The organism is Burkholderia sp. Bp9140 (assembly GCF_003853425.1).
In the GTDB taxonomy this organism is placed as follows: domain Bacteria; phylum Pseudomonadota; class Gammaproteobacteria; order Burkholderiales; family Burkholderiaceae; genus Burkholderia.
On sequence record NZ_QTPQ01000012.1, the window covers coordinates 115,344 to 171,618 of the forward strand.

Below are 56,275 nucleotides of genomic sequence, written 5' to 3' on the forward strand. Positions count from 1 at the left end.
AAATGACACATTCGACCGTTTTGGTTTGAACAGTCTAGATAGACTGCCATGAAACGCAAGTGATAATCCTCAATAAATCCGCATTGCGTCTATTGGCGTTTCGGATGAAAGGACGTCTGACGATACGCGCGGATTCGGGTTGCGCGCGCAAACGCAGGCGGCACCGCGATCCGCATGCCGCGGCCGGACGTCGGCGCCGCCCGGGACATGCGATGACTAGGCCGGGGCGCGTCGATGTGTCGCGCCGAAGGGATGGCCCCGAACCGCGCCGGCGGCCCAGCCATGCAGGCCCCGAATACTGTCCGACCGGACGTTTCAACGATTGGACGGCCCGGCCGGCGCGACACACTCAGACATTCGCGTACAAATCCGCACACTTTCACGAAACTTTCGGGACAGACTTGCGGGCGATCGGGCCCCACACTGGGAATTTCCCGATCCTGTGCCACGGACGCCCGTCCGCGGCGGGCTGCCGCCTCGTGCCGGGGGCGCGATCGACGCGATCGCGGGCCGCAGCAGGATCGGGGACCGCCGGGGCGAGCGTCGGCCCCGGCCCGGCCGGCAGCCGTGCGCAGCCCCGTCCCCCGCGGCAGCGGCGTCGCCCGGCCGATTCTTCGAAGGAGACTATCGTGCTGATCTGGAAAACCGCGTTGTCGCTCAACTGGCGGACGAGCCTCGTGTCGCCGGCCAGCGCACCGGTCGCGGCGGCCAACGTCGGGCGGCTGGTGCTCACCGGCGCCACCGGCTTCATCGGCAGTACCGTGCTGACGGCGCTCGTCAACGCAGGGTTGCTCGAGCGCATCGTGTGCGTCGTGCGGGCGGAGAATCGCGGCCACGCGGTCGCGCGACTGCGCGAAGCGGCGCTGCGCGCAGGGCTCGCGCCGTACTGGGCGTCGCGTCTCTGCGACGCGAACGTGATCGTCGGCGCGCTCGGCGACGTGTGGGAGGGCGCCGACGCGCCGCGTCTCGCCGGCGCGACGCACGTGATCCACTGCGCGGGCCATGCGTCGCCGGCCGACGGCGCGCACCTGCAGGCGGACATCGACGATGCGCTGCGCTTTGCCGAGCGGTTCGCGCACGCGCCGCGGCTGCAGCGTTTCGTGTATGTCGGCACCGCGTATGCGCATGCGGGCCGAGGCGGGATCGTGCAGGAGGCGGCGGCGAGTGATGTCGCGCACAGCCGCGACGGGCTGCCTGGCGCGGTGCTCGCGGCGGACTACCTGCACGCGAAGGCGGAAACGGAACAGCGCCTGCGCGGGCTGGGGCTGCCGCTCGTGGTCGTGCGCCCGTCGCACGTCGTCGGTCACACGGTGCTCGGCACGCGGCCCGCGCCGAATTCGTTCTGGATGTTCCGCGTCGCGCACGCGGCGCGCCGCTTCACCGCGCGGCCGATGACGCGCATCGACATCGTGTCGGTCGACGACGTGGCGCGCGCGACGATGCTGCTGGCCGTGAAGCCGACGCTGATGCACGACGTGTATCACGTGTCGGCCGGCGACGAGGCGCCGCAGGTCGCGCAGATCGTGCGCGCGATGGACGAGGCGGCCGGCATGACGGGCGCGCCGCGCTATGCGGCATGCGCGCCGGACGAACTGCCGCTCGTGGTGCGCGACGTGCTCGGGCGGTCCGATCCGGCGCTCGAGCGCGTGATCGGCCGGGCGTTGCAGCGTTGCGCGGAATTTGCGACGGTCGATCGCGTATTCGACAACCGCCGCGTGCGCGACGAAATCGATTTCGAGCCGCTGCCGTTCGTCGATTACGTCGAGGAGTGCATGCGCACGTCGCGCGGCGTCGCGGTGACCGAGCTGATGCGCGGCGCGCTGCACTGACTGCCCGCGCGATCCGCGGCCTGCCGGTTCAGGGTCACCGCCGCTCGCGGCGGTCCGGCGGCGGCGGGCCCTACGACGCGCTGCCGAGCTCGATCAGCCGGTCGAGCGCGCGGTAGATGTCGTCCAGGCCGTCCTGGCCGAATCGCGCTTCGAGCTGGCGGTACTGCTCGTCGATGCGCGGGCCGATTTCGGTCACCAGCTTCCTGCTTTGCGGCGTCAGGCTCACCAGCAGCCGGCGCTGATCTTCCCGCGCGCGCGTGCGGGTAATCAGGCCGTCGCGTTCCATCCGTTCCAGCACGCCCGTGAGACTCGGGCTCAGGATGCAGCAGCGGCGCGCGATCTGTCCCGCTTCGAGCGCATGCGCCGGTTCGCCGTCGAGCACGCGGATGATCCGCCATTGCTGTTCGGTCAGCGCGAATTCCTTGAGAATGGGGCGGAACAGGCCCATCAGCGTTTCGCGGGCCTCGAGCAGCAGCATGGCAAGGTTGCGATGGTCGAGCGTACGGTTCATCGGGGTGGGGAATGGACGGGGACGCATCAATCTTAACAGCCGACGGTGACGAATTTCGCATATCAGGGTAATCGAGGTTGCCAGCGTCCGATTGTTTACTTAAGATATTAAGTATTGACGATGCGCCGCGACGCGCGGCAGGGGAATGACGCATGGAGCTGTCTTGCAGGACTGCCGCGGCGCCGCCGCTGCCGGTCGCCATCGGTACCGTCTACGGTGCGCTGCTCAACGAGCGCGCCGCACTCGACGCGCTCGGCGATGCCGTGCATGCACCGCCTTACGGCTGTCCGCCGCAGGCGCCGATCCTTTACATCAAGCCGGCCAACACGCATGCAGCGGACGGCGCGGCGGTCGTGGTGCCGGCCGGCGTCGATGCGCTGGAGATCGGCGCGTCGGTGGCCGTCGTGTTCTCGCGGCGCGCGACGCGCGTGCCGGCCGCGCAGGCGCTCGACTACGTGCATGGCTTCACGCTGGCGAGCGACGTGTCGGTCCCGCATCCCGATTACTACCGTCCGGCCGTGCGCTTCAAGTGCCGCGACGGCTTCTGCCCGCTGGGTCCGGCGATCGTGCCGGCGGCCGCGCTCGGCGACGTCGACGCGATCGGCCTGACCGTGCGGATCGACGGCGCCCCGGTGGTGTCCGCGTCGACCGCCACGCTGATCCGCCCGGTGCGCGAACTGATCGCCGATGTGACGGCCTTCATGTCGTTCGACGCGGGCGACGTGCTGCTGCTCGGCGTCGCGGGTGGCGCACCGCGTGCCCGCGCGGGCAGCACGATCGAGATCGCCGGCGCCGGCATCGGCACGTTGCGGCATACGCTGATCGCGGAGGAGGCACGATGAAGACGGCGCGCGTGATCTACAACGGTGCACTGCATGCGGCCGAACCGGCCGGCGACGGCGCGATCCGGCTCGATACGGGCCGCGTGCTCGCGGAGGACGGGGTGACGTGGCTGCCGCCCGTCGCGCCGCGCACGACGTTCGCGCTCGGCCTGAACTACGCGGACCACGCGAAGGAACTCGCGTTCAATGCGCCGAGCGAGCCGCTGATCTTCCTGAAGGGGCCGAACACGTTCATCGGCCACCGGTCGCTCACCGTGCGCCCGGCGGATGCGACGCATATGCACTACGAGTGCGAGCTGGCCGTCGTGATTGGCCGCCCGGCGCGAAGCGTGAGCCGCGCGCAGGCGCTCGACTACGTCGCCGGCTACACGGTCGCGAACGACTACGCGATCCGCGACTATCTCGAGAACTACTACCGCCCGAACCTGCGCGTGAAGAACCGCGACACCTGCACGCCGCTCGGGCCGTGGTTCGTGAGCCGCGACGAGATCGGCGACGCGGGCGACCTGATGCTGCGCACGACGGTGAACGGCCAGGAGACCCAGCGCGGCAGCACGCGCGACATGATCTTCGACGTGCCCGCGCTGATCGAGCACATCAGCAGCTTCATGACGCTCTCGCCGGGCGACCTGATCCTGACCGGCACGCCGGAAGGGTTGGCGGACACGAAGCCGGGCGACGAGGTCGTGACGGAAATCGAAGGGATCGGCCGGCTGGTGAGCACGATCGTCGGCGAAGCAGACTACTATCGCGCCGGCTGAGCCCGTCGCCCAAGGAAGGAGAGCACATGACCATCAAGCACTGGATCGACGGCCGCGAAGTCGGCAGCCGCGAGACCTTCACGACGCTGAACCCCGCGACGGGCGACGTGATCACCGACGTCGCGTCGGCCGGCGAGGCCGAAGTCGACGCGGCCGTGCGCGCGGCGAAGGAAGCGTTCCCGAAGTGGGCGAACACGCCTGCCAGGGAGCGCGCGAAGCTGATGCGCAAGCTCGGCGAACTGATCGAGAAGAACGTGCCGATGCTCGCCGCGCTCGAGACGCAGGACACCGGCCTGCCGATCGCGCAGACGAGCAAGCAGCTGATTCCGCGCGCATCCGAGAACTTCAACTTCTTCGCGGAAGTGTGCGTGCAGATGAACGGCCGCACGTATCCGGTCGACGACCAGATGCTGAACTACACGCTGTACCAGCCGGTCGGCGTGTGCGCGCTGGTATCGCCGTGGAACGTGCCGTTCATGACGGCGACGTGGAAGACGGCGCCGTGTCTCGCGCTCGGCAACACGGCCGTGCTGAAGATGTCCGAGCTGTCGCCGCTGACGGCCGACCAGCTCGGCCGGCTCGCGCTCGAAGCCGGCATTCCGCCGGGCGTGCTGAACGTCGTGCAGGGTTATGGCGCGACCGCCGGCGACGCACTGGTGCGCCATCCCGACGTGCGCGCGGTGTCGTTTACGGGCGGCACGGTCACGGGCAAGCGGATCATGGAACGCGCGGGCCTGAAGAAGTATTCGATGGAGCTCGGCGGCAAGTCGCCGGTGCTGATCTTCGACGATGCCGATTTCGACCGCGCGCTCGACGCGTCGCTGTTCACGATCTTCTCGATCAACGGCGAGCGTTGTACCGCAGGCTCGCGGATCTTCGTGCAGCGCACGATCTACGACCGTTTCGTGCAGGAATTCGCGCGCCGCGCGAACAACCTGATGGTCGGCGACCCGTCCGATCCGGGCACGCAGCTCGGTGCGATGATCACGCGCCAGCATTGGGAGAAGGTGACCGGCTACATCCGCATCGGCGAGCAGGAAGGCGCGCGCGTGGTCGCGGGCGGCGCGGACAAGCCGGCCGGTCTCGCCGATCATCTGCGCAACGGCAACTTCGTGCGGCCGACCGTGTTCGCCGACGTCGACAACGGGATGCGCATCGCGCAGGAAGAGATCTTCGGGCCGGTCGCGTGCCTGATCCCGTTCGAGGACGAGGAGGAAGGGCTGCGGCTCGCGAACGACACGTCCTACGGGCTCGCGTCGTACATCTGGACCCAGGACGTCGGCAAGGTGCATCGCCTCGCGCGCGGCATCGAGGCCGGGATGGTGTTCGTGAACAGCCAGAACGTGCGCGACCTGCGCCAGCCGTTCGGCGGCGTGAAGGAGTCGGGCACCGGACGCGAGGGCGGCGAGTACAGCTTCGAGGTGTTCGCGGAGATCAAGAACGTGTGCATCTCGATGGGTTCGCATCATATTCCCCGCTGGGGCGTGTAACGGGCGCGGGTCGTGTTGGCGCACGACCGAACGATACGGAGACTTGAACGATGGGCAAACTGTCCCTCGCCGCGAAGATCACGCATGTGCCGTCGATGTACCTGTCGGAGCAGCCCGGCAAGCATCACGGCTGCCGCGACGCGGCCATCCGCGGCCATCGGCTGATCGGCGAGCGCTGCCGCGCGCTCGGCGTCGACACGATCGTCGTGTCGGACGTGCACTGGCTCGTCAACGCGGGCTACCACGTGAACTGCAATGCGCGGTTCGCCGGCACCTATACCAGCAACGAGCTGCCGCATTTCATCCGCGACATGCAGTACGCGTATCCGGGCAACCCGGAACTCGGCCGCCTGATCGCGGAGACGGCCAGCGCGCGCGGGATCGCGACGCGCGCGCACGAGATCGACAGCCTCGAACTCGAATACGGCACGCTCGTGCCGATGCGCTACATGAACGGCGACCAGCACTTCAAGGTCGTGTCGATCGCCGGGTGGTGCATGTGGCATCAGCTCGACGAGAGCCGCCGCTTCGGCGAGGCACTGCTCGAGGCAATCGAGAAGAGCGATTCGAACGTCGCGTTCCTCGCGAGCGGCTCGCTGTCGCATCGCTTCAACGACAACGGCAGCCCCGAGGAATCGATCCACGAGATCAGCCGCGAGTTCTTCCGGCAGGTCGACCTGCGCGTGGTCGAGCTGTGGAAGCAGGGCGATTTCAAGACCTTCTGCGCGATGCTGCCCGAGTACAACACGCATTGTCACGGCGAAGGCGGGATGCACGACACGGCGATGCTGCTCGGCCTGCTCGGCTGGGATCGCTACGACAAGCCGGTCGAGATCGTCACCGACTATTTCGCGAGCTCGGGCACCGGGCAGATCAACGCGATCTTCCCGCTCGCCTGAGCGCCGCATCACCTACCCGGAGCGTTGCCATGCCACACATCGTCGTCGAATACACCGCGAACATCCGCGACGACGCGCGCATTCCCGTGCTGCTGCGCACGATCAACGCGACGCTGATCGCGCAGGGCGGCGTGTTTCCGACCGGCGGCATCCGCTCGCGCGCGATCGAGCTGCAGGATTACTGCGTCGCCGACGGCACCGCGGACGACGCGTTCGTCCACGTGACGCTGAAGATCGGCTCGGGCCGCAGCGACGCAACGAAGCAGGCCGCGTGCGACGCGCTGTTCGACGCGATCAAGGCGCATTTCGCGGAGTTGTACGCGAGGCGCTATCTGGCGCTGTCGATGGAGTTGACCGAGTTCAGCGAAAGCGGCTCGTACAAGCACAACAACATTCACGCCCGCTACAAGCGGGCCGGCTGAACCCATTCCCGATCCGACCATGCTCGAACCCGCCCTCATCGACCAGCTCGCGCGGCGTCTGCACGACGCCGAGCGCGCGCGCACGCAGATCCGCCAGATCTCGCTCGACCATCCCGACATCACGATCGACGACGCGTATGCGATCCAGCGCGCGTGGGTGACCCTGAAGCTCGCGGAAGGCCGCACGCTCAAGGGGCACAAGATCGGCCTCACGTCGAAAGCGATGCAGAACACGTCGCAGATCGACGAGCCCGATTACGGCGCGCTGCTCGACGACATGTTCTTCGACGACGGCGGCACCGTTCCGACCGGCCGCTTCATCGTGCCGCGCGTCGAGGTCGAACTCGCGTTCGTGCTCGGCAAGCGGCTCACGGGCCCGAACTGCACGATCTTCGACGTGTACGACGCGGTCGACTACGTGGTGCCCGCGCTCGAGATCATCGACGCGCGCAGCCAGTCGATCGACCCCGATACGAAGCGGCCGCGCAAGGTGTTCGACACGATCGCCGACAACGCGGCGAACGCGGGCGTCGTGATCGGCGGGCGGCCCGTGAAGCCGCAGGACGTCGACCTGCGCTGGGTCGCGGCGATCATGTCGCGCAACGGCGTGGTCGAGGAAACGGGCGTCGCGGCCGGCGTGCTGAATCATCCGGCCAATGGCGTCGCGTGGCTCGCGAATCGGCTGTCGCGTTTCGACGTCGCGCTGGAACCGGGGCAGATCGTGCTCGGCGGCTCGTTCACGCGGCCGTGCGCGGCACGACCGGGCGACACGTTCAGCGTCGACTACGGCCCGCTCGGGACGATCCAGTGCTACTTCGAGTGAGGTGAGCGGGCCATGCAGATTCCGTCGAATGTCTTCAAGGCCGTGCTCGCGCGCGGCGACGCGCAGGTCGGGCTGTGGCTCGGGCTCGCGAATCCGTACAGTGCCGAAGTCGTCGCGGGCGCCGGCTTCGACTGGCTGCTGATCGACGGCGAGCATGCGCCGAACACGGTGCCGACGATTCTCGCGCAGTTGCAGGCGATCGCGCCGTATCCGTCGCAGCCGGTCGTGCGCGTGCCATGGAACGATCCGGTGATCGTGAAGCAGGTGCTCGACCTCGGCGCGCAGACGCTGCTCGTGCCGATGGTGCAGAGCGCCGGCGAAGCGCGCGCGGCAGTGGCCGCGACGCGGTATCCGCCGCACGGGATTCGCGGGGTCGGCAGCGCGCTCGCGCGCGCGTCGCGATGGAATCGTGTCGGCGATTACCTGCATCGTGCGAACGACGAGATGGCGGTGCTCGTGCAGGTCGAAACGCGTGCGGGGCTCGACGCGATCGATGCGATTGCGCGGGTGGAGGGCGTCGACGGCGTGTTCATCGGGCCGGCGGATCTGGCGGCCGACCTCGGGCATCTCGGCAATCCCGGGCATCCGGATGTGCAGGCCGCGATCGATGGCGCGATCCGTGCGATCAAGGCGGCCGGCAAGGCGCCGGGCATTCTGAGCGCGGATGAAGCGGCGGCGCGGCGGTATCTGGAAGCGGGGGCGCTGTTTGTCGCGGTGGGCGTTGATACGACGTTGCTGGCGAGGAGTGCGGAGCGGTTGGCCGCGCAGTTCAAGGGGAGGGGGGGCGAGGCGGCGAACAAGGGGGGCGGCACGTATTGAGGCCGCGGCGGCAGGCGCGTCGCAGGCGGCATGCGTTTGTGCTGCCGCGCTAGCCGCCCCCGCGACGCACCACTTCGATATACCGCCCCGGCGTTGTCCCCATTGCCCGCTGGAACATGTCGATGAACGCGCCCACGTTGTCGTAGCCGAGATCGAGCGCGATCGTCGTCACCGGCACGCCGTCGGCGATTTTCTCGAGCGCCCGCAGCAGCCTTGCCTTCTGACGCCACTGCGCAAACGTCAGCCCCGTCTCGGCGACGAAGCGGCGGCTCATCGTCCGCGCGCTGATGCCGGCCCAGGCGGCCCATTCCTCCAGCCGCCGGTTGTCCGCGAGATCTGCGGCAAGCGCATCGGTAATCCTCATGAGCCGCTGGTCCCGCGGCCGTACCAGTCCCAGCGCTTCGACTTCCGATGACGCGATTTCATCGAGGATCACGTCGGCGATCCGCGTCTGCGCGGCATCCAGGTCCGAATCACCCCAGCTGGCCGCGCGCTGCACGGCTTCGCGCAGCAACGGCGACGTGCGGATCGCGCGCGGCGTGTCCGGCAATGTCGCGCAGCGCTTTTCAGAGACGAACGCCGACCAGCCGGAAATCGGCCCGAACGAGCGCAGCGAATGCCGGCAATGCGGCGGAATCCAGATCGCGTGGATCGCCGGCACGACCCACTCCTCATCGTCGAGGCCGATCGTCACCAACCCGCTCAGCGCGCCGACCAACTGGCCGCGCGCATGCGTGTGCGACGGTGTCACGCGCGGGTCGCGCTGCGTCAGCACGGCGGCGGCGACGAACGGGCCGTCGTCGGACGTGACGAGGTGGGCGGGAAGCAAGGGATCGGACATGGCCGGATTTCCGTATCGAATGGCTTTTATACCGGAGATCGGCCGATGTTGCACGCCTACACTGCCTCCATCGACCACCACTGGAGTACGACGCGATGCGAGCCGAACACCTTCTCCCCGACCATGCCGACCGGATCGAGGCCGGCGCAACGACGATCCGCAAGGGCACGGTGGGCGCGTTCCTGGTCAATGCGCGCGTGCTGGCCGATCCACGCGCATCCCCGGCCGAGCGGGCCACGGCGGAAGCCGACCTAGTCGAAGTGCTGCCTGCGCTGCGGGCGATCGGATTGTTCGATGTACTCGAAGTGCGCGACGCGGCGCTGCGTGCATGGATCGACGCGCGTTGAAGACGGACGCCGGCACCGGTCGCGATACCGGGGCCGCCAACTGCAAGGAACCGACATGAAGGCAGCAGTCGTGGAGGGCGCCGGACGGCGTCCAGTTTATACGGAGTGCGAAGCGCCGCGCGCGCTGCCGGCTCACCGTCTGATCGACGTGACGGCATCCGCGCTGAGCCGGCTCGCACAGGGGCGCGCTGCCGGCACGCATTATTCGTCCGGCGGCAGCTATCCGTTCGTCGCCGGCGTCGATGGCGTGGGGCGCGGCGACGACGGACAGCGCGTGTACTTCTTCGGCGCCCCCGCGCCGTTTGGCGCGATGGCCGAGCGCACGATCGTGCCTGACGCGCAATGCGTGCCGCTGCCGGACGACCTCGACGACGTCACGGCCGCGGCGATCGCGATTCCCGCGATGTCGTCGTGGGCGGCATTGACCGAACGCGCGCGGCTCGCGGCAGGCGAGACGGTGCTCGTCAACGGTGCGACGGGCACGTCAGGGCGGCTGGCCGTGCGGATCGCGAAGCATCTGGGCGCCGCGAAGGTGATCGCGACGGGCCGCAACGCGGCTGCACTGGATGCGTTGCTGAATGCCGGTGCGGATTCGGTCGTGTCGCTGCAGCAGGACGATGCGCAGCTTGCCCGCGTACTGGGACTGCATTTCCGCGCGGGCGTCGACGTCGTGCTCGACTATCTGTGGGGCGCCAGCGCGCAGGCGTTGCTCGTCGCGGCCGCGAAGGCGACGCCTGAAGGGCGCCGGCTGCGTTTCGTGCAGATCGGTTCGATCGCCGGCGCCGACGTGCTGCTGCCGGGCGCCGTGCTGCGTGCGACCGCGATCGAATTGATGGGGAGCGGCCTGGGCAGCGTGCCGCTGCCCCGCTTGTTGGCCGCCATCCGCGGCGTATTCGACGCCGCCGCGCCCGCGAGCCTGGCGATCGAAACGCGCACCGTGCCGCTGTCGGCGGTCGGCGAACATTGGGACGACGCGAATAGCCGGGTTCGCCCGGTGTTCGTGACGCGTGCCGAGTGAACGGTGACTGGCGCGCGGCGGGCATCGCACGCCACGCGCGAGTCGCGCCGCGCAGTGACCGTCGGGCACCCGTGCTCACACGGCAGCGCGCATCGCGCCAAGCGGGCGGCGCTGTTCGACCATGAGTAGCGCCACCCGGCGCGTCGGATTCAGAACCGCTGCTGAATCCCCGCCGTCACGCCGACCTGCGTGGTGCCATACCCGGCGAAATCGCGCGACACACCCACTTTCTCCCCATGCTGCGCGATCGCGAACGCGCCGGCCGCATACAGCACCGTGCGCTTCGACAGCGCGTACTGCGCCCGCACCGACACCAGCGTCGGATCGGCATCGCTGGCACCCTTGATGTTCTGGTGATAGACGGCCGCGATCAGCGAGAACGTCGGCGTGAACTGGTACGACCCGCCGAGCCAGACCATATCGCTCAACTGGTTCGCCGCGCTCGTGTGATACGTGCGCCGATAGTTGCGATAACCGGCCATCGTCTTCAGGTTGCCGAAGTCGTAGCTCAGGCCCGCGTGGATGCCCTGGATGGTGTTGACGGTATCGGCCGGCGTGACGCTGTCGGCCGCGCCGTTCTGCCGGTCGAACGTGACGACCGCCGCGAACGGGCCGGTCTCGTAGCCGAGCGCGAAGTCGTACTTCGAGCTGGTCTTCACGCTGCCCGGCACGTTGCCGAAGCCGTACAGCGCGCCGAACTTGAAGCCGCCGAATTCGCCGTCGTAGCGCACGGCGTTCGACGAACGCGTGAAGAGGCCGTCCTTGCGGCCGCCGGTCGCCATCGACGACGTCGCCCACGAATAGTTCTGCGCGTAACCCATCGGATCGAACGGCAGCATGTAGTCGTAGGTGACGGTGAAGTTGCGGCCGAGCGAGACTTCGCCCCATTTGCCTTTCAGGCCGACCGTCGCGCGGCGCGCGAAGATCGAGTCGGGGCCGTCGTCGGACGCGCCGTTCGCGAGATCGATCCCGCTTTCGAGGCGGAACACGGCCTTCAGTCCGCCGCCGAGATCCTCGACGCCGCGCAGGCCCCAGCGCGACGTATTCTTGTTGCCGGATTTCAGCTTGAACGAATTGCCGCCTTCCGGCGCCGTATGGTTCGTGTATTCGATGCCGGCATCCATGATCCCGTACATCGTGACCGACGACTGCGCGTGCGCGGCGCCTGCCGCGAGGCCGGCTGCGACGGCGGATCCGGTGAGGATGGCGGTGCGAAGGGAACGTTCTGCGCGTGACTTCATTGACGGTGTCTCCTTGGTTTTTTGTGGGTGGGTGAAACAGGGTGAAGCGGATGCAGCGCGCAGTACGCCACGGCGGACGCCCGAAGACGTCCGCCGGACAGACCTGTCATCACCTGACGGAAAGCGCGCGAGCGGCGGGCGCGGTGCCCGCCGCGTGGGTCAGCTCGCCTTGGCGAACGCCCAGCAGTCGTTGGCCGGGAATTCGATCCAGTGCTTGCCGGCCGCGCGCGGCACGTGGCCGAACGCGCGCAGGCGCATCTCGCCGCAATGGAACAGGTATTCCCAGCGGTCGCCGAGATACATCGACGTGACGAGGTCGGCCTGCAGCCGGTTCGCGCCCGGGCCGTCGGCGACCTGCACGCGTTCGAGCCGGATCACGGCCTGCGCGTGCTGGCCCGGCGCGAACGTGTCGCGCGCGAGCGCCTGCAGTTCCCAGCCGTCGCCGGCGAGCGTCACGCGTTCGCCGTCGACGGCCGCGACGCGCGCGTCGATGCGGTTGTTGCTGCCCATGAATTCGGCCGTGTACAGCGAGCGCGGCGCGCCGTACAGCTCGGCCGGCGTGCCTTCCTGCTCGATGCGGCCGTTGCGCAGCAGCAGGATGCGATCGGACATCGCCATCGCCTCGGTCTGGTCGTGCGTCACGCAGAGCGCCGACAGCCCGAGCGACACGATCAGCTCGCGCAGCCATGCACGCGCTTCCTCGCGCAGCTTCGCGTCGAGGTTCGACAGCGGCTCGTCGAGCAGGATGACCGGCGGGTTGTAGACGAGCGCGCGCGCGATCGCGACGCGCTGCTGCTGGCCGCCCGACAATTGATGCGGAAAGCGTTCGGCGAGATGGCCGAGGCCGAGCTGGTCGAGCGCGGCCTGTACGCGGCGTTTCTGTTCGGCCGGCGCGACCCGCCGCAGCTTGAGCCCGTAGCCGACGTTGTCGGCGACGGTGCGATGCGGCCACAGCGCGTACGACTGGAACACGAGGCCGAGCGAACGCTGTTCGACGGGCAGGTCGACGTGTTTCGCGCCGTCGAAGAACACGCGGTCGTCGAGCTGGATGCGCCCGTCGGACGGCTGTTCGAGGCCGGCCACCGCGCGCAGCAGCGTGGTCTTGCCGCTGCCCGACGCGCCGAGCAGGCACACGACTTCGCCGGCCTTCAGTTCGAACGACACGCCCTTGAGGATCGGGTTGGCGCCGTAGCTGAGATGCAGGTCGTCGACGATGAGCTTATCCATGAAGTTTCACTCCGAAGCGCAGGGCCACGCCGAGACCGGCGCCGACCATCGCGATGTTGATGACAGAGAGCGCGGCAACCTGGTCGACGGCGCCGGTCGCCCACAGCGACACGAGCAGCGCGCCGATCACTTCGGTGCCGGGCGACAGCAGGTAGACGGCGGTCGAGTATTCGCGCTCGAAGATCATGAAGATCAGGAGCCACGCGGCGAGCAGGCCGAAGCGCACGAGCGGCAGCGTCACGTCGAGCGACACGCGGCTGCGCGTGGCGCCGACGCTGCGGCCGGCCTCCTCGAGCTCCGGGCCGACCTGCAGCAGCGCGCTCTGGATGAGCCGCATCCCGTATGCGAGCCATACGACCGTGTACGCGATCCAGATGCTCCACATCGAGTTCTTCAGCTCGCGCAGGCCCGGAACGAACAGGAAGATCCACAGGAACGCGAGACCGGCGAGCAGCCCCGGCACCGCGCGCGGCAGCAGCACGAGGTAGTCGAGCAGCTTGGTCGCCCAGTCGTGGCGGCGGTGGCCGGCGAACGCGACGAGCGAGTAGAAGCCGATCGCGAGCGCGCCGCCGATCACGCCGATGCCGAGCGTGTTGACGATTGCGCGCACGAGGTTGTCCTGCTCGAACAGCTCGACGAAGTTCGACAGCGTCAGCACTTCGGTGAGCGGCACGCCTTCGCCCCAGTTGGTCACGAACGCGCGCAGCACGATGCCGGAGATCGGCACGATCACGGTCAGCACGAGCCACAGCGCGACGATCGCGAGCGCGACCCAGCGCCACACGCCGAGCGGCAGCACGGTCGAGCGGCCGGCCTTGCCCTTCACGGTGACGAAGCGGTTCGCGGTCTTCAGCAGGCGGCGCTGCAGCAGCACGAGCGGGAACGTGATCGCGACGATGCACACCGCGACCGCGGCCATCAGGTGATACGACGGCACGCCGAGCTTGTTGGTCAGCTTGTACAGGTAGGTCGCGAGCACGAGATGGCCTTCCGGATCGCCGAGCACGAGCGGCAGCCCGAATACCTCGAAGCCGAGGAAGAACACGAGCACGCCGGCGAACAGCAGCGCGGGCATCGTCATCGGCAGGCTCACGTCGAGCGCGACGCGGAACGGCCGGGCGCCCGTCACGCGCGCGGCTTCCTCGACGTCCGAGCCGAGGTTGCGCAGCGCGGCCGACGAGTACAGGTACACGTGCGGCACGTGCGTGAGGCCGACGATCACCGTGATCGCGAAGATCGAGTAGACGTTCCAGGGCACGTTCTGCACCCCGAACAGTTCCTTGAACCACACCGAGTAGAATCCGACGGGGCCGGCCGCGACCACGTAGCCGAACGCGAGCACCATCGGCGACACGAACACGGGCGTGAGCAGCAGCGGTTCGAGCCAGCGGCGGCCGGGCAGGTCGGTGCGCACCATCAGGAACGCGAGGATGCCGCCGAGCGGGATCGAGATGAACAGCATCCCGCCGGCGATGATGAACGAGTTCTTCACGGCCGACCAGAAGTCCGGGTCGGTGAAGATGAAGCGGAAGCCCTCGATGCCGAGCGTCTTGTTCGCGTCGAAGAACGGCGCGGACAGCAGGCTCTGGAACAGGATGAAGCCGAGCGGCAGCGCGACCGCGATGGTCAGCACCGCGACGACGATCCAGCGCAGCATGCCGGCGAGCGGCTGCAGGCTGTTGGCCGGCAGCGCGGGGATCGCGCCGGCCTGGCCGGCGGTGGGTGGAACGGCCGACGCCGTTCCGCGTGTGCTGGTTGAAAGCATGAGTTCACCCCTGCGGCCATCCGGATGGCCGCCTCTAGGAAGTCGGTAAGGGGAAGGGGCCGTCCGCGCGGTGTGCGGCGGACGGCCGGAGGTCAGCGGATCAGCGCTTGATCGCCTGCTGCCATTGCTTCAGGAACGCGAGCCGCTTCGACTGGTCGAGATAGACGAGCAGGCCGGTGCCGATCTGGATCGGCTTCAGCGAATCGCCGAGTTCCTTCGTGAGACTCGCGGCCGACGTCTCGCCGGTCACGTCCGCGCGGATCGCGTACAGGTTCGCCTGGTTCGCGATCAGCGTCTGGCCGCGCTTCGACAGCAGGTAGTCGACCCACAGCTTCGCGGCGTTCGGGTTCCTCGCCTTCCTCGAGATCGTCGCGAGGCGGCTCACGACCTGCGTGTAGTCCTTCGGAAACACGTAGCCGATCGACTTGTCCTTCTTCGCCTTCGCGTACGCATACGAGCCGATGATGTTGTAGCCGATCAGGTTCTCGCCGGACGAGATCCGCTCCATCATCGCGCCGGTGCTCGACTGCAGTTTCGGGTTGGTCGCACCGATCGCCTTCACGAGCTCCCACGTGACCTGCTCGTTTACGTGCGCGTCCTGCGTCAGGTAGTTGAAGCCGACGCCCGACTTCTCGATGTCGTAGGTCGTGACCTTGCCCTTGAACTTGTCGGCTTGCGTGGTGAGCAGCTTGATCAGGTCGGCGCGCGTCTTCGGCACCTCGTTCTCGGGGATCAGGCGCTTGTTGTAGACGATCGCGAGCGGCTCGAACGTCGTGCCGTACGCCTGCTTCTGGTATTGCGCCCATTGCGGCACGTTCGCGCTTTCGGGCGAATCGTACGACGCCATCAGGCCGTCGTTGACGAGCTTGACCTGCAGGTCCATCGCCGAGCTCCACAGCACGTCGGCGCTGGTGCTGCTGGCCGCGTTCTCGCTGATGTAGCGGTTGTACAGCTCGGTGCTGTTCATGTCGTTGTACTCGACCTTCACGCCGTACAGGCTTTCGAAGTCCTTGATCAGCGGGCGCACGAGGCCCGTGTCGGTCGTCGAGTAGACGATCAGCTTGCCTTCCTTCTTCGCGGCGTCGACGACACCCTGGTAGTTACCCGGATATCCGGCCGGAACCTGCGCGACGGCGCCGGCGGCGGCGGTGCCCAGGACGATCGCCAGCGCGGCGGCGAGCTGCTTCGGTGCAAACGGCATGTCTTCCTCCAGTGATGCGTGTGTGTTGTTCGAGTGATGCGGATGTTAGTTGCGAGGCACTTTCAGCCTGCTTTCATTTCGGTTCACAATAGCGTTCTTTGTGTCATGGATTTCCCGAGGTCCCCATGCGTGTGCTGCTCGTCGAAGACAATCCGAACCTGGCCCAGTCGTTGAGCGACGCGCTGAGCGCCGCGCGCTTCGCGGTCGATCACATGGCGGACGGGGAGGCGGCGGATCACGTGCTGCGCACGCAGGACTACGCGTTGGTGATCCTCGATCTCGGGCTGCCGAAGCTCGACGGGCTCGAGGTGCTGCGGCGGCTGCGCGCGCGCCGCAATCCGGTGCCGGTGCTGATCCTCACCGCGCACGGCTCGGTCGAGGACCGCGTGAAGGGGCTCAATCTCGGCGCCGACGATTATCTGGCGAAGCCGTTCGAGCTGACCGAGCTGGAGGCACGCGCCCGCGCGCTGATCCGGCGCAGCCTCGGTCACGAGCATTCGCGGGTCGCATGCGGGCCGCTTTCGTATGACAGTATCGACCGCAGCTTTCACCTCGCGGGCGAACCGCTGCCGCTCACGCCGCGCGAGCGCTCGGTGCTCGAAGTGCTGATCCTGCGTAACGGCCGCGCGATCAACAAGGAGACGCTGTCGGAGAAGATCTTCGGGATCGACGAGTCGGTCAACGCGGATGCGATCGAGATCTACGTGTACCGGCTGCGCAAGAAGCTCGAGAACACCGGCGTCGCGATCGTCACGCTGCGCGGGCTCGGGTATCTGCTCGAAGCGAAGGCGGCCGGATGAGCCACCCCCGCGCCGACCTTCGTTCGCGGCCCCCCGAGGGGGCGCATGCCCATCTCGGGGCGGCCCGGCGGAGGGCATGGCACCGCCCGAACCTGCGCACGCAGGTCGCGCTGTGGCTGCTGCTGCCGCTGCTCGGGCTGCTCGCGCTCGACTCGTGGCTCACGTACCAGCGCGCGATGAGCGCCGCGCACGTCGCGTTCGACCGCACGCTGTCGTCGTCGCTGAAGTCGATCCGCGAAGGCGTGCGCCTCAACAAGGGCGAGATCGAGGTCGACCTGCCGTATCTCGCGCTCGAGATGTTCGAGTCGGGCGACGGCGGCAAGATCTACTACCTGATCCGCGAGGACAACGGCCACACGATCACCGGCTATCCGGACCTGCCGCTGCCGCAGGGTGACGGTGCGCTGTTCGTCACGCGCTACTACGACGTCGTCTATCGCGGCGATCAGTTGCGCATGGCCGCGCTGCGCGTGCCGGTGCACGACGTGCCGACCGCGCAGACGCGCATCGTATGGGTGATGGTCGGCGAGACGATCGAGGCGCGCCACGCGCTCGCGCGCGAGATCCTGGTGGGCTCGCTGCTGCAGGAAGGGCTGCTCGTCGTGCTCGCGCTCGGGATCGTGTGGCTCGGCGTCGGGCGCGGGCTGCGGCCGCTGAACCGGCTGTCGGCGACGGTCGCCGCGCGCAGCGACGGCGACCCGACGCCGCTCGGCACCGGCGGCATGCCGAGCGAGCTCGCGCCGCTCGTCGACTCGATCAACCAGTACATCGGCCGCACGCAGCGGATGCAGGTCGCGCGGCGGCGCTTCTTCGCGGATGCGGCCCATCAGCTGAAAACGCCGCTCGCGGCCGTGCAGGCCGGCGTCGAGCTCGCGCTGCGGCCGGACGAGCAGCCGCGCGTGAACGTGCATCTGCGGCGTGTGAACGGCGCGGTGCGGCAGGCGGCGAAGATCGTCCAGCAACTGCTGTCGCTGTCGCGGCTCGATTCGGACAGCGGCCATGCGATTGCGCACCAGCCGGTCGCGCTGCAGCGGCTCGCGCGCAGCGTGACGCTCGACTGGTCGCCCGTCGCGCGCGCGCGCGACATCGACCTGGGTTTCGAGCACGAGGCCGATGTCGACGTGCTCGGGCAGCCGGACCTGCTCGGCGAAATGATCGGAAACCTGATCGACAACGCGATCCGTTACTCGGGCGACCGCGCGGTGATCACGGTGCGCGTGTCGCGCGACGGCGACCATGCGCGGCTCGACGTGATCGACAACGGGCCGGGCATTCCGGCCGGCGAGCGCGACGCGGTGTTCGAGCGCTTTCATCGCGGCAGCAAGACGCAGACGGTCGAAGGCACGGGGCTCGGGCTGTCGATCGTGCGGGAGATCGCGCGCGTGCATCAGGGCAGCGTGACGCTGGACGATGCGACGGGCGGCGGATTGATCGTGACGGTGATGCTGCCGGCGGTTCAGGCAGCGCGGTAGACGGGCCGCCGCGATCGGCGCAGCCGCGGCGGCGGGTGGCGACGCAAGCGACGCGCCGCCCGCCGCTTCGGTGAGCCGGGTCAGTCGCCGAACCCGATCTCCGCTTCGACCGACTGCCCGACCTCGAGCCACGCGCCCGCGCCTTCGACGACGATCGCGTTGATGCCGAACGTCAGCGCATTGTCGTAGTTCGGGTTCGCGCGATAGGTCTGCATCGTGTCGGTCGGCTCGTGCGGCCAGTCCGGGTTCGGCGCGCCCGTCACCTGGTCGATCGTCGGCATCGGGCAGCGCGTGCACAGCTTCACGAGCCGCAGCCGCACGGGCGTCTCGCCGTCGGCGTCGAGATGCTCGAGGAAATCCTCTTCATACGCGTCGAGATCCGACACGACGATGTTCGGGCGGAAGCGGTTCATCGGGATCGCCGGCACGCCTTTCGCGACGAGCTTCGCGTTCAGGTCGTCGAGCGACGACTGGCCGATCACGAGCAGCGGATAGCCGTCCGCGAACTGCGTGTGCGTATCGATGTCGCCGGTCCATTTGCGGTTGCAGCCGCGGCGTGCGTCGGCGCCGAAGCGCGCGAGCTTCAACGGCGTGCCGAGGAATTCGGTGAGCCACGCGGCGGTTTCGGCGCCCGTGTCGATCGCGTCGACGGTGTCGCGCCAGACGGTCGCGGCCACCTTCGGCGTGGCGGGTGTCGCGTCGCCGTCGAGCGGCGTGCGGAGCTCGGCCATGCCCGGCGCGTTCAGCACGAGCGCATCGCTGTCGAGCGCGGTGCGGATCAGCGCGAGGCGCGGGTGCGTGCGCTGCGTGATCATCATCCCGTCCGGGGTGGTGATCAGCCAGTGGCGATCGTATGCGAGGCCCGTTTCGAGCAGCTGCGCGCGTGACAGCGCGATGCCGGCGCAGGATTTGATCGGGTAGACGAAGAGTTCGGAGATGGCTGGCATGACGCTGGCTGACAAAGGCGGGATGGTCGAATCGCGATTGTGCCAGATCGGGCGAAAGCCGTTTGGGCGGTTGCATGCCGCCGCGCGGCCGCTCACGCCAACGGAAAGCCGAGGTCGAAGGTCGTGCGCACGTCGAGCGGCTGGCGCAGCAGCCCGGCCTTCAGGTAGAAGTCGGCCGTGCGCTGCTGCCCGGCGATCACCGTCGCGTCGATCGGCAGCCAGCGCGTGTTGCGGCGCTCGAACTGCAGCTTCGCGGCCGCCGGCGGGATGCCGATGATGCGCGCGAGCGCCGCGGAATACGCGTCGACGTGCCGGTACGACCAGACCTGCGCGCGCACGACGCGTTGCAGGAAGTCGCGCAGCACGTCGTGCTTCGATGCGATCGCCGCGTCGGTCGCCGCGACGTAGCTGAGGCCCGACCACAGGCCGCGGCCGTTGACGAGCACGCGCGCGCGGCCGCTCGTCTCGGCGAGCGCGGTGTAGGGTTCCCACGTCGCCCACGCGTCGATCGAACCGGTTGCAAGTGCAAGCATCGTGTCGGCCGGCGGCAGGAAGCGGAACGACACGGCGTCGGGCGGCAGGCCGGCCGCGTCGAGCGCCTTCAGCGTGACGAAATGGCCGATCGAGCCGCGCGTGGTGCCGATGCGCTTGCCTTTCAGGTCGGCGGCGTCTTTCAGCGTCGCGTCGGGCCGCACGAGCAGCGCGGTGCCATATGGGTCGGAGCGATTCGCGCCGATCACCTTGATGCGGGCGCCCGACGCGAGCGCAAAGATCACCGGCGCGTCGCCGATCGGCCCGCAGTCGACGGCTGCCGCGTTCAGCGCTTCGGCGAGCGGCGCGGCGGCCGGGAATTCGGTCCACGCGATGTCGTACGCGAGGCCGTTCAGTTCGCCCGCCGCTTCGAGCAGCGCGCGCAGCCCGCCTTTCTGGTCGCCGGCACGCAGCAGCGGTCGCGCGCCCGATTGCGCATGAAGCGCGGCCGGCGCGGTTGCGGCGGCGGCGAGGGCGGTTGCTTGCGCGAGGAAGTGGCGTCGGGTCGGATTCATCGTGAGTTCGGTCGAGCGGGGAAACGGTTCAGGGATTCAGTTCGGGGATTCAGTGCGGGAGCCCGGCCTGCACGTCGCGCACGGGTTCGGCGTCCACGCGCAGCAGCAGCGCGGTCAGCGGATCGACGCTCGCGGCGGCCGCCGGTGGTCGCGCGGCGGCATCGGAGCGGCACAGCAGGTCGGATGCCGACCAGCCTGCACTGCCCGGCAACGCACGCGCCCGCAGCCAGCCGTGCCGGTCGGCGAGCAGTTGCGTGCCGCCGAACGCATCGGGCGGCACGCCCGCGATCGTCGCGAACGCCTGCCATGCATCGGGTGTCGCTGCGACGCAGTTCGCGCGCACGCCGGTGGCAAGCGGCGCGGGCGTGTCGCCGGCAACGACCAGCAGCGTCTGCCAGCGCGGGTCTTCCTGCGGCACCGTGCCGCCCGGCGCGAGCGCGACGACGTGCACGCGCTGGCCTTCGCGCCAGCGCTCCAGCGGTTGCGGCGCGGCGCTGCCGCAGCGCACGTCGAGCGCTGGCAGCGGGACGGGCACGGGCCACGCCCCTTCCGCCTGCGCGCCGCTGCCGGCCGACAGCGCTTTCAGGTAGTCGAGCACGGCCCAGGTTTCGGCCGGGCCGAGCGTTGCGGCAAAGCCCGGCATCGATGCCGCGCCGCGTGCGTCGCGTGTACCGTGCCGCACGCGCCAGTACAGTTCGCCGTCGAGCCGCCGGGCGAGCAGCGCGCCCGCGAAGGTCGGCGGCCAGTGCGCGAGCGTTGCCGCGAGCGGTCCTTCGCCGCGGCCGTCCGCGCCGTGACAGGCCGCGCAATGCTGCGCATACAGGTGCGCACCGCGCATCACGTTCGCGACGGAAAACGGCGCGGGATTGCGCTGGAAACTGGTCGCCACCGCAGGCGCGAGCCACAGCGACACCGGCGGCCACGGCGCTAACCACGCAAGCGCCAGCGCGGCGATTGCCGATGCCGCCCGCCACTTGCGCGACACGAGCGCGACGCAGCCGAGCGCTGCGGCGAGCGCGGTCGCCGCGCCGGCGAACGCGAGCTGGCGCGTGAGCCCCGCGTCGATGCGCAGCGTGTCGAGCGCGATCCGGTGCGCCCAGGGCCACGCGGCCTGTCCGTCGGCATCGCCGGTCAGGCCGGCCGCATGCAGCACGCGCGCCAACGCGATCTGCGCGCGATACAGCAGTTGCAGGAACAGGAGCGCCCAGTCGGCGAACGGCGGTGCATTCATCGGTGCGGCCTTTGCCGCGCACCGGCAATCCTGTGAACGACACCGCGCATCTACCAGCTCGCATCGAGTCCGAGATGCCGCAGCGCTTCATGGCGCAGCGCGGCGAGACGCGGGTCGCCGCGATGGCGCGGATAGGGCAGGTCGACGCGCAGTTCCGCGACGATGCGTGCGGGACGCGGCCCGAACACGATCACGCGCTGCGCGAGAAACAGCGCTTCCTCGACGTCGTGCGTGACGAGCAGCGCGGAGAACGCGTCGCGTTGCCACAGCGCGGTCAGCTCGGCCTGCATCGTCAACCGCGTCAGCGAATCGAGCTTGCCGAGCGGCTCGTCGAGGATCAGGAGGCGCGGATCGTTGACGAGCGCGCGGGCGAGTGCGACGCGCTGCGCCATCCCGCCCGACAGCTGATGTGGAAACACGTTCGAGAATTCCTGCAGCCCGACGCGCGCGAGCGCATCGTCGACACGATGCCGCGCGGTGCGCGCCACGCCGCGCGCTTCGAGTCCGAGCGCGACGTTCGCGCGCACGCGGCGCCACGGGTAGAGCGTCGGATCCTGGAACACGACGATGCGCGACGGATCGGGCCGTTCGATCGGCGCGCCGTCCTGCGCGATCGTGCCTTGCCGCGCGGCGTCGAGGCCCGCGACGAGCCGCAGCAGCGTCGATTTCCCGCAGCCGCTCGGGCCGAGCAGCGCGACGAATTCGCCGGCCGCGACCGACAGCGTGACGTCGTCGAGCACCGGCAGCGGGCCGCCGGGGCCGTCGAACGCGTGGCTTACGCGGCGGATGTCGATGCGCGCGCCGCGCGGCGCCGTGGCACTGGACGTGCCGGGCGGGGTGGCAACGGACGGTTCGAGAACGGCGGCGCTTACCATTTGACGGTTCCTTTCTGCCACGCGAGCACACGGTCGCGCACCGCGAACAGCAGCGCGATCAGCCCGGAAAACAGCAGCGCCATCACGATCAGCGCCGCATACATGTTCACGTACGATGCCCAGCCCTGCGCCCAGCTCAGGTACCAGCCGAGCCCCGACTTGACGCCCATCATCTCGGCGACGACGAGCACCGTGAACGACGCGCTCAGCCCCATGAAGATGCCGACGAACACATGCGGCAGCGCGGCCGGAATGGCGACGCGCAGCACGAGGAAGCGCGCGTTCGCGCCGAGCGTGCGCGCGACGTCGTAGTACTGCCGGTTCACGCTCGCGACGCCCGACCACGTCAGCACCGCGACCGGGAAGCCGGTCGACAGCGCGATCAGGAACGCCGCCGCCGAATAGCTGGTCGGAAAGAAGTAGAACGTGAGCGGCAGCAGCGCGGTGGCCGGCACGGGGCCGAGCACGCGCAGCACCGGATGCACCCAGTAGCCGATGCGGCGCGACCAGCCGATCGATACGCCGACCGCGAACCCGACCGCGACGCCGTAGGCAAACCCGAGCGAAAGCAGCTTCAGCGTATTGCCGGCGCTGCCGGCGAGGCGCGGCCAGTCGTCGACGTAGACCTCGATCAGCGCCTGCGGCGGCGCGAAGAACGGCGTCGGCAGCCAGCCGGTCTTCGCGGTGACGATTTCCCATGCGGCGAGCACGAGCGGCAGCGCGACGAGCCACGGCCCGGCCGGGCGCACGCGGGCGAGCCGGGCGCGCGTGGCCGGCACGCGATGGCCGAGCGTCGCGGCGATCAGCAGCAGCGCGGCGATGACCCACGCGGCGGTGCCGAACGTGTCGGTGTACGCCCAGTCGGTGAAGCCGACGACGCGGTTCGGCCACAGGTCGGTCACCGCACCGAGCGCGGCCCACGCAAGCGCTGCAACGACGCCGGTCGGCCAGGTACGCGCACGGCGTGCTTCGGCCGCGCGCGTTGCATCGCAGGCCGTGCAGGCAGCGCGGGACGCAGCGATCGCGGGAGCCGTCGCGATGACGGCACCGCCCGGCGCCGATGCGGTGCGCGCAGCGGGCGTGTGTTCGATCGTCGACATCGCGTCACCCCAGCACGTTCGCATAGACCTGCTGCGCGAAGCGCTGCGGGTCGGTGCTCTTCTTCAGCACGCTGATCCGGCGGAAATCGTCCGCATAGAACGCGATTTCCTGCTGCAGGTCGACGTTGGTCGGGTGATGCGTGTAGGTCAGCGTCGCGTACAGCTTGCGCAGGTCTTCCGGGTTGATCTTCGGCGAATACTTCGCGAACGCCTTCGCGGCTTCGTTCGGGTTGTCGTGCGTGTACTCGGTGGCCTGCACGATCGAGCGCGCGAGCGCGGCGGCCGCCGGCCGGTCGTTGCGCACGAGGTCGCCGCGCGCGCCGATCACGCAGCACACCTTGCGCGCGTATTCGCCGGACAGGTTCGTCGCGAGTTCGGTATACGCGCCGTTGCTGCGCTTCTCGAGCAGGTAGAGGTTCGGGTCGCCGTCGGCGATCGCCTGGATCTCGCCCTTGTCGACCGCCACGCCGAGCAGGTCGGCCGGATACTGCCGCCACGTGATGTCGCGCTCGGGATCGATGCCGTTCTTCGCGAGCAGGATCGAGAAGAAGTGCTTGCCGGGCGCGGCGAGATCGCTGACGCCGACCGTCTTGCCCTTCAGCGCCTGCAGCGTCGTGACGCCGGCCGTCCTCGAGCCGAGCAGCCGCACGCAGCCGCCATGCGAGCTGCCGATGATCTTCACGTCGAAGCCGGCTTCGAGCGGCTTCAGCCAGCGGTGGATCATCCCGACCGCCGCGTCGGCCTTGCCGGTCGCGATCGATTCGAGCAACTGGTCGGTCGACCCGCTGTAGTTGATCAGCTCGACCTTCAGCCCGTTCTTCTCGAAGAAGCCGTTCTCCTGCGCGACGACGATCGGCGTCAGGCAGAACGCATTCTGGTTCCACGCGAACGTGAGCTTCTTCAGCGGCGGCGCGGACCAGGCCTTGCGGCCGAGCGTGATCGCCGGTGCGGCGAGCGCGGCGGCGCCGGCCGCGCGCAGCAGCCGGCGGCGTGTGTCGTCAGGTGCGCCGGTCGGCGCGGGTGCGGTGGTATCGGTCATCGTGGGGTCTCCGGTTCCGGTGGTGCGGCAGGCGCTCAGTCGAGCAGGTCGGGTTCGTCGGCGACGACGCGCGCGAACAGGCTGTCGAACGCATGCAATGCGCCGTCGGGGCCGCCGATCTGGCCGTGCGTGTGTCGCGCGGTCGCGTGATCGATCGGTTGCGGCGTGCCGGCCGCTTCGGCCAGCAACTGCGTGTGCGCGGCGTTGTCGAGTGCGATGTACCACCACGCGGCGGCCTCGACCGTCGGGCCGGCCGTCAGGATGCCGTGGTTCTTCAGGATCACGCCCTTGTGCGTGCCGCCGTCGGGTTTCGCGAGCGCGTCCGCGATCCGCGCGCCTTCGCTCGTATCGACGACCATGCCCGTGAAATCGTCGAACAGCGCGTGGTCCTCGTAGAACACGCACGCGTCCTGCGTCAGCGGGTCGAGCGGGCGGCCGAGCGTCGACCAGGCCTTGCCGTAGGTCGAATGCGTATGCGCGGCCGCGACGATGTGCGGATGCGCGTCGTGAATCGCCGCATGGATCGCGAACGCGGCCTTGTTCAGCGGCCGGTTGCCGATCGCGGTTTCGCCGCGCGCGTTGACGAGCAGCAGGTCCGACACCTTGATCCGCGAGAAATGCACGCCGAGCGGATTCACCCAGAAGTGGTCGGGCAGTTCCGGATCGCGCGCGGTGATGTGGCCGGCGAGGCCCGATGCGAAGCCGAAGCGCGCGAACAGGCGGAACGCGGCCGCGAGCCGTTCCTGCCGGTGGCGGCGCTCGGCGGCGACGTCGATGCGCGGCGCGGGCGGATCGAACCAGAAATGCTGGCGCGGCGTGTCGGCGAGCACGAGGCCCGACGCGGTGCGCGCGGGCGCTGACGAAGACAGGACGGCGGACATGGCAGGCGTCTCCGTTGGCGTCAGGCTGCGCGGCGCGCCGCGTCGCGTGCCGCGACGGCGCCGCGCACGCGCGGAATCAGTTCGCGGCCGTAGTCGATCGCGTCTTCGAGCGGATCGAAGCCGCGGATCAGGAACGTCGTCACGCCGAGGTCGTAGTAGTCGAGCAGCGCGTCGGCGACCTGTTCGGGCGTGCCGACCAGCGCGGTCGAATTCGAGCGCGCGCCGGTGAGTTTCGCGATCTCGGTCCACAGCCGCTTGTCGACGCGCGAGCCGCGTTCGGCCGCGGCGAGCAGGCGCCGCGCGCCTTCGCTCTGCTGCGGGCCGCCGCTGCCGAGGCCGGCCGCTTCACGCAGCCGGCGGGTTTCGTCGAGGATCCGGTGCGCGCGCGCCCACGCTTCGTCTTCGGTCGCCGCGAGGATCGGCCGGAACGACACCGAGAAGCGCACCTGCCGGCCGTGCTTCGCGGCTTCGGCGCGCACGCGGGTCGTCAGGTCGCGCACCTGGTCGAGCGATTCGCCCCACAGCGCATAGACGTCCGCGTGCTTGCCGGCCACTTCCAGCGCCGCTTCCGAGGCGCCACCGAAGTAGATCGGCACGTGCGGCCGCTGGAACGGCTTGACTTCCGAAAAGCCCTGCGTGAAGCGGTAGTGCGCGCCGTCGTGATCGAACGGCTGCGTTTCGGTCCAGATGCGACGCAGGATGCCGAGGTATTCGTCGGTGCGTGCGTAACGTGCGTCGTGGCCGAGGAAGTCGCCGTCGCGCTGCTGCTCGCTGTCGGAGCCGCCCGAGATGAAGTGCACGGCGAGCCGGCCGCGGCTGAACTGGTCGAGCGTCGCGATCTGCCGGGCGGCGAGCGTCGGCGCGGTGAAGCCCGGACGATGCGCGAGCATGAAATGGATGCGTTCGGTCGCCGCGGCCGCGAACGCGATCGTCAGCGTCGCCGACGGGCCGGTCGAGTGGTGCGGGACGAGGATCCGGTCGAAGCCGGCCGTTTCGTGTGCGCGGGCGAAGTCGCGCACGTAGTCGGGGTCGACGACGGGGCCGGCAGGCGGATGGATTTCCGACTGCTTCTGGCTCTGGATCATGCCGATGAATTCGACGCTCATCTGGGTCTCCGATGCAAGGACGGCCCGGCGCGGCGAGCGATGGCCGGCGGGGGCGGGAATGGAGCGCAGATTACCGCCGGGATCATGCGAAACGGAAATAATCAATCCCGATTTGAATATCAGATTTGCATGGTTTGGGCGCGAGTGAGTTGCGCATACGCTGTGGGCTCGCGATCGAACCGAAAGGGCGCCGGCTGCGTGTCGTGCGGCGCTTCCGTGCCGGGCATGAGCGGGATCGGCGCGCGATTCGGAGTCTGCGGCCCGGTTGGCGTGCTGAAGGCGGATGCGTGCGCGAGCGGTCGCGACGAACGCCCGCGAATCCGCAGCCGGTCGCCGCCGGCTTCACGCGCCGCCGCGCCACTTGCCGATCGATCTCCGCTGTTATCGCTGTTACGTTACCCCGCTACCCCGCTACCCAGTCACCGAGGGAATCCGTACCGATGTCCGCCAGCCTTGCCGCTTCCTCGCCGCAACCGCCGCAGTCGTCGCTGCGCCATCTGCCCGCCGACGATGCACGCGTTGCCGTGCTGCTCGAGCGTCTCGCGCCCGACCTCGCCGCCGACGCGGCCCGCAACGATCTCGACGGCCGCTTCCCGCACGAGAACTTCGCGCGCCTGCATCGCGCGGGGCTGATCGCGCAGGTCGTGCCGCGCGAGCATGGCGGCGCGGGCGCGACGCTCGCGCAGGCGAGCCGCATCGTGGCCGCGGTCGCACGCGCCGATCCCGCGACCGCGCTGGTGCTGACGATGACGTATCTGCAGCATCGCGCGCTCGGCCGCGCGGACAACCGCTGGCCCGCGCGCCTGCGGCGTGCCGTGTTCGACAGCGCGGTCGACGAAGGCGCACTGATCAACGCGCTGCGCGTCGAGCCGGCGCTCGGGTCGCCGTCGCGCGGCGGCCTGCCCGAAACGGTTGCGCGTCGCGACGGCGACGGCTGGCGGCTGTCCGGCCACAAGCTGTACAGCACCGGCATTCCGGCGCTGCGCTGGCTCGCCGTGTGGGCCCGCACCGACGAGCCCGAGCCGCGCGTCGGCGTGTTCCTCGTGCCGCGCGAGCGCGACGCGGAGGACGACGCGCGCATCCGCGTGATCGAAAGCTGGAATCACCTGGGCCTGCGCGCGTCGGGCAGCCACGAGGTCGTGTTCGACGACGTGCGGCTGCCCGCCGATCATGCGGTGGACGTGCGCGCGCCCGATGCGTGGGCCGTGTCGGCCGCGAGTCATGCGGATGTCGACGCGCAGGCCGACCAGCAGGCCTGGATGGTCGCGCTGCTCGGCAGTCTCTACGATGCCGTGGCACGTGCGTCGCGCGACTGGCTGCTCGATTTCGCGGCGACGCGCGCGCCGAGCGGGCTCGGTGCGCCGCTCGCGACGCTGCCGCGCGTGCAGGAGGCCGTCGGCGAGATCGAAGGGTGGCTGCACACGAACCGCGTGCTGCTCGACGATCACATCGCGCGTGCCGATGCGGGCGATGCGCCGGCGTTGACGACGAGCGGCCTCGTCAAGCGAACCGTGACGGAACACGCGATCCGCACCGTCGAGCACGCGTTGAAGCTGTCGGGCAATCACGGGTTGAGCCGCCACAATCCGCTCGAACGTCACTATCGCGACGTGCTGTGCAGCCGCGTGCATACGCCGCAGGACGACGCGATCGCGGTCGCGGCCGGACGTGCGGCGCTCGAGGCGGCGGCGCGAAGCATCACGTCGAATGCGGATTCGGATGCGACGTCACGCAGCGTGCCGGCGCGAACCGCAACCACGAACGCGGACGCGGGCCGGACGTCGCACGATGCGCCGGCATCCGGTCGAAACGATGCGTGAGCAGGGCGGCGTGGTAGTCAGCGCAGACGTGACGACGCCGTGCAGACGTCGCCCGCCCTGGTCAAGCGGCCTCGTCGTGCTCGCCGGCATCCGCGGGCAGCGCGAACGCGGTGCGTGCATGCGCGGCCACGGTCGCGAGCGGCGCCGCGAAGCGCGCGGCGTCCTGCCGGTGCAGCAGCCACAGATCGATCTGCGGCTTGAAATCGGCGAGCGGCACGATGTCGAGCGCGTTGCGCAGCGGGCTGCCTTCGAGCAGCGGCAGCGGCATCAGCCCGATGCCGAAACCGTTCGCGACGCTCTGCAATTGCAGGTCGCGGCCATACGTGTCGAGCGTGACCGGCATCGGCAGCCCCTGCGCGTCGAGCGCTCGGCGCAGGCCCGCGCGGAAGCCGCAGCCGTCGGGATTGAGCACCCAGCCGCGCGCATGGCAGTCCGCGAGCCGGTAGCTGCGGCGCGGCCAGTCTCCCTTGCGGCCGACGGCGACGAGCCGCGTGGCCAGCAGCCGCTCGCCCTCGACCTGCGGCGGCACCACCATCTCGCGGGCCAGAAACACCAGCGCCGCGTCGAGCTCGCGGCGCGCGACCCGCTCGACGAGCATGCCGCCCCAGGCGGTCGTGACCTGCGTGGCGAGTGCCGGCCATTGCGCGGCGAGCCGCGCGATCAGGCCGGGCAGCATCAACTCGCCGAGCCCCTGCGTGAGGCCGACGCGGAATTCGCCGGCGGGCGGCCGCCGGCCGGCCGTCAGTTCGCGCAGCGCATCGACTTCGCGCAGGATCGCGCGGCACTGCTCGAACACCTGCCGGCCGATGTCGGTCGGGCGCGGCGGCTTCGTGTTGCGGTCGAGCAGCGTGACGCCGAGCGCTTCCTCGAGATTCTGGACGCGCCGCGTGATCGCGGGCTGCGTCATCCCGAGCTCGGCCGCGGCCTGGCTCAGCGACTGGCCGCGGACGACCGCTGCAAAAGCATCGATATCGCTAATTTTCATGTTTGTTCTGCATGGTATTTCGGGTGCATCATGACGATCCATCATATTCGGCATCATATTCGAGGAGGCAGCCAATGAGTACGCTTTCGTTGCGGCAGACGCCGCTGCGTCCGTTCGTCGACGGGCTCGGCGCACTGCTCGCGTCCGGCGCGAACGAGGCACGCATCCTCGACAAGGGCGGCGCGCTGCTCGCCGCACTCGTCGCGCAGGACGACTGGCTGCCCGACGCGTTCGCGCAGCCCGATCCCGAGCGCTACCGCCAGTACCTGCTGCATCTCGATCCCGACGAGCGGTTTTCCATCGTCAGCTTCGTATGGGGGCCCGGCCAGACGACGCCGATCCATAACCATACGGTGTGGGGGCTGATCGGGATGCTGCGCGGCGGCGAGTTTTCGCAGCCGTACCGGTTCGATGAAACCGGCAAGCCGGTGCCGTCGGGCGATGCGGTGCGGCTGCAGCCGGGCGAGGTCGAGGCGGTGTCGCCGCGCATCGGCGACGTCCATCGCGTGACCAACGCATTCGCGGACCAGGTGTCGATCAGCATCCACGTGTACGGCGCCAACATCGGCAAGGTCGAACGCGCGGTGTTCCTCGACGACGGCACCGTGAAGCCGTTCGTGTCCGGCTATTCGAACGCGTGATCCCGTGTGTCGCCCGCGCCGTTGCGAGCACACGCCCGTGGGCCAAGATTCATCCGTTTTCCGTTTGTTTTCTTCTCCGACTTCAACCGATTCCGACAGAGACATCGTGACGCAATCCGCCGATTCCATTTCCCGTTTCCCCGTCGCGTCGTACCAGGACGTACGCGCGCGCCTGCTGGCCCGCGACGAGCTCGCGCTGATCGACGTGCGCGAGGAAGACCCGTACGCGCAGGGCCATCCGCTGTGGGCCGCGAACTTTCCGCTGTCGAAGCTCGAACTCGACGCGTGGACGCGCATGCCGCGCCGCGACACGCCGATCGTCGTGTTCGGCGAAGCCGGCGGCGAGGATCTCGCGCCGCGTGCGGCCGCGAAGCTCGCGCAGCTCGGCTATACCGACGTGCGCCTGCTCGACGGCGGCCTCGCGGGCTGGCTCGCCGCGGGCGGCGAGCTGTTCATCGACGTGAACGTGCCGAGCAAGTCGTTCGGCGAGTGGGTCGAGGCCGAGCGCCATACGCCGTCGCTGTCCGCGCAGGAAGTGCAGGCGCTGATCGACGCGCAGGCCGACGTCGTGATCGTCGATGCGCGCCGCTTCGACGAATACCGGACGATGAACATCCCGACGTCGACGAGCGTGCCGGGTGCGGAACTCGTGCTGCGCGTGCGCGCGCTCGCGCCGAATCCGGAAACCCGGGTGGTGGTGAACTGCGCGGGCCGCACGCGCAGCATCATCGGCACGCAGTCGCTGATCAACGCCGGGCTGCCGAACCCGGTCGCGGCACTGCGCAACGGCACGATCGGCTGGACGCTCGCCGGCCAGACGCTCGAGCACGGCGCCGCGCGACGGTTTCTGGACGACATCGATACCGCGCAACGCGAGGAAGCACGCCGCGCCGCGCGCGCGGTGGCCGAGCGCGCCGGCGTGCCGCGCATCGCGCTCGCGGAGGTCGCCGCGCTCGACGAGCCGGGCCGCACGCTGTACCGCTTCGACGTGCGCACGCCGGAGGAGTACGAGGCCGGCCACCTGCCGGGCTTCCTGAGCACGCCGGGCGGCCAGCTCGTGCAGGAGACCGACCATCACGCGGCCGTGCGCGGCGCGCGGATCGTGCTCGCCGACGACGACGGCGTGCGCGCGGACATGACCGCGTCGTGGCTCGCGCAGATGGGCTGGGATGTGCACGTGGTCGAACCGGCCGGCACGGCGGCGTTCGCGGAGCGCGGCCAGCCGCCGCGCGACGTGCCGGCGACGCCGCAGGCGACCGAGGTGTCGCCCGCGACGCTCGCGGGCTGGCTGAAGGAGGCGGCCGCGGGCGAGGTCGCGATCGTCGACGTGACGACCAGCGCGAACTACGTGAAGCGCCATATCCCCGGCGCATGGTTCGTCGTGCGCGCGCAATTGCGCGACGCGCTCGCCGCGATTCCGCCGGCGAAGCGCTACGTGTTCACGTGCGGCTCGAGCCTGCTCGCGCGGTTCGCGGCGGACGACGCGCGCGCGTTGCTGCCGGCTGCCGCGGCAATCTCGGTGCTGACGGGCGGCACGGCCGCGTGGATCGACGCGGGGCTGCCGCTCGAGCATGGCGAGACGCACCTGGCGTCGCCGCGTGTCGACCGCTACCGGCGCCCGTACGAAGGCACCGACAACGCGGCCGCCGCGATGCAGGCGTATCTCGACTGGGAATACGGGCTGGTCGACCAGCTGAAGCGGGACGGCACGCACCACTTCCGCGTGATCTGACCGCGGCGCGGCAACCGGCGCGCGGCACGGCGTGCGCCGCGCCCGGTTGTCGCGCGTTCAGCGGCTCGTCGGGTTCGGCGGGTTCAGCGCTTGAACGTGTCGACGGCCGTGCGGCCGACGGCCGGATCGTCGGTGAAGAAGCCGTCGATGCCCGCGCGCAGGTACGCCTGGATCTCGCGCACCGAGCCCGCGGTGTTGCGCGTGGCCGGCGTGCCGCCGTCCTTCAGCGATGCGGGCAGGAAGTTGTTCTCCGGGCGGAACGTGTACGGATGCACGACGAGGCCGGCCTCGTGCGCGTAGCGCACGTATGGCGTCGGCTGCTGCAGCGTGCCGTCCGCGGCGACCGCGATGATCGACGTCTTGTACGGGCCGACGCCGTTCGCATAGGACGCGATCTCGCGCATTCCGTCGCGCGTCGACAGGTCGCCATAGGTGCGCTTGTCGTTCGCCTTCACGAAGTCGTACGGACGCTGGCCGGCATCGTCCATCAACTGGACGAGCTTCCAGTTCGGCTGGCTCGACTTGATCCGGTTGCGGATCGTCTTCAGGTTCGCGACCTCGAACGACTGGATGTAGACGGTCGCCGTGCGCGCCGTGTACGGATCCTTCAGCAGCGCGTCGACGAGACGGTCCTCGAGCGGCAGGTTGATCGACTGGAAGTAGGTCGGGTGCTTGGTTTCCGGATACAGGTGGATCGTGCGGCCGGTCTGCGCGGACATCTGTTTCGCGAGCGCGACGATCTCGTCGAAGGTGGGGATCTCGAACTGGTCGTTGTACGCGGTATTCGCCGGGCGGATCTGCGGAATGCGCTCGCGGGCGCGCAGCGTCTTCAGTTCGGCGAGCGTGAAGTCCTCGGTGAACCAGCCGGTCAGCTGCGCGCCGTCGATCGTCTTGGTTGCCTTGCGGCTCGCGAACTGCGGCAGCGTCGACACGTTCGTCGTGCCCGAGATCTCGTTTTCGTGGCGTGCGACGAGCACGCCGTCCTGGGTCGAGACGAGGTCGGGCTCGATCACGTCCGCGCCGTCCTCGATCGCCTTGCGGTACGACGCGAGCGTGTGCTCGGGGCGCAGCGCGCTCGCGCCGCGATGGCCGACCACCTGGACCTTCGCGGAGAGCGGGCGCGTGGGATCGGCAGCCGATACATCGTCGCCGCCGCAGGCGGCAAGCAGGAGGGCGGCGGCACAGGCGAACGGGATGCAGCGCAGGGCGGTCGGGCGCGTGAAGAGCATGTCGGTGAACCTTCGAAACGGAAGTCGGTGAAAGGGCGGTCGATCCGGCGGCACGGCCTGGCGTGCCGGGCTGCGCGGGATCGAACGGGACGCGATCGTCGCTCCGGATAATTACATATGTATTACTTTCGTCTTTCTTTTCTGTTGTGGCGTGAGACGTGCGGGGCGGCCGGAAAGCGCAACCGCGCGCGCGGCGCGATCCGCCGTCGCCGGGAGCGGGCGCGCCGGATGCACTAAACTTGCGGGACTTTTGCATCGCCGCACCGGGCCGACGTCCTCCCGCGCACGACGATGCGGCGACTCGCGAGCCGGCGCGGGCGTCCGGCGCCGGTGTGCGTCCGGGGCCCGCGCCGGCCTATTTTTCCGACCCATGACGACTCGTACCGATCCCGCCTACCTGCTCGGCGACCTGCTGAAGAACGTTTCCCGCTCCTTCTACCTGACGCTGCGCGTGCTGCCAGACGGCATGCGCGACCCGGTCGGCCTGGCCTACCTGCTCGCGCGCGCAGCCGACACGATCGCCGACACCGCGCTCGTCGCGCCCGATCGCCGCGCGGCGCTGCTGACCGACCTGCGCGACGAGGTCGAGCGGCTCGGCGACGGCGCGGCGCTGTCGCGCGCGCTCGAGGACGTGATGCGGATGCAGGCGGATTCGCACGAGCACGTGCTGCTCGGCTCGATGCAGCCGATGCTCGCGTTGCTGCGCGCGCAGCCGGACGCGGACCGTGCATCGATCCGCAAGGTCGTCGCGACGCTGACGTCGGGGATGGAGTTCGACCTGCGCACGTTCCCCGACGAGCAGTCGGGGCAGGTCACGTCGCTGCCGGACCGCGACATGCTCGATCGCTACACGTACCTGGTCGCCGGCTGCGTCGGCGAATTCTGGACCGACATGACCGGCGCGCACACGCGGGCCGCGCGCGGCTGGAACTTGCCGGACATGCGCGAGAAGGGCATTCGTTTCGGCAAGGCGCTGCAGATGACGAACATCCTGCGCGACTGCGCGAAGGACCTGCGGATCGGCCGCTGCTACCTGCCCGACGACGTGCTGGCCGCGCACCGGCTCGGCGTCGCCGACCTGATGTCGCCCGACGCGTCGGCGCGCGCGCGCGGCGTGCTGGTCGACCTGCTGCGCGTGACGCTCGATCAATATCGCGACGCGTGCCGGTACACGCTGGCGATTCCGCGCCGCTTCGTGCGTCTGCGGCTCGCGTGCCTGTGGCCGATCATGATCGGCCTCGAAACGCTCGAACTGCTGGCCGGCCACGATGCGTGGCTCGATCCGGCGAGGCCGGCGAAAGTGCCGCGCAAGCGGATCTACCGGATCATGGCGTCGTCGCTCGCGCTCGTCGGCTCGAACGCGGCGATCCGTGCGCGCATGAACGCGCTCGTCGACGCGGTGAACGCGCGGATCGCGCAGCCGTCCGCGCGCTGAATCGCGCTGAACGATGCCGGCGCGACAGGCGCAGGCATCGCCCCTCGGCCCGCGTTCGCCGGGCCGCTCCCGTCCGGTCTCCCGCACACGGACTGAAACGTTTTCACGATTTCGTGTCCCGAAACGTGGGTGTCATGAATGTCAGCGATCCTGCGCGGCGGCGTGACTCGTGGCGCCAGCCGCGGTCGCGCATTTGTAGGAGGGTTGTTGCCGAAGGCGTCTGACGACATTGGACGGTCGCGATGCACCAGTAAAAATGTAAAGCTAGGGTTTTCACCGGGAAATGCCGGAAAGGCCCGCCATGCAAGCGTTTTCAGGTGTTATGTAACCGTTTGGTGAACCCGTGCGTTGCGTCGATCATACGATGACCGACCGAGCATATTGGGAAACGATGGGTAATCCGTCAGAATCGCACCGGCATGTACTCGCACATGTGTCAGTCATAAAACCACACCAGAAAAGAAATCATTCTTTGAGGACGGAGAATCAATGAAAAAGCGCGTCGCTTTCGCCATGACGGCAGTGGGTCTCGCAGCCGCTACCGCCGCACACGCCCAGAGCAGCGTGACCCTGTACGGTATCGTCGATAACGCTATCGCCTACCAGAACAACTCGTCGGCAGTCGGCGCGACCACGGGCGGTCACTCGAAGGTGCAGATGGCCACCGGCATTTGGGCGGGCAGCCGCTTCGGCCTGAAGGGCAGCGAAGACCTCGGTGGCGGCACGAAGGCGATCTTCCAGCTGGAAGCCGGCTTCAACGCGAACAACGGCTCGTCGCAATGGACGAACGGCATCTTCACGCGTCAGGCGTGGGTCGGCCTGTCCAACCAGGCGTACGGTACGCTGACGGCTGGCCGCCAGTACACCGCGTACTACACGCTGCTGTCGCCGTACAGCCCGACGACCTGGCTGACCGGCTACTACGGCGCGCACCCGGGCGATATCGACTCGCTGGATACCAGCTACCGCGCGAACAACTCGCTCGTCTACATGTCGCCGAAGTTCTACGGCTTCACGGTCGGCGGTTCGTACTCGTTCGGCGGCGTCGCAGGCAGCGTGAACCGCGGCTCGACGTGGAGCGCGGCGATCCAGTACCTGAACGGCCCGGCAGGCATCGCGGTCGGCTTCCAGCGCATCAACAACGCGACGCTCGGCGGCGGTGTGTGGGGTGCGAACTCGACCGCGCAGAACGGTCTGGACTCGAGCGGCAACGGCGCGGAGCAGGCCGTTTCGTCGATCAACAACGGCTACAAGACGGCACAGGCGCAACAGCGCGTCGCGGTGACGGCCGGTTACCAGTTCTCGCCGTCGTGGGACATTTCGGCGTCGTACTCGAACGTTCAGTACATCCCGGGCGTGGGCTCGTCGTTCCGCAACACGGCGATCTTCAACACGGCAGGCGCCGTGCTGCACTGGAAGGCAGCGCCGCAGTGGGACTTCGCGGCAGGCTACGCGTACACGCGTGCGACCGAGTCGAACGGCATCTCGAGCTCGGCCAAGTACCACCAGGTCACGCTGTCGCAGTACTACAGCCTGTCGAAGCGCACGGGCCTGTACGCGGTTGAGGCTTACCAGCACGCGACCGGCAACACGCTCAACGGCTCCTCGATCATCGCAGCTACGACGTCGATCGGCGACGGCGTGGGCGCGGGTTCGAAGCAGAACCAGATCGGCGTCGGCGTCGGCCTGATCCACCGCTTCTGATGTCGCGCGGCGCGCGAGCGCCGCTCACGGCATGCGGTATGAAGAAACCGGCCTTCGGGCCGGTTTTTTTTCGCGGGTGCGCGCCGCACGTATCGCGGGTCGTGCCGTGAGCGCTCAAGCAGCCTCCGACGACGCGTGTCCAGGCCATCCTGCCGGTCACCGGGTCGAATCGTCCGCCCAGGTCCCCGCCAGCGCCTGGAACAGTGCCGCCGTATCGGCCAGCCGGTCGGCCTGCGCGCGCGCGCGCTCGAGCGCGGTCTGCAGTGCCTGCCGCTGCGCGTCGAGCAGCGCGAACGTGCTGATCCCGCCTGCCGCATAGCGGTCGCCGGCAATCGCATTGCTTGCCGCTGCCGCTCGCGCGGCGGCGTCTCTCGCCTGCAGTTCGGCGGCATCGTGCTCGACCGCGCGCAGCGCGTCGGCGACCTGCTGGAGCGCCAGCAGCACGGTTTCCCGATAGCTCGCGAACGCGGCGTCGTACGCCGCTTCGGCCGCGCGCTTCCTCGCGCGCAGCTCGCCGCCATGAAAGAGCGGCTGCGTCAGGCCGAGACCGACGTTCCACACATTGAGCCCGCTGACGATATCCGCGATGCGCGTGCGTTCCGACCCGATTCCCGCCGAGATCGAAAACCGCGGATACAGGTTCGCGGTCGCCACGCCGACGTTCGCGCTCGCCTGGTGCAGCACGGCCTCCGCCGCGCGGATGTCGGGCCGTTCGCGCGCAAGCGTCGACGGCAGCGCGACCGGCAGCGTGCGCGGCAGCGCGAGTGCGTCGAGCGTGAGGTCGGGCAGCGCGGCGCCGGACGGCGGCGCGCCCAGCAGGATCGCGAGCCGGTGGCCGGCCTGCGCGTAGCGAGCCGCCAGCGGGGGCAGGGATGCCTGGGTCTGCGCGAGCAGCGCGCGCTGCGCATGCACGTCGGCCCGCGACACGCCGCCCGCCTCGAAGCGCGCTTCGACGATATGCAGCTGCCGCGTCTGCGCATCGACGAGCTGCCGTGTGAGCGCGACCTGTTGCGCAAGCGACGCGCGCAGGATCGCGGTCGCGACGATGTTGCCCGCGAGCGTCAGGCGCGCGGCGTCGAGCGTGTAGGCCTGATAGTCGACCTGGGCGCGCAGCGCTTCGAGCGCGCGCCGGTTGCCGCCGAACACGTCGAGTGCGTACGACACGCTCACCGACGCGTCGTACAGCGTGAACGGCCCGGGATTCGGCACGTTGGCGGGCAGCCCGAACGCGGCGATGTCGACCTGCTCGCGCGTGGCGGACAGGTTCGCGTCGACGCGCGGCAGCATCGTCGCGCCGGCTTGCGCCGCATGGTTCTGGCGCGCTTCGTCGAGCCGCGCGCGGGCCTCGGCGAGCGTCGGGCTGTTCTGCCAGGCGGTATCGACGAGCCGGTTCAGCGGTTCCGAGCCGAACTGCGTCCACCAGCGTTGCAGCGTGTGCGCTGACGGCGCGAACGTCTGCGCGGCGCCGGCCGGACCACCGGCGGCTGCCGTCGTCGTCGGTGCCGCATCGCGCGTGTAGCGCTGCGTGGCCGGCGCGTCCGGCGCGCGGAAATCCGGCCCGAGCGCGCATCCGGCGACGAGCAGCGCAGCGGCGGCCAGCGCACGGCCGCGGAGGACAGCGTGGGATGCGCGACGCAACGCGGGTTTCATCGCCGGGCCCCTAGTCGAGCGTGCGCCGGTAGAAGCGCAGCGCGACGCCCATCACGACGAGCGTGAACAGCGCGACGGGCCACACGGACGGCCACAGGTCGGCCCAGCCGTTGCCTTTCAGCAGGATGCCGCGCACGAGGCGGTTGAAGTAGGTGAGCGGCAGCAGGTCGCCGATGATCTGCGCCCACTTCGGCATCCCGGCGAACGGAAACATGAAGCCCGACAGCAGGATGTTCGGCAGGAAGTAGAACACCGCGAGCTGCATCGCCTGCAACTGGTTCTGCGCAAGCGACGACAGCGTGATGCCGACCGTCAGGTTCGCGGCGATGAAGAGCAGCGCGGACAGGTAGATCGCGAACACGCTGCCGACGAACGGCACCGCGAACACGTAGCGCGCGGCGGCGAGAATGATCGACACCTGGATCAGCCCGATGAACACGTACGGGACGATCTTGCCGGTCATCACCTCCAGCGGCCGCACCGGCGTCGCCAGCAGGTTCTCCATCGTGCCGCGCTCGCGTTCGCGGGTGATCGCGAGGCCCGTCATCATCACCATCGTCATCGTCAGGATCACGCCCATCAGGCCCGGCACGACGTTGTACTGCGTGATGCCTTCGGGGTTGTACAGGCGGTGCAGCACGACGTCGAACGCGGCCGGGCGGCCGTTCAGGTGCGCGAGCGCGCCCATCAGGTCCTTGTCGGCGACGGGCTTCACGAGCCCCGGCAGCGCGCCGATCGCCGACGCGGTCGCGACGGGATCGGTCGCGTCCGCCTCGACGAGCAGCGACGGACGCTCGCCGCGCAGCAGCCGCCTCGAGAAATCGGCCGGCACGCTCAGCACGAACTGCACGTCGCCGCGTGCGAGCGCATGGCGGCCGGCCGCCTCGTCGGGCAGCGTCGCGACGATGTCGAAGTACGCGGAATTGCGCATCGCGGCGATGAAGCTGCGCGCGAACGGGCTCGGGTCGGCGACGATCACCGCGGTCGGCAGGTGCTTCGGATCGGTGTTGATCGCGAAGCCGAACAGCGCGAGCTGGATGATCGGCACGCCGACGATCATCGCGAACGTCACGCGGTCGCGGCGCAGCTGCAGGAATTCCTTCAGCACGATGCTCCACCAGCGCGCGACCGAGAACGACTCGCGCAGGCTCGTCCACGCGCTCATGTCGCCGCTCCGCCGGGCGGCCGGGACGCGCGGCCCATCATGTAGATGAAGACGTCTTCGAGCCCGGTGTCGATCGGCGCGACCTGCAGCGGTGCGTGACCGTCCGTCTGCGCATCGGCTTGCGCCGCGACCTGCGCGAGCGTCGCGTCGAGCAGCGCGCGATCGCGGCCGCTCACGTGCAGCGCGGAACCGAACACGACCGTCTGGTCGACGCCCGGCATCGTGCGCAAGCGCGCGGACAGTTCGGTCAGGTGCCCGCCGGTGACCGTGCGCGTCGACAGGTGCTGCGACGCGACGATCTCCGCCGACGTGCCCTGCGCGAGCAGCTCGCCGGACGCGATGTACGCGAGTTTGTGGCAGCGCTCGGCTTCGTCCATGTAGTGCGTGCTGACGAGTACCGAGATGCCTTGCGCGGCCAGCCGGTGCAGTTCTTCCCAGAAGTCGCGGCGCGCGGCCGGATCGACGCCGGCCGTCGGTTCGTCGAGCAGCAGCAGCTCCGGCTCGTGCAGCATGCACGCGGCGAGCGCGAGGCGCTGCTTCCAGCCGCCGGACAGCGCGCCGGTGAGCTGGTCGGCACGGCTCGCGAGGCCGAGCCCGTCGAGCGCGCGCGCGACGGCCGCGCGGCGATCGGGCATCCCGTACACGCGCGCGACGAAGTCGAGGTTCTCGCGGATCGACAGGTCTTCCCAGTACGAGAAGCGCTGCGTCATGTAGCCGACGCGCCGCTTGATCTGCGCGCTGTCGCGCACGATGTCGTAGCCGAGGCAGGTGCCGCTGCCCGAGTCGGGCGTGAGCAGGCCGCACATCATGCGGATCGATGTGGTCTTGCCGCTGCCGTTCGGCCCGAGAAAGCCGAAGATCTCGCCGCGCGCGACGCGCAGCGAGACGTCCTTCACGACGTGCTTGTCGCCGAAGCGCTTGTTCAGGCGGTCGACGTCGATCGCGTACGGAGCGGGCGGCGCGTTCATCGCATCCTCACGGCGACGGGCTGGCCCGGATGCAGCTTCGGCGCGTCGGCGAGCGCCGGGCGCGCCTCGACCATGAACACGAGCTTGGTCCGGCTTTCGTTGCTGTAGATCACGGGCGGCGTGTACTCGGCCTCGCGCGACACGTAGGTGATGCGCGCCGGCACGTCGGCCGCGCAGCCGTCGCAGTGGATGGCGACCGCCCGCCCCGGGGCGAGCGACGCAATGGCGGCCTCCGGCACGAAGAAGCGCACCTTCAGGTTCTGCGGCGGCAGCATCTGCACGACCGGATTGCCGGCCTGCACCCATTCGCCGACGCGGTACAGCGTGTCGTACACGCGCCCGGCGGCGGGCGCGGCGATGCGCTTCTGGTCGAGCTTCCATTGCGCCTCGGCCACTGCCGCCTGCGCGGCATCGACCTGCGCGGCCTGGGCGGCCACCTGCTGCGCGCGGCCCGGCAGGCGCGCGACGTCGACCTGGTTCTGCAACTCGCGTACCTGCGCGGCGGTGGTCTGCGCGGACGTGCGCGAATCGTCGAGCTGCTGTTTCGACAGGCCGCCGGCCGCGTACTGGCGTTCGTCGCGCGCGCGTTGCGCGGCGGCCCGCGCGGCCTGTGCGGTGGCCTGCGCGAGCTGGGCCCGCGTGACCGCGACTTCCGGCGGGCGCTTGCCGGTCTGCAGGTCGGCAAGCTGCGCGCGTGCGGCCGCGAGTTGATGTTGCGCCTGTTGCAGCGCAGCCGTTTCGTTGATGGCTTCGAGCGAGAACGCCGGCGTACCGGCCGCGACGGCCTGGCCGCGCTCGACCGACAGTTGCGTCAGCGTGCCCGCCTGCGACGACGACAGGTACACGAATTCGCCTTCGACATAGCCCTGGTAGGTCGGGACCTCGTCCGCGGGCCGTCCGCAACCGGCGAGCAGCGCGACGGCGGTGGCCAGCACGAGCGGCAGCGGGCGGGCCGCGTTCACGACGGCCTCCGTCGCGGCCGCGCGCGAGCATCCGGCGCGGCGGCGGGCGGTTGCAGGCCGGAGCCGAGCAGCGCGCGGACGTGGCGATGCAGCACGTCGCGATCGATCGGCGGCAGGCCGCGCGCGCTTTGCCACAGCTTCGCGGTCGCGAGCGGCAGCATCACGAGCGCGATGATCGAATGGAACAGGAACGCGGGCTCGAGCGCGGGATTCAGCGTGCCGGCCTGCTGCGCGGCGCGGATGCGCTCGGCGAAGCGCCCGACATGCTCGAGCGGCATCCGCCGGAGCATCCGCTCGCGCAGCAGGCCGCCTTCATGGACGATCTCGCGCAGCCAGATCGACGGCAGCCAGGGCATCCGATGCGTGACGTCGAAGAAGCGGTCGACGAGTTCGGCGACGAGCGCGAACGGATCGTTTTCGACCTGCGGGGCGGTCGGCCGCCACACGAACGCGATGACCTGCGCGAGCCGCTCCTCGACGATCGCGTCGAGCAGCTGCTCGCGATTCGTGAAGTAGTAGTGGACCATCGCCGACGTGACGCCGGCGGCCGCGGCGATCTGTGCGACCGTCGTCGCTGCGATGCCGCGCTCGGCGAACAGCTGGATCGCAACGTCGAGCATGTGATCGCGCAGGTCGAAGTCGTCCACCGACGGGCGGCGCCCGCGCGGCCTGGCGACGGTGGATTTCGCGTTCATGCGGATGACGCTAATTGATGAGTTAGTTAATTTCAAGGAAGGGTTTTCGCCCGCGTTGATCGCGATCAAGCGTGCGCCGAATGGTGGTGCGGACGAGCGCGCGGCGGCGCGGTGAAGGGCCGTGTGCCGGCGGCGGAATGTAGGGAGCGGCTAATGAGGAAGCGGCGGGGAAACGGTGGAGAAAACGGCGGAGCGGAGGCGCCCGAAACCGGCGAGGAAGCCGCGTGGCACGGGCCGGGAAACCGGGCCGTGCCGCCCGGGCGCGTGCCCGGCACGGCACGCCCCCTGAACGTCGTCACTGATCGATCGGCGATTTCAGCGGATCGTGCTCGCCCGTCAGCCCGAACACGACGAGCTGCGCGGGTTCGGTCGCGCTCGCATTGCGCGACACCGGATGGCGCGAACCGGGCGCCTCATACCAGCCTTCGCCGGCGCGGTAGCGGCGCACCGGGCCGCCGTTCACCTGCGACAGCACGGCGCCTTTCGACACGACCGCGAACACCGAACCGAGGTGCTGGTGCGCCTCGGACGCCTGGCCGGGCGCATAGTCGACGGTCGCGACGACGACGAGCTTGCCGGGCGCTTCGGGCACGGCCTGCCGCATGATCGCGTGCACGTTGTCGCCGGCATCGTGTGCGTGGACGGCGGCCGGCAGTGCGGCGCCGAGCGCGAGCGCCATGCACCGAAGAAGCGCGCGGCGGCGCCTGGAGCGGGAATGCATCATCGCCGCCTCCTTACTCGGGCATCTTGCGGAACGCGATCGCGAAGCGGTTCCACGTGTTGATCGTCGCGATCAGCATCGACAGCTCGAACAGTTCCGTGTCGCTGAAGTGCGGCTTCACGGCTTCCCAGACGGAATCGGGCACGTGGTCGTCGGCGACCAGCGTCAGCGCTTCGGTCCATTCGAGCGCCGCGCGTTCGCGGTCGGTGAAGAACGGCGTTTCGCGCCAGACGACCACCGTCGCCAGGCGTCGATCGGTCTCGCCGCCCTTGCGCGCGTCGGTGGTGTGCATGTCGACGCAGAACGCACAGCCGTTGATCTGCGACGCGCGCAGCCGGACGAGTTCGGCGAGCGGCTTCTCGATCGAGCTCTTCGCGATGAATTCCTCGGCGTTGCGCATCACCTTGATCGCGTTCGGGCTGGCGGTATAGAAGTTCAGGCGCGGTTGCATGGCGGGTCCTTGTTTCGGTTGGTGCGCACGGTGGCGCGACAGGACCCACTTTAAGCGTGCCACTGGCCTGCTTGAATGGCCAATTCAGGGAAAAATCAGGTAACCAGCTGCGCGCTGCCGAAACTGCCCGAATCCAGCAGCGCGGCCAGTTTTGCGAGCGCGGTGTCGATGCGCAGCGCGTCGATCCCGCCATAGCCGAACAGTAGCCCCGCGCGCGCCGCCGAGCCGACGTGGAACGCCGAGATTCCGTACAGGCCGATGTCGTGCTGACGGGCGGCGCGGACCAGCGCGGCTTCGTCGAGCCCCGGTTTCAGGTGCGCGGCGAGGTGGATGCCGGCGGTCGGCACGATCGGTTCGAACCACGGCGCGAGTCCGCCGCGCAGATGGGCGAGCAGCATCGTGCGGCGCGCGTCGTAGTGCTTCCGCACGCGCCGCAGGTGCCGCGCGAAATCGCCTTCGAGCATGAAGCGCGCGAGCGCCGCCTGCGTCAGCGTGCAGGTGTGCCAGTCGACGATCTGCTTTGCCTTGGCGAGCGCGCCGCGCAGCGCGCGCGGCGGAATCGCGTAGCCGATCCGCAGTTCCGGAAAGATCGTCTTCGAGAACGTGCCGACGTACGCGACGAGGCCCGTGCGGTCGAGGCTCTTCAGCGACTCCACCGGCCGGCCCTCGAAGCGGAACTCGCCGTCGTAGTCGTCCTCGATGATCACCGCGCGGCGGCGCTGCGCCCATTCGAGCAGCGCGACGCGCCGGTCCAGCGTCATCGGCATCCCGAGCGGGAACTGGTGCGACGGCGTCACGTAGACGAGCCGTGCATCGTCGGGCAGCCGCTCGGTGACGAGGCCGTGTGCATCGACCGGCACGCCGGTCACCGTCGCCCCGAGCGATGCGAATGCCGCGCGGGCCGGCGGATAGCCGGGATTCTCGACCGCGACGACGTCGCCCGGCCGGACGACTACGCGCGCGATCAGGTCGAGTGCCTGTTGCGCGCCTTGCGTGACGAGCACGTCGTCCCAGCCGCACGCGACCGCGCGGCTGAACGCGACGTAGCGCGCGATCGCGCCGCGCAACTGCGGATCGCCGGCCGGGTCGTGGTACTGGCCGGGGCCGCGCGCCTGCTGGCGCAATGCGTGATGCAGGCAGCGGCGCCACGCATCGAACGGAAACAGCGTCTTGTCGGTCACGCCGCCGCGGAAGTCGAAGGCGGGCGCGTCCTGCGGCGCGGGCATCGCGAGCGCGTCCGGCAGGTCGTCCCACAGGGCGCGTGCATCGACCGCGTGGATGCGCGGCGTGTCCTCGACGAGCGACGGTGTCGACGCGACGGGCGCATGCGGAACCCGCGCGAGGCCGTCGGCGACGAACGTGCCGTCGCCTGCGCGCGTGTTCAGGTAGCCCTCGGCGACGAGACGCTCGAAGGCATCAAGCGTCGTCTTGCGCGACACGCCGAGCTGCTTCGCGAGATCGCGCGTCGACGGCAGCCGGGCGCCGCCCTCGAGCCGCCCGTCGATGATCGCGGTGCGCAATTGCCGGAAGATTTGCCCGGTCAGGTCGTGACGGCCTTCGATGCGGATCGCGATGTCCATCGCAGTGGTTACCTCGGGTGCCGGAATCTGATGCCGATCAGCATACCGGAAGTGCGTTGCCTGAATGGCCTTCGGGAACACGCGAGCGGCTTCGTGCGGCTCGGGACGGCGCGTGCCGTGGCGGCAACGATGAGCACCGCCCGCAAGCCCCGTCCGGATCCGTGAGATCGTGCTTCATGATGAATACCGGCGGGCCCGGCCTCCACCACACCCCGCGCACGGCGTCATTCGATTGGACCACCGCCCGCCGCTGCCTTACGATCCACCACAATCCCCGACCGGAGTGCTCCTCATGCTGTCCGAAGACGAACTCGCGCTGCTCGATGCGATCCGCACCACCGGCAGCCTGTCGCGGGCGGCCGCGCGGCTCGGCAAGGCGCCGTCGACGGTGTCGCACGCCGCGCGGCAGCTCGAAACGCGCTTCGACGCGCTGCTGTTCGACCGCCGCGGCTACCGGCTGCAGCTCACGCCGGCCGGCCAGTTGCTGACCGACGAGGCGGCGCGCCTCGCGCTGGACGTCGCGCGGCTCACGCAGCGCGTGCGGCAGGTCGCGAGCGGCTGGGAGGACCGGCTGTGGATCGTCAGCGACGAGGTGCTGGAGTTCGACACGCTGTTGCCGGTCGTTCGCGCGTTCGATACGCTCGATTCGGGCGTGTCGCTGCGCTTCACGCACGAAGTGCTCGGCGGCACCTGGGAAGCGCTGCGCGACGGTCGCGCGGATCTGGTCGTCGGCGCGACCAACGAGCCGCCGGCGATTCCGGGCTTCAAGTGGTTCGAGCTCGGCGCGATGGAATGGGTGTTCGCGGTGTCGCCGCGCCACGCGCTTGCGTCGGCGGGCGAGCGGCTGACCCGGGACGCGATCGGCGCGCACCGCGCGGTCGTCGTCGCCGATTCGTCGCGGCGGGCCGTCGGCCGCGCGTATGGATTGCTCGGCGGCCAGGCGGTGCTCGCGGTGCCGTCGATGCGCGCGAAGATCCTCGCGCAGCGCGACGGGCTCGGCGTCGGCTGGGTGCCGCGCCGGCGGGTCGCGTCGTTGCTCGCGCGCGGCGAGCTCGTGGAGAAGGAAACGGCCGACCCGCGCGAACCGAACGTGCTGTATGTCGCCTGGCGCGGCGAGCGCGACGGCCGCGCGCTGCAATGGTGGCTGGAGCAACTGCGCGAACCGCGGCTCGCGCAGCGCCTGCTCGACGGGATCGACGTGTCGGGCTGAGGGGCAGGCGGGCACGCGACGGACCGGCCGCCGGCAAACACGTTCGAAGATTTCGAACATGTCTGCCGCGCCGGCCGTACGGCAACGCCGGGCGCCGCGCGCATCCTGTGTTCACGGTCAACTCACCGGTTCACAGGAGAACATCATGCAACGCTTCGAAGGAAAGACGGTACTCGTCACGGGCGGCAACAGCGGCATCGGCCTGGCGGCCGCACGGGCATTCGCGGCCGAAGGCGCGCGGGTCATCATCACCGGCCGCGACGAGCAGACGCTCGCCGCCGCGCGCGAGACGCTCGGCGACGGCGCGCTCGCGATCCGCAACGAGGCCGGCAGCGTCGCGTCGGCGCGGGCGCTGGCGGACGCGATCGAAGCGTCCGGCGCGCGGCTCGACGCCGTGTTCATCAATGCGGGCGTCGCGAAACTCGCGCCGTTCGCGGATAGCGACGAGGCGATGTGGGACCTCGTGTTCAACACCAACGTGAAGGGCGCGTACTTCCAGATCCAGGCGCTCGTCCCGCTGCTGAACCGCGGTGCGTCGATCGTGATCAACGGTTCGATCAACGCGCACATCGGGATGCCGGGTTCGTCCGTGTATGCGGCGAGCAAGGCGGCCGTCAATTCGTTCGCGAAGACGCTGTCGACGGAACTGCTGGCGCACGGCGTGCGGGTGAACGTGGTGAGCCCCGGGCCGGTCCAGACGCCGCTGTACGGCAAGCTCGGCCTCGATGCCGCGACGCTCGACGAGACGGCCGACAAGATCAAGGGCCTCGTCCCGATCGGCCGGTTCGGCACGCCGGACGAAATCGCGTCGACGGTGCTGCACCTGAGCGCGCCCGAGTCCGCGTTCATCGTCGGCGCGGAAATCATCGCATCGGGTGGAATGGGCTTGCTCTGAGCGCGAACCCGGCGGGGCGGCACCACATGACGCGATGTCGGGTGGCGCGGCCCCGCCGTCGGATCACATGGCTAGCGCGATGCACAGGCGTCACGGGTCTCGTCGGCCCGATCGCGCGCGTGGAGCCGGGTCACCGTCAGCCCCGAGAACGTCGCGCTTCCCTGCTCGGCGAACACGGCGACGCGGTCCGCATCGAGCGGCGGAAAGATCAGGTCCGTGAGCGCGACGCGACCGCCGTTCGCGAACACTTCGACCGAGCCGCGATCGACGACGATCTCGAGCTGCAAGCGTCCGTGCTCGAGCGGCAGATCGACGATGTGCTCGCGGCTGAACGTGCCGGCGAAATCCGTCGTGCCGGATCGGGAGCGGTCGAGCGTCAGCGTGCGCCGCGCGGTGTCGTACACGATCCGGGTGCCGATCGCGCCGTCCGCCGAGCCGCGGACGATCAAGCCCGCGCGGGCCGCGCCCCGCGGCGTGATCGTCACCGTGATGCGCTGCACGACCCCGCGCGTCGCGGCCGACAGCGCGCGCGTGGCGGATTCGACGTTCAGGTCGCCTTCATGCACGGCGGGCCGTGTGTCGGCCCACGCATCGAACGCAGCGGCCGGCGTCGCGACGAGCGTCGGTTCGCCGCCGATCGTCTTCAGCGCAAGTTCGCGCGGCAACGCCGTCGCGCCGCGCCAGGGTGCCGTCGGCACTTTCGCCGCATAGTCCCAGTTGCTCATCCATGCAATCGCGACAGGGCGCGCGCCCGGCGCGCCGGAGAACGTCCCGGCCGCATAGAAGTCGGCGCCATGATCGACCCAGCGGAATTGCGCGGGATCGGAACCGGCCGGCGCGACGCGATCGGGCACGAACGTGCGGCCATCGAAGTCGCCGACGAAATACATCGCGCCGGAACCGCCGGCGATCGACCACGGGTTGACGTTGACGATCATCACCCACTTGATGTGCCGGGGATCGTCGTCGACGGGCAGCGGCACGAGGTCGGGCATTTCCCACAGCACGCCCGCATGGGGCACGGCCGGCAGCGTGAAGTCGCTCAGGAACGACCAGTGGATCAGGTCGTCGGAACGGTAGAGCTTCACGACCTGCGCGTCGGCGACGACGGTCGTCATCAGCCAGTAGCGTCCCGGCGCATACCACGACACCTTCGGGTCGCGGAACTGCTTCGATTCCGGATCGAGCGTGAGCACCGGATTGTGCGCGTAGGGCTGCCACGTCGCGCCGTGGTCGAGGCTGTACGCGAGCGACTGCGCCTGCGTGCCGGGTGCGTGACCGGAACCGGCCTTGTAGACGCTCGTATAAAGCGCGACGAGCGGCGTTGCGCCCGGCGCGCCGAGGCCGGACGTGTTGTGCGTGTCGGCGACGATCGAGCCGGAGAAGATTTCCTCCGTGGCATTCGCGCGCATCGCGACGGGCTGCTCGCGCCAGTGGACGAGGTCGGTGCTGGCCGCATGGCCCCACGACATGTTGCCCCAGTCGTGGCCGAGCGGGTTGTACTGGTAGAACAGGTGATAGCGGCCGTTTTCGTAAACGAGGCCGTTCGGGTCGTTCATCCAGTTGCGTTGCGGCGTGTAATGGATGGCGGGGCGCCATTGCGGCGTCGCGCTCGCGCTCGCGGGCGATGCGGCGCAAGCCGCGTGTGCGGTCTGCATGCCGGCCGCACCGGCGAGCAGCATCCCGGCGAGCCGGAAGGAAAAGCGGAAAAACGTCGATCTCATGCGGGGTTCCGTGCTCCGCTGCGCGAAGCGGGAAAAATGGGCGCATGCCGCGAACAACGGCGGCATGCGCGGTCTGCGGAACAAAAGGGACAGGCGCACACGCGACACGCGCGATGCGCGCCTGCTGAACCGGCCGGCTACGCGGCCACGGCCGTTACGGCCGGGTGCCCGGGCCGTCGTTGTGACCGGCGCCCGTTGCCGGCAGGTTCGACGGGATGTCGCCGTAACCGCCGAGGCCGCCGCGCCCGTAGGTGCGGTCGACCGTGGTCGACGTGCCGTTGATGTTGACCTTCACCGTCGGCGCGAGCGTGCCGCCGCGGCGCGGGCCGATCGCATCGATGAACGACTCGACGAGCCCGCCCGGCATCACGAAGTGCGAATACGACTGGAACTCGCGCGGGTTCTGGTTCGGGTCCTGCGAATACGGCGCCCCGGCCGGTGCGGAGAAGTCGGTCGGGTTGCCGAGCACGAGGCCGCTGCCGCCGTTCAGCGGCAGGAAGTCGCTGCGGATGCCGTTGCCGACGAAGCCGTACACGCCGTCCGGGCCGTCGACACCGGCCGCCATCGTCGTGCGGTGGCTGATCGTGAACAGGTAGTACTTGCCGTCCTTCAGGTAGATCTGCGGGCGCTCGGTCTGGTCGTCGACGCAGTTCGCCGACAGGATCGGCGGCAGGAACTTCCATTCGGTGAGCTGCGGGTTCGTCGCGACCGCCAGGCCGACGTTGGCCTTTTGATACACTGCGCCCGAGTTCATCACGGCGTTGAGGTCTTCCTTGTACGGATCGTTCGGCGCGTAGCCGAGGTCGGCCTCGGTACAGGTCCGGGCGCCGCGCTGGCCGCCCGTGTTGCCTTCGAACACCATGTAGGTCTTGCCCGGATGCGCGGGATCGGTGAACACGAACGGATCGCGGAACGAGAAGTAGGTGTTCTGCTGGCCGCTCTGGTAGTAGTTGCCGTCCGGCTGCAGCAGCGCCTTGTGATTGTCGAAGCCGGTGAACCACACGTGCTTGTCGTCGGCCTGGATGTGGCCGTCGGCGCGCGTGATGATCGCCTGCGGCGCCGTGATGTCGGCCCCGCCCGGCGCCGAGCGGTTGAACGACGTCGCGGTGTAGTAGAGGCTGACGTTGTCGCCGTGCGTGAGGCGCGCCGAGCCCGACCATTCGGCGTTGTTGGTCATCGGCGACGTGCCGAACACCTTGGCGCTCGCGCCGTCCGGGAACAGATGGCCGCCCCAGGTCCAGCCGCCGTTCGCGGGCCGCTGCGACGCGGGAATGCCGGCGCGGCGATAGAAGAAGCCGATGCGCGCGTGGACGTGGCGGTCATCGAACGTGTAGCCCGCGTGCGGATCGGCGGTGAGCGAGAAGATCACTTCCCAGCCCTTGTAGCTGAGCTGGTTCGCGCGCAGGTCGGCCAGCGGCCAGGTGTCCCACACCCACACGTTCGAGTTGATCAGCGGGAAATCCTGCGGGATGTCGGGCATCGTCAGCGCTTGCGGCAGCGAATTCTTGTCGGCGCCGGCCGTGTGCGACTGCGCGACGATCTGACGGATGTCCGCGCGGGTCCAGCGCATCGTGAAGTTGCCTTCGGGGTCGTATGCCTGCTGCGTGTGAGGCGTCGGCGTGGGAGCGCCGGCGGTCTGCGCATGCGAAGCGGACGCGAAGGCGGCCAGTGCGGCGCCGGCGAACAGCAAACGTTTGGCCGCGGTCGAACGGCAAAAAGGAAAATAGGTCATCTCGGCGTTGTTTCCATTGACGGTGAAAAGGAACGGCTGAAGTGGTGTCGACATCCAAACCGGTTTGGATGCTATTTCAAACCGGTTTGGACGTCAAAAGATAAATATTTGACGGTAATAACTACCATTCGGAAATAATTGCCTCAAAACGGCATGGACCGATGGAAAACACAATGCGAGGAGCGACGTGAAGGTGAATCTGAAGGCGTTGTCGGACGCGCTCGGGCTGTCGCGCACGACGGTCAGCCGCGCGCTGAACGGCTATGACGACGTGAGCGAGGCGACCCGCGAGCGCGTGATGAAGGCCGCGCGCGAACTCGGCTATGTCGCGGATCCGACCGCGCGGCGGCTGGCGACGGGGCGCTCGGATGCGATCGGCATCGTGTATCCGTTCGGCGTGGGCGATCTCGGTGATCCGCGCTTCGGCGAAGTCGTCGCGGGCATCACCGAGCGGCTCGCCGAACGCAATCTCGACTTCATCATCGCGGCCGCGCGGCCGAACGCCGAGCTGGACACGTATCGACGGCTCGTCGACGGCAAGCTCGTCGACGGGCTGATCGTCGCGCGCACGCAGGTCGACGATCCGCGCCTCGCGTACCTGCGGTCGAGCGCGTTTCCATACGTCGCGTATGGCCGCACGCAGGCCGCCGAGCCTTACGCATGGTTCGATTTCGACAACGAGGCGGGCGCACGCGATGCCGTGCGGCGCCTGATCGGCTTCGGTCATCGCCGCATCGCGATGATCAGTGCGCCGCTGTCGCTCAATTTCGCGATGCAGCGTCGCGCCGGCTATCTCGCGGCGCTGCGCGAAGCCGGCATCGAACCCGATCCGGCGCTGCTGGTCGAGTGTCCGTTTACGTGCGACGGCGGACAGCAGGGCGCGCAGGCGCTGCTCGCGCGGGCCGAACGGCCGACGGCGCTGCTCGTCGACAACAATATCGCGGGCGGCGGCGCGTTCCGCGCGCTGGTCGACAGCGGCTTGCGCCTGGGGCGGGACATCTCGTTGATCGTCTATGACGGCGTGCCGTCGGACGTTGCGCATCCGTACCGGGTGACGGCAGTGGTGCAGCCGACCGGACACGCGACCGGACGTGCGCTGGCGGACTTGATGCTGGGGCTGCTCGCGGACGGCGCGCGCGGCCAGCGGCTCGAAATGCCGGTGATCGAGGCCGGCGATACGGACGGACCGCCGCACGGCTAGCCGATGCGGTGGCGCGAACGGAGCGCGAGCGGCGACGAACGTTGCGCGGCGCGCCGCCGCCGCAAAAGCCATGACGCCGACAGGGCCGAATGCGGCGTCACTAGACGACCGGTCTAATCCGGGGATATCATCCGGTCTCAATGAATGCGACGCCGCTCCTGACGCGCAACCCGGACGCGAAAATGCCATCTCGCGCCGCCATGCTGGTCGTGCAGGAGACGTCGTCTTTTTTTCGAGCGTCTTCTAGACGACTGGTCTAATAGGCGCGAGCAACATTTTCGATCCGTGGCCGGCACGTTGACGCGTGCCAGCGGACTAACCGGCAGGCGCGTCGTCGTCGCCGGCACGCGGCGTGCGTCACGCTGGCTGCCGCCCGCGACGCGGCCCGTTCCCCCATTTCGAAGGAGTGTCTGATCATGAAGATTCTGGTTGTCCTGACCTCGCACGACACGCTCGGCGACACCGGCAAGAAAACCGGCTTCTGGCTCGAGGAACTGGCCGCGCCGTACTACGCGTTCAAGGATGCGGGCGTCGAACTGACGCTCGCGTCGCCGAAGGGCGGCCAGCCGCCGCTCGACCCGAAAAGCAGCGATCCGGCCGCGCAAACCGACGCGACGCGCCGCTTCGACGCGGATCCGGCCGCCAAGGCCGAGCTCGCCGCCACGCGCAAGCTCGCCGACGTGTCGGTCGACGAGTACGACGCGGTGTTCTATCCGGGCGGACATGGCCCGCTGTGGGATCTCGCCGAGGATCTGCATTCGATCGGCCTGATCGAGCGCGCGCTGTCGGCCGGCAAGCCGGTCGCGGCCGTGTGCCACGCGCCGGGCGTGCTGCGCCACGTGAAGGAGCCGAACACCGGCGAGTCGGTCGTGCGCGGCAAGCGCGTGACGGGCTTCACCAACAGCGAGGAAGCGGCCGTCGAGCTGACGGAAGTGGTGCCGTTCCTCGTCGAGGACATGCTGAAGACCAACGGCGCGCAGTTCGAGCGCAGCGCCGACTGGGCGCCGCATGTCGTCACCGACGGGCTGCTGATCACGGGGCAGAACCCCGCGTCGTCGGAGCCCGCGGCCGCGGCGCTGCTCGCGAAGCTCGGCCGTCAGTAAGCCGCCCCGGCGCCGGCACGACCGGCGCCAGGCCGTTTCCGTCGTCGGGCGCGACCCGTCCGGCGCCGATCCGAATCGTTTCGCCGTGCACACCGCACGGCGGGTCATCCCGTCGTTTCGCAGAACCAAGCAAAGGAGTGGTGGATGTCTGCCCTGTTCGAACCGTTCAAACTCAAGGACGTCACGCTGCGCAACCGCATCGCGGTGCCGCCGATGTGCCAGTATGTCGCCGAAGACGGCGTCGTCAACGACTGGCATCACGTGCATCTGGCCGGCATCGCGCGCGGCGGCGCGGGCCTCGTGATCGCGGAGGCGACGGCCGTGTCGCCGGAAGGCCGCATCACGCCGGGCTGCGCCGGGCTGTGGACCGACGCGCAGGCCGAGGCGTTCGCGCCGTCGGTCGCGGCGATCAAGGCGGCCGGTTCCGTGCCGGGCATCCAGATCGCGCATGCGGGCCGCAAGGCGAGCGCGAACCGTCCGTGGGAAGGCGACGACCATATCGCCGACGGCGACCCGCGCGGCTGGCAGACCATCGCACCGTCGGCGGTACCGTTCGGCGCGCACCTGCCGAAGACGCCGCGCGCGATGACGCACGACGACATCGCCCGCGTGCAGGCCGACTTCGTCGCGTCGGCGAAGCGCGCCCGCGACCTCGGCTTCGAATGGCTCGAACTGCACTTCGCGCACGGCTATCTCGGCCAGAGCTTTTTCTCCGTGCATTCGAACCAGCGCGACGACGAGTACGGCGGTTCGGCGGAAAACCGCGGCCGGTTCCTTGTCGATACGCTGAAGGCCGTCCGTCAGGTCTGGCCGGAGCACCTGCCGCTGACCGCGCGCCTCGGCGTGCTCGAATACGACGGCCGCGATGAAGAAACGCTGGCCGAATCGATCGCGCTCACACAGCGGATGAAGCAGGAAGGCCTCGACATGCTGAGCGTGTCGGTCGGCTTTTCGACGCCTGAAGCGCGGATTCCGTGGGGCCCGGCGTTGCTCGCGCCGATCGCGGAACGCGTGCGCCGCGAGGCTGGCCTGCCGGTGTCGTCCGCGTGGGGGATCGATACGCCGCAACTGGCCGAGCGCGTCGTCGCCGAACAGCAGCTCGACCTCGTGATGGTCGGCCGCGCGCATCTGGCCGATCCGCACTGGCCGTACTACGCGGCCAAGCAGCTCGGTGTCGAGCGTCCGTCGTGGACGCTGCCCGCGCCGTACGCGCACTGGCTCGAACGCTACCGCGTCGCCGACAAGGTGGCCTGAGCCACGCGTTGCACCGCACGGCGGTGCCGCGTTCGCGGCATGGATTTGACGATGCTTGGCAGTGCGTGCGCATGCCGTTGCGGCGCCGATGGATAGAATGGCGGTTCGTACAGGTTTCCGGCCTGCACGAACCGCCATTTTTTCATTTCGACCGAGGTGCCATGCGCGCACATGTCTCGCCCTCCCAGGATTCCGCCGTGCGGCCGCGCGCGCAGCAGATCGCCCGCGCCGTGCTGTATGCGGCGCTGCTGGTGCTCGCGCTGTGGGTGATCCGCGATTTCCTTCCCGCCGTCGCGTGGGCATGCGTGATTGCGATCGCGTTGTGGCCGTTGCTGAAACGCTTCGAATCCCGTCGCTGGTTTCGCGACCGGCCGACCCTGATCGCGACCGCGATCACCGCGAGCGTGTCGCTGCTGGTCGTGCTGCCGGTCGCGATCGCGCTGGGGCAGGCGATCGCGCAGGCGCACGACCTGCGCATCTGGCTGCAATCGATCCAGGACAACGGCATTCCGCTGCCGGACGTCGTCAGCCGGTTGCCGTACGGTGCCGCGCAGGTCACCGAGTGGTGGCAGGCCAATCTCGGTCATCCGCTGCACGCGGGCACCGCGATGCATGGCGCGAGCGGCGAGAAGTTCATCGCGTTCGGCCGGCAGTTCGGCACGAAGCTCGCGCATGCGCTGTTCGAGTTCGGCTTCATGCTGGTCACGCTGTTCGTGATCATGCGGGCCGGCCACAAGTTGTCGGGCGCGTTGCTGCAGGGCGCAGGGCGCGCGTTCGGCCGCGGCGGCGCGGATCTGATCGAACGGATGGTCGCGGCCGTGTACGGCACGGTGACGGGGCTGGTCGTCGTCGGGTTGGGCGAGGGCGCCTTGCTCGGCGTCGCGTACGCGCTCGCGGGCGTCCCGCATGCGGCGCTGCTCGGTCTCGTCACGGCCGTCGCCGCGATGCTGCCGTTCTGCGCGCCGATCGTGTTCTGCGGCGCGGCGCTGTGGCTGTTCGTGCAGGGCGCGACCGCGTGGGCCGTCGTGGTGCTGGTGCTCGGCTTCGTGGTCGTGTTCGTCGCCGAGCATTTCGTGCGGCCGGTGTTGATCGGCAGCTCGACCCGCCTGCCGTTCCTGCTCGTGCTGTTCGGTATCCTCGGCGGCGCGGAGACGTTCGGCCTGATCGGGTTGTTCGTCGGCCCGGCGCTGATGACCGTGCTGACGATGCTGTGGACCGAATGGGTCGCTTGACGGCCATGCGCGTTTCGCCGATTCGGAACATCGGCGCGGCGCCATTGACGCGTGTGCGGGCCCGCACGGGGCTGCAACGGTTCGCGACGATCGGGCGGGTGGCGGATTGCGTAGAGCAGGGCGTCGGACACAAGTCTCTACATTTCTTTTCGATCCGGACCCAAAGGTCTAGTAGCATGGGGCTTTCGATCACGCCGGCATGGCGCAGCAGATTTCACCAAGCATGCGATTGATTCCGATGTCCCGCCCCGCCGTGACGCTGTCCCTGGCCGCCAGCTGCCTGATGCTGCATGGCTGCGCGTGGTTCGACTCGTGGCTGCCGTTCTCGTATTCGCGCACGCCGCTGGCGAGGGCCGCGTCGCGGCACGGCGCGACGCGCGCCGACGTCGTCCGTGCCGGCGGCAACCCGCGCAGCGTGTGGATGGTCCGCAACGGCAGCGGCGTCTGCTACAACTACTTCATCGAGCACGGCAACGATCACCGTACTTTCTTCGTCGTGTTCGACAACGCCGGTGCCGTCACGCAACACGGCTTCGATACCTGCATGGACGCCGACCGCAAGGGCACGCTCCAGCCGGGCAAGAGCGCGTCCCGATAGCGCGGCGGCGGGCCGCCGCGGCTGCCGTGCCCGTCGTCCGGGCCATCCGCGCCGTCAAGCGATCGTGTCGAGCACGCCGCCGTCGGCGCGCAGCGCCGCGCCCGTCGTCGCCGAAGCCTGCGGCGAGCATACGTACACCACCAGATTCGCGATTTCCTTCCGCTGCGCCGGCCGCCGGATGATCGACGTCGCGTGCACGCTGCGCATGAAATCCATCGACGCGTCTACAGACTTCGCGTTTGATCCCGCGTGCCGCGGCCACCGCTTTGCGGTGGCCGCGATCATTCTGAAACCTTCTATAACAATTGCCCATATACGTATGACCGGCTGCTCGCGGACGGCATGGGAGCGTCGCGTCATATCGGCGTCCGGCCCATAGGCGTTTCTCTGCCGGTGTGTTTCACTCGCGAACATCCGACGGCACGGTTTTCCCGATATGGATGTGCTCGTGAACGCCAAAACTAGTGCGGTGGTGACCAGCGGCGGCGCATCGATGACCATCGAGAACGGCAATGTCGTCTTCAACTGTCGGGGTGAATTCCGTATCCGGGCGGCTTCGTTCACGTTCGAAGGGCCCGGCAAGACGTCCATCAGCCTGCCGCAACTGCCGGTGAGCGACTACCAGCCCAGCGCCAAATACAGCCACACACAGTAACGATCATGATCATCAGCCCCCCGTTTCTGCCCGAAGCCGGTCTTGCGGCCCCGACCGGGATGAACCCCGATCCGATGATGGATGCGGTAGACAAGTTCGAATGCGACCACGGCGTCTATCCGATTGCCTTCGATCGCCGCTGGCATTGCGGCGTGCATCTTCAGCCCGATACGAAGGGCAAGGTGCACGCGATTGCCGACGGCGAGGTCGTCGCCTATCGCGTCTGTCAGCATGGGATTGACGGCGGCGTGAGCCATACGGGATTTGTGTTGCTCAAGCATACGACCGAGACTGGAGAAGGCCGCACGCTGACGTTTTATTCACTCTACATGCATCTGCTGCCGCTGGCGGAGTATCTGCAGCACAGTGCGAACGCCAAGGATATGCCTGAGTTCCTGCG

General features: G+C 69.2%; 51 protein-coding genes and 2 pseudogenes. 26 read left to right on the plus strand and 27 right to left on the minus strand.

Features of this window, described 5'->3' with window-relative positions; translation table 11 throughout:
- Positions 1–629 precede the first annotated feature (629 nt).
- Positions 630–1,829 carry an SDR family oxidoreductase gene (locus DIE21_RS12505; protein WP_124498001.1) on the plus strand — a complete coding sequence of 400 codons (1,200 nt, stop codon included), beginning with the start codon at positions 630–632 and terminating at the stop codon, positions 1,827–1,829.
- Between the two features lie 70 nt (positions 1,830–1,899).
- Here DIE21_RS12505 and hpaR read toward each other — a convergent pair whose 3' ends face one another.
- Positions 1,900–2,340 (minus strand): homoprotocatechuate degradation operon regulator HpaR, encoded by a 441-nt coding sequence (gene hpaR / locus DIE21_RS12510; RefSeq protein WP_124498002.1) that lies wholly within the window; start codon positions 2,338–2,340, stop codon positions 1,900–1,902.
- 152 nt (positions 2,341–2,492) lie between these two features.
- Between hpaR and DIE21_RS12515 the strand changes: the two genes are divergently transcribed.
- The 7 genes from DIE21_RS12515 to hpaI are packed head-to-tail and all read left to right on the plus strand — an operon-like array spanning position 2,493 to position 8,396.
- Entirely contained in the window at positions 2,493–3,182 is a 690-nt protein-coding gene (locus DIE21_RS12515) for a fumarylacetoacetate hydrolase family protein (RefSeq protein ID WP_124498003.1), read from the plus strand.
- Positions 3,179–3,943 (plus strand): fumarylacetoacetate hydrolase family protein, encoded by a 765-nt coding sequence (locus DIE21_RS12520; protein ID WP_124498004.1) that lies wholly within the window; start codon positions 3,179–3,181, stop codon positions 3,941–3,943. The genes DIE21_RS12515 and DIE21_RS12520 overlap by 4 nt, the downstream gene beginning before the upstream one ends.
- A 26-nt stretch (positions 3,944–3,969) precedes the next feature.
- Positions 3,970–5,433, plus strand: coding sequence for a 5-carboxymethyl-2-hydroxymuconate semialdehyde dehydrogenase (gene hpaE / locus DIE21_RS12525; RefSeq protein ID WP_124498005.1), 1,464 nt, complete (start codon positions 3,970–3,972; stop codon positions 5,431–5,433).
- Positions 5,434–5,483: 50 nt separating this feature from the next.
- Positions 5,484–6,332, plus strand: coding sequence for a 3,4-dihydroxyphenylacetate 2,3-dioxygenase (gene hpaD, locus DIE21_RS12530; RefSeq protein WP_124498006.1), 849 nt, complete (start codon positions 5,484–5,486; stop codon positions 6,330–6,332).
- Positions 6,333–6,361: 29 nt separating this feature from the next.
- Positions 6,362–6,754: a 5-carboxymethyl-2-hydroxymuconate Delta-isomerase gene (locus tag DIE21_RS12535; protein ID WP_124498007.1), complete on the plus strand. Its 393-nt coding sequence runs from the start codon at positions 6,362–6,364 to the stop codon at positions 6,752–6,754.
- A gap of 19 nt (positions 6,755–6,773) precedes the next feature.
- On the plus strand, positions 6,774–7,577 hold the full coding sequence (hpaH, locus tag DIE21_RS12540) for a 2-oxo-hept-4-ene-1,7-dioate hydratase (protein WP_124498008.1): 804 nt from the start codon (positions 6,774–6,776) through the stop codon (positions 7,575–7,577).
- A 12-nt stretch (positions 7,578–7,589) separates the two neighbouring features.
- A complete protein-coding gene (hpaI, locus tag DIE21_RS12545) occupies positions 7,590–8,396 on the plus strand; it encodes a 4-hydroxy-2-oxoheptanedioate aldolase (protein WP_124498009.1) in 807 nt (268 codons plus the stop codon).
- A gap of 49 nt (positions 8,397–8,445) precedes the next feature.
- Here the strand turns inward: hpaI and DIE21_RS12550 are convergent, their stop codons facing one another.
- Positions 8,446–9,237 (minus strand): helix-turn-helix domain-containing protein, encoded by a 792-nt coding sequence (locus DIE21_RS12550; RefSeq protein ID WP_124498010.1) that lies wholly within the window; start codon positions 9,235–9,237, stop codon positions 8,446–8,448.
- A 95-nt stretch (positions 9,238–9,332) separates the two neighbouring features.
- Between DIE21_RS12550 and DIE21_RS12555 the strand changes: the two genes are divergently transcribed.
- Both DIE21_RS12555 and DIE21_RS12560 read left to right on the plus strand, forming a co-directional pair.
- Positions 9,333–9,584, plus strand: coding sequence for a hypothetical protein (locus DIE21_RS12555; protein ID WP_124498011.1), 252 nt, complete (start codon positions 9,333–9,335; stop codon positions 9,582–9,584).
- Between the two features lie 55 nt (positions 9,585–9,639).
- Positions 9,640–10,602, plus strand: a complete 963-nt coding sequence (locus DIE21_RS12560; protein ID WP_124498012.1) for a zinc-binding alcohol dehydrogenase family protein — start codon at positions 9,640–9,642, stop codon at positions 10,600–10,602.
- A gap of 149 nt (positions 10,603–10,751) precedes the next feature.
- On the opposite strand, the gene DIE21_RS12565 is transcribed toward DIE21_RS12560, so the two are convergent.
- The 4 genes from DIE21_RS12565 to DIE21_RS12580 all read right to left on the minus strand — a co-directional run bounded on the left by DIE21_RS12565 (position 10,752) and on the right by DIE21_RS12580 (position 16,036).
- Positions 10,752–11,843 (minus strand): porin, encoded by a 1,092-nt coding sequence (locus DIE21_RS12565; protein ID WP_124498013.1) that lies wholly within the window; start codon positions 11,841–11,843, stop codon positions 10,752–10,754.
- 159 nt (positions 11,844–12,002) lie between these two features.
- Positions 12,003–13,070: an ABC transporter ATP-binding protein gene (locus tag DIE21_RS12570; protein WP_124498014.1), complete on the minus strand. Its 1,068-nt coding sequence runs from the start codon at positions 13,068–13,070 to the stop codon at positions 12,003–12,005.
- Positions 13,063–14,835 carry an iron ABC transporter permease gene (locus DIE21_RS12575; protein ID WP_124498015.1) on the minus strand — a complete coding sequence of 591 codons (1,773 nt, stop codon included), beginning with the start codon at positions 14,833–14,835 and terminating at the stop codon, positions 13,063–13,065. Before DIE21_RS12575 ends, DIE21_RS12570 begins: the two co-directional genes overlap by 8 nt.
- Positions 14,836–14,935: 100 nt before the next feature.
- Entirely contained in the window at positions 14,936–16,036 is a 1,101-nt protein-coding gene (locus DIE21_RS12580) for an ABC transporter substrate-binding protein (RefSeq protein WP_124498016.1), read from the minus strand.
- 125 nt (positions 16,037–16,161) lie between these two features.
- Between DIE21_RS12580 and DIE21_RS12585 the strand changes: the two genes are divergently transcribed.
- Together DIE21_RS12585 and DIE21_RS12590 are read left to right on the plus strand one after the other, a co-directional pair.
- Entirely contained in the window at positions 16,162–16,836 is a 675-nt protein-coding gene (locus DIE21_RS12585; protein ID WP_124498017.1) for a response regulator, read from the plus strand.
- Positions 16,833–18,308 (plus strand): sensor histidine kinase, encoded by a 1,476-nt coding sequence (locus tag DIE21_RS12590; protein ID WP_260426703.1) that lies wholly within the window; start codon positions 16,833–16,835, stop codon positions 18,306–18,308. Before DIE21_RS12585 ends, DIE21_RS12590 begins: the two co-directional genes overlap by 4 nt.
- A gap of 80 nt (positions 18,309–18,388) precedes the next feature.
- On the opposite strand, the gene DIE21_RS12595 is transcribed toward DIE21_RS12590, so the two are convergent.
- The 8 genes from DIE21_RS12595 to DIE21_RS12630 all read right to left on the minus strand — a co-directional run bounded on the left by DIE21_RS12595 (position 18,389) and on the right by DIE21_RS12630 (position 26,533).
- Positions 18,389–19,255 (minus strand): MOSC domain-containing protein, encoded by an 867-nt coding sequence (locus DIE21_RS12595; protein WP_124498018.1) that lies wholly within the window; start codon positions 19,253–19,255, stop codon positions 18,389–18,391.
- 92 nt (positions 19,256–19,347) lie between these two features.
- Entirely contained in the window at positions 19,348–20,301 is a 954-nt protein-coding gene (locus DIE21_RS12600) for an ABC transporter substrate-binding protein (protein ID WP_124498019.1), read from the minus strand.
- 49 nt (positions 20,302–20,350) lie between these two features.
- Positions 20,351–21,532: a cytochrome c gene (locus DIE21_RS12605; RefSeq protein ID WP_124498020.1), complete on the minus strand. Its 1,182-nt coding sequence runs from the start codon at positions 21,530–21,532 to the stop codon at positions 20,351–20,353.
- A gap of 50 nt (positions 21,533–21,582) precedes the next feature.
- Positions 21,583–22,407 (minus strand): ABC transporter ATP-binding protein, encoded by an 825-nt coding sequence (locus tag DIE21_RS12610; protein ID WP_124498021.1) that lies wholly within the window; start codon positions 22,405–22,407, stop codon positions 21,583–21,585.
- Positions 22,401–23,507, minus strand: coding sequence for an ABC transporter permease (locus DIE21_RS12615; protein WP_124498022.1), 1,107 nt, complete (start codon positions 23,505–23,507; stop codon positions 22,401–22,403). The genes DIE21_RS12610 and DIE21_RS12615 overlap by 7 nt, the downstream gene beginning before the upstream one ends.
- A 4-nt stretch (positions 23,508–23,511) precedes the next feature.
- Positions 23,512–24,546, minus strand: coding sequence for an ABC transporter substrate-binding protein (locus tag DIE21_RS12620; RefSeq protein ID WP_124498023.1), 1,035 nt, complete (start codon positions 24,544–24,546; stop codon positions 23,512–23,514).
- A 35-nt stretch (positions 24,547–24,581) separates the two neighbouring features.
- A complete protein-coding gene (locus DIE21_RS12625) occupies positions 24,582–25,427 on the minus strand; it encodes a class II aldolase/adducin family protein (protein ID WP_124498024.1) in 846 nt (281 codons plus the stop codon).
- A gap of 20 nt (positions 25,428–25,447) precedes the next feature.
- The gene (locus tag DIE21_RS12630) at positions 25,448–26,533 is read right to left on the minus strand and encodes an LLM class flavin-dependent oxidoreductase (RefSeq protein ID WP_124498025.1); all 1,086 of its coding nucleotides are present in this window, start codon (positions 26,531–26,533) and stop codon (positions 25,448–25,450) included.
- 440 nt (positions 26,534–26,973) lie between these two features.
- Between DIE21_RS12630 and DIE21_RS12635 the strand changes: the two genes are divergently transcribed.
- Complete coding sequence (locus DIE21_RS12635) at positions 26,974–28,353, plus strand: acyl-CoA dehydrogenase family protein (protein WP_124498026.1); 1,380 nt, start codon at positions 26,974–26,976, stop codon at positions 28,351–28,353.
- A 61-nt stretch (positions 28,354–28,414) separates the two neighbouring features.
- On the opposite strand, the gene DIE21_RS12640 is transcribed toward DIE21_RS12635, so the two are convergent.
- Positions 28,415–29,338, minus strand: a complete 924-nt coding sequence (locus DIE21_RS12640) for a LysR family transcriptional regulator (RefSeq protein ID WP_124498027.1) — start codon at positions 29,336–29,338, stop codon at positions 28,415–28,417.
- Positions 29,339–29,412: 74 nt separating this feature from the next.
- On the opposite strand from DIE21_RS12640, the gene DIE21_RS12645 reads away from it, so the two are divergent.
- A complete protein-coding gene (locus DIE21_RS12645; protein WP_124498028.1) occupies positions 29,413–29,979 on the plus strand; it encodes a cysteine dioxygenase in 567 nt (188 codons plus the stop codon).
- Between the two features lie 106 nt (positions 29,980–30,085).
- Positions 30,086–31,711 carry a rhodanese-related sulfurtransferase gene (locus DIE21_RS12650; protein WP_124498029.1) on the plus strand — a complete coding sequence of 542 codons (1,626 nt, stop codon included), beginning with the start codon at positions 30,086–30,088 and terminating at the stop codon, positions 31,709–31,711.
- A gap of 83 nt (positions 31,712–31,794) precedes the next feature.
- Here the strand turns inward: DIE21_RS12650 and DIE21_RS12655 are convergent, their stop codons facing one another.
- Positions 31,795–32,940, minus strand: coding sequence for a glycerophosphodiester phosphodiesterase (locus DIE21_RS12655; protein WP_124498030.1), 1,146 nt, complete (start codon positions 32,938–32,940; stop codon positions 31,795–31,797).
- 370 nt (positions 32,941–33,310) lie between these two features.
- On the opposite strand from DIE21_RS12655, the gene DIE21_RS12660 reads away from it, so the two are divergent.
- Positions 33,311–34,375 (plus strand): phytoene/squalene synthase family protein, encoded by a 1,065-nt coding sequence (locus DIE21_RS12660; RefSeq protein WP_124498031.1) that lies wholly within the window; start codon positions 33,311–33,313, stop codon positions 34,373–34,375.
- Positions 34,376–34,864: 489 nt separating this feature from the next.
- Positions 34,865–36,079 carry a porin gene (locus tag DIE21_RS12670; protein ID WP_124498033.1) on the plus strand — a complete coding sequence of 405 codons (1,215 nt, stop codon included), beginning with the start codon at positions 34,865–34,867 and terminating at the stop codon, positions 36,077–36,079.
- A gap of 156 nt (positions 36,080–36,235) precedes the next feature.
- On the opposite strand, the gene DIE21_RS12675 is transcribed toward DIE21_RS12670, so the two are convergent.
- From DIE21_RS12675 to DIE21_RS12710, 8 genes are all read right to left on the minus strand, one after another.
- On the minus strand, positions 36,236–37,729 hold the full coding sequence (locus DIE21_RS12675; RefSeq protein WP_124498034.1) for an efflux transporter outer membrane subunit: 1,494 nt from the start codon (positions 37,727–37,729) through the stop codon (positions 36,236–36,238).
- A gap of 10 nt (positions 37,730–37,739) precedes the next feature.
- Entirely contained in the window at positions 37,740–38,894 is a 1,155-nt protein-coding gene (locus tag DIE21_RS12680) for an ABC transporter permease (protein WP_124498035.1), read from the minus strand.
- Complete coding sequence (locus DIE21_RS12685; RefSeq protein ID WP_124498036.1) at positions 38,891–39,862, minus strand: ABC transporter ATP-binding protein; 972 nt, start codon at positions 39,860–39,862, stop codon at positions 38,891–38,893. The genes DIE21_RS12680 and DIE21_RS12685 overlap by 4 nt, the downstream gene beginning before the upstream one ends.
- Positions 39,859–40,824: an HlyD family secretion protein gene (locus DIE21_RS12690; RefSeq protein ID WP_124498037.1), complete on the minus strand. Its 966-nt coding sequence runs from the start codon at positions 40,822–40,824 to the stop codon at positions 39,859–39,861. Before DIE21_RS12690 ends, DIE21_RS12685 begins: the two co-directional genes overlap by 4 nt.
- Complete coding sequence (locus tag DIE21_RS12695) at positions 40,821–41,519, minus strand: TetR/AcrR family transcriptional regulator (RefSeq protein ID WP_124498059.1); 699 nt, start codon at positions 41,517–41,519, stop codon at positions 40,821–40,823. Before DIE21_RS12695 ends, DIE21_RS12690 begins: the two co-directional genes overlap by 4 nt.
- A 295-nt stretch (positions 41,520–41,814) precedes the next feature.
- Entirely contained in the window at positions 41,815–42,243 is a 429-nt protein-coding gene (locus tag DIE21_RS12700; RefSeq protein WP_185642765.1) for a cupin domain-containing protein, read from the minus strand.
- A gap of 10 nt (positions 42,244–42,253) precedes the next feature.
- Positions 42,254–42,691 (minus strand): carboxymuconolactone decarboxylase family protein, encoded by a 438-nt coding sequence (locus DIE21_RS12705; protein ID WP_124498038.1) that lies wholly within the window; start codon positions 42,689–42,691, stop codon positions 42,254–42,256.
- A gap of 95 nt (positions 42,692–42,786) precedes the next feature.
- Positions 42,787–44,271 (minus strand): PLP-dependent aminotransferase family protein, encoded by a 1,485-nt coding sequence (locus DIE21_RS12710; RefSeq protein WP_124498039.1) that lies wholly within the window; start codon positions 44,269–44,271, stop codon positions 42,787–42,789.
- Between the two features lie 292 nt (positions 44,272–44,563).
- Here DIE21_RS12710 and DIE21_RS12715 point away from each other — a divergent pair, with 292 nt between their 5' ends.
- Both DIE21_RS12715 and DIE21_RS12720 read left to right on the plus strand, forming a co-directional pair.
- Positions 44,564–45,481 carry a LysR family transcriptional regulator gene (locus tag DIE21_RS12715; protein WP_124498040.1) on the plus strand — a complete coding sequence of 306 codons (918 nt, stop codon included), beginning with the start codon at positions 44,564–44,566 and terminating at the stop codon, positions 45,479–45,481.
- A gap of 145 nt (positions 45,482–45,626) precedes the next feature.
- Positions 45,627–46,376, plus strand: coding sequence for an SDR family oxidoreductase (locus DIE21_RS12720; RefSeq protein WP_124498041.1), 750 nt, complete (start codon positions 45,627–45,629; stop codon positions 46,374–46,376).
- 71 nt (positions 46,377–46,447) lie between these two features.
- Here DIE21_RS12720 and DIE21_RS12725 read toward each other — a convergent pair whose 3' ends face one another.
- A complete protein-coding gene (locus tag DIE21_RS12725) occupies positions 46,448–48,100 on the minus strand; it encodes a glycoside hydrolase family 32 protein (protein ID WP_124498042.1) in 1,653 nt (550 codons plus the stop codon).
- Positions 48,101–48,254: 154 nt separating this feature from the next.
- Positions 48,255–49,832: a glycoside hydrolase family 68 protein gene (locus tag DIE21_RS12730; protein ID WP_124498043.1), complete on the minus strand. Its 1,578-nt coding sequence runs from the start codon at positions 49,830–49,832 to the stop codon at positions 48,255–48,257.
- 187 nt (positions 49,833–50,019) lie between these two features.
- On the opposite strand from DIE21_RS12730, the gene DIE21_RS12735 reads away from it, so the two are divergent.
- The 5 genes from DIE21_RS12735 (at position 50,020) to DIE21_RS12755 (ending at position 55,220) form a co-directional block, all read left to right on the plus strand.
- Positions 50,020–51,033, plus strand: coding sequence for a substrate-binding domain-containing protein (locus DIE21_RS12735; RefSeq protein WP_124498044.1), 1,014 nt, complete (start codon positions 50,020–50,022; stop codon positions 51,031–51,033).
- Between the two features lie 416 nt (positions 51,034–51,449).
- Positions 51,450–52,136: a type 1 glutamine amidotransferase domain-containing protein gene (locus tag DIE21_RS12740; RefSeq protein ID WP_124498045.1), complete on the plus strand. Its 687-nt coding sequence runs from the start codon at positions 51,450–51,452 to the stop codon at positions 52,134–52,136.
- A 144-nt stretch (positions 52,137–52,280) separates the two neighbouring features.
- A complete protein-coding gene (locus tag DIE21_RS12745; protein WP_124498046.1) occupies positions 52,281–53,390 on the plus strand; it encodes an NADH:flavin oxidoreductase/NADH oxidase in 1,110 nt (369 codons plus the stop codon).
- A gap of 161 nt (positions 53,391–53,551) precedes the next feature.
- The gene (locus DIE21_RS12750; RefSeq protein WP_124498047.1) at positions 53,552–54,622 is read left to right on the plus strand and encodes an AI-2E family transporter; all 1,071 of its coding nucleotides are present in this window, start codon (positions 53,552–53,554) and stop codon (positions 54,620–54,622) included.
- Positions 54,623–54,845: 223 nt separating this feature from the next.
- On the plus strand, positions 54,846–55,220 hold the full coding sequence (locus DIE21_RS12755; protein ID WP_124498048.1) for a hypothetical protein: 375 nt from the start codon (positions 54,846–54,848) through the stop codon (positions 55,218–55,220).
- Positions 55,221–55,274: 54 nt separating this feature from the next.
- Here the strand turns inward: DIE21_RS12755 and DIE21_RS12760 are convergent.
- A pseudogene (locus tag DIE21_RS12760) lies at positions 55,275–55,469 on the minus strand (SDR family oxidoreductase); the annotation flags it as partial.
- 199 nt (positions 55,470–55,668) lie between these two features.
- Here DIE21_RS12760 and DIE21_RS12765 point away from each other — a divergent pair.
- Entirely contained in the window at positions 55,669–55,875 is a 207-nt protein-coding gene (locus DIE21_RS12765; RefSeq protein ID WP_260426704.1) for a DUF2345 domain-containing protein, read from the plus strand.
- A gap of 5 nt (positions 55,876–55,880) precedes the next feature.
- Positions 55,881–56,275, plus strand: a pseudogene (locus DIE21_RS12770) (M23 family metallopeptidase); the annotation flags it as partial.

What these genes read in the sequence shown, in the direction of transcription:
- hpaR (WP_124498002.1), bottom strand. Translation starts at nt 2,340, where the DNA reads ATGAACCGTACGCTCGACCATCGCAACCTTGCCATGCTGCTGCTCGAG.
- DIE21_RS12515 (WP_124498003.1), top strand. Translation starts at nt 2,493, where the DNA reads ATGGAGCTGTCTTGCAGGACTGCCGCGGCGCCGCCGCTGCCGGTCGCC.
- DIE21_RS12520 (WP_124498004.1), top strand. Translation starts at nt 3,179, where the DNA reads ATGAAGACGGCGCGCGTGATCTACAACGGTGCACTGCATGCGGCCGAA.
- hpaE (WP_124498005.1), top strand. Translation starts at nt 3,970, where the DNA reads ATGACCATCAAGCACTGGATCGACGGCCGCGAAGTCGGCAGCCGCGAG.
- hpaD (WP_124498006.1), top strand. Translation starts at nt 5,484, where the DNA reads ATGGGCAAACTGTCCCTCGCCGCGAAGATCACGCATGTGCCGTCGATG.
- DIE21_RS12535 (WP_124498007.1), top strand. Translation starts at nt 6,362, where the DNA reads ATGCCACACATCGTCGTCGAATACACCGCGAACATCCGCGACGACGCG.
- hpaH (WP_124498008.1), top strand. Translation starts at nt 6,774, where the DNA reads ATGCTCGAACCCGCCCTCATCGACCAGCTCGCGCGGCGTCTGCACGAC.
- hpaI (WP_124498009.1), top strand. Translation starts at nt 7,590, where the DNA reads ATGCAGATTCCGTCGAATGTCTTCAAGGCCGTGCTCGCGCGCGGCGAC.
- DIE21_RS12550 (WP_124498010.1), bottom strand. Translation starts at nt 9,237, where the DNA reads ATGTCCGATCCCTTGCTTCCCGCCCACCTCGTCACGTCCGACGACGGC.
- DIE21_RS12555 (WP_124498011.1), top strand. Translation starts at nt 9,333, where the DNA reads ATGCGAGCCGAACACCTTCTCCCCGACCATGCCGACCGGATCGAGGCC.
- DIE21_RS12560 (WP_124498012.1), top strand. Translation starts at nt 9,640, where the DNA reads ATGAAGGCAGCAGTCGTGGAGGGCGCCGGACGGCGTCCAGTTTATACG.
- DIE21_RS12565 (WP_124498013.1), bottom strand. Translation starts at nt 11,843, where the DNA reads ATGAAGTCACGCGCAGAACGTTCCCTTCGCACCGCCATCCTCACCGGA.
- DIE21_RS12570 (WP_124498014.1), bottom strand. Translation starts at nt 13,070, where the DNA reads ATGGATAAGCTCATCGTCGACGACCTGCATCTCAGCTACGGCGCCAAC.
- DIE21_RS12575 (WP_124498015.1), bottom strand. Translation starts at nt 14,835, where the DNA reads ATGCTTTCAACCAGCACACGCGGAACGGCGTCGGCCGTTCCACCCACC.
- DIE21_RS12580 (WP_124498016.1), bottom strand. Translation starts at nt 16,036, where the DNA reads ATGCCGTTTGCACCGAAGCAGCTCGCCGCCGCGCTGGCGATCGTCCTG.
- DIE21_RS12585 (WP_124498017.1), top strand. Translation starts at nt 16,162, where the DNA reads ATGCGTGTGCTGCTCGTCGAAGACAATCCGAACCTGGCCCAGTCGTTG.
- DIE21_RS12590 (WP_260426703.1), top strand. Translation starts at nt 16,833, where the DNA reads ATGAGCCACCCCCGCGCCGACCTTCGTTCGCGGCCCCCCGAGGGGGCG.
- DIE21_RS12595 (WP_124498018.1), bottom strand. Translation starts at nt 19,255, where the DNA reads ATGCCAGCCATCTCCGAACTCTTCGTCTACCCGATCAAATCCTGCGCC.
- DIE21_RS12600 (WP_124498019.1), bottom strand. Translation starts at nt 20,301, where the DNA reads ATGAATCCGACCCGACGCCACTTCCTCGCGCAAGCAACCGCCCTCGCC.
- DIE21_RS12605 (WP_124498020.1), bottom strand. Translation starts at nt 21,532, where the DNA reads ATGAATGCACCGCCGTTCGCCGACTGGGCGCTCCTGTTCCTGCAACTG.
- DIE21_RS12610 (WP_124498021.1), bottom strand. Translation starts at nt 22,407, where the DNA reads ATGGTAAGCGCCGCCGTTCTCGAACCGTCCGTTGCCACCCCGCCCGGC.
- DIE21_RS12615 (WP_124498022.1), bottom strand. Translation starts at nt 23,507, where the DNA reads ATGTCGACGATCGAACACACGCCCGCTGCGCGCACCGCATCGGCGCCG.
- DIE21_RS12620 (WP_124498023.1), bottom strand. Translation starts at nt 24,546, where the DNA reads ATGACCGATACCACCGCACCCGCGCCGACCGGCGCACCTGACGACACA.
- DIE21_RS12625 (WP_124498024.1), bottom strand. Translation starts at nt 25,427, where the DNA reads ATGTCCGCCGTCCTGTCTTCGTCAGCGCCCGCGCGCACCGCGTCGGGC.
- DIE21_RS12630 (WP_124498025.1), bottom strand. Translation starts at nt 26,533, where the DNA reads ATGAGCGTCGAATTCATCGGCATGATCCAGAGCCAGAAGCAGTCGGAA.
- DIE21_RS12635 (WP_124498026.1), top strand. Translation starts at nt 26,974, where the DNA reads ATGTCCGCCAGCCTTGCCGCTTCCTCGCCGCAACCGCCGCAGTCGTCG.
- DIE21_RS12640 (WP_124498027.1), bottom strand. Translation starts at nt 29,338, where the DNA reads ATGAAAATTAGCGATATCGATGCTTTTGCAGCGGTCGTCCGCGGCCAG.
- DIE21_RS12645 (WP_124498028.1), top strand. Translation starts at nt 29,413, where the DNA reads ATGAGTACGCTTTCGTTGCGGCAGACGCCGCTGCGTCCGTTCGTCGAC.
- DIE21_RS12655 (WP_124498030.1), bottom strand. Translation starts at nt 32,940, where the DNA reads ATGCTCTTCACGCGCCCGACCGCCCTGCGCTGCATCCCGTTCGCCTGT.
- DIE21_RS12660 (WP_124498031.1), top strand. Translation starts at nt 33,311, where the DNA reads ATGACGACTCGTACCGATCCCGCCTACCTGCTCGGCGACCTGCTGAAG.
- DIE21_RS12670 (WP_124498033.1), top strand. Translation starts at nt 34,865, where the DNA reads ATGAAAAAGCGCGTCGCTTTCGCCATGACGGCAGTGGGTCTCGCAGCC.
- DIE21_RS12675 (WP_124498034.1), bottom strand. Translation starts at nt 37,729, where the DNA reads ATGAAACCCGCGTTGCGTCGCGCATCCCACGCTGTCCTCCGCGGCCGT.
- DIE21_RS12680 (WP_124498035.1), bottom strand. Translation starts at nt 38,894, where the DNA reads ATGAGCGCGTGGACGAGCCTGCGCGAGTCGTTCTCGGTCGCGCGCTGG.
- DIE21_RS12685 (WP_124498036.1), bottom strand. Translation starts at nt 39,862, where the DNA reads ATGAACGCGCCGCCCGCTCCGTACGCGATCGACGTCGACCGCCTGAAC.
- DIE21_RS12695 (WP_124498059.1), bottom strand. Translation starts at nt 41,519, where the DNA reads ATGAACGCGAAATCCACCGTCGCCAGGCCGCGCGGGCGCCGCCCGTCG.
- DIE21_RS12700 (WP_185642765.1), bottom strand. Translation starts at nt 42,243, where the DNA reads ATGATGCATTCCCGCTCCAGGCGCCGCCGCGCGCTTCTTCGGTGCATG.
- DIE21_RS12705 (WP_124498038.1), bottom strand. Translation starts at nt 42,691, where the DNA reads ATGCAACCGCGCCTGAACTTCTATACCGCCAGCCCGAACGCGATCAAG.
- DIE21_RS12710 (WP_124498039.1), bottom strand. Translation starts at nt 44,271, where the DNA reads ATGGACATCGCGATCCGCATCGAAGGCCGTCACGACCTGACCGGGCAA.
- DIE21_RS12715 (WP_124498040.1), top strand. Translation starts at nt 44,564, where the DNA reads ATGCTGTCCGAAGACGAACTCGCGCTGCTCGATGCGATCCGCACCACC.
- DIE21_RS12720 (WP_124498041.1), top strand. Translation starts at nt 45,627, where the DNA reads ATGCAACGCTTCGAAGGAAAGACGGTACTCGTCACGGGCGGCAACAGC.
- DIE21_RS12725 (WP_124498042.1), bottom strand. Translation starts at nt 48,100, where the DNA reads ATGAGATCGACGTTTTTCCGCTTTTCCTTCCGGCTCGCCGGGATGCTG.
- DIE21_RS12730 (WP_124498043.1), bottom strand. Translation starts at nt 49,832, where the DNA reads ATGACCTATTTTCCTTTTTGCCGTTCGACCGCGGCCAAACGTTTGCTG.
- DIE21_RS12740 (WP_124498045.1), top strand. Translation starts at nt 51,450, where the DNA reads ATGAAGATTCTGGTTGTCCTGACCTCGCACGACACGCTCGGCGACACC.
- DIE21_RS12745 (WP_124498046.1), top strand. Translation starts at nt 52,281, where the DNA reads ATGTCTGCCCTGTTCGAACCGTTCAAACTCAAGGACGTCACGCTGCGC.
- DIE21_RS12750 (WP_124498047.1), top strand. Translation starts at nt 53,552, where the DNA reads ATGCGCGCACATGTCTCGCCCTCCCAGGATTCCGCCGTGCGGCCGCGC.
- DIE21_RS12755 (WP_124498048.1), top strand. Translation starts at nt 54,846, where the DNA reads ATGCGATTGATTCCGATGTCCCGCCCCGCCGTGACGCTGTCCCTGGCC.